The sequence below is a fragment of the Streptomyces sp. SID11385 genome (genome assembly GCF_010548245.1).
Lineage (GTDB): Bacteria > Actinomycetota > Actinomycetes > Streptomycetales > Streptomycetaceae > Streptomyces.
The window spans coordinates 1-46337 of the sequence record NZ_JAAGLR010000817.1; the positions used below are offsets into that span (position 1 = coordinate 1).

35 protein-coding genes, 2 pseudogenes and 2 CRISPR repeat arrays are annotated in these 46337 nt (G+C 71.5%); of the genes and pseudogenes, 13 read left to right on the forward strand and 24 right to left on the reverse strand.

Annotation, left to right across the window (positions count from 1 at the left end; all coding sequences use genetic code 11):
* Positions 1 to 847: 847 nt before the first annotated feature.
* The 5 genes from G3I42_RS24695 to G3I42_RS24715 all read right to left on the reverse strand — a co-directional run bounded on the left by G3I42_RS24695 (position 848) and on the right by G3I42_RS24715 (position 5676).
* Entirely contained in the window at positions 848 to 1048 is a 201-nt protein-coding gene (locus G3I42_RS24695) for a hypothetical protein (protein WP_164289410.1), read from the reverse strand.
* A gap of 1039 nt (positions 1049 to 2087) precedes the next feature.
* Positions 2088 to 2813, reverse strand: coding sequence for an ABC transporter permease subunit (locus G3I42_RS24700; protein ID WP_164289413.1), 726 nt, complete (start codon positions 2811 to 2813; stop codon positions 2088 to 2090).
* Between the two features lie 18 nt (positions 2814 to 2831).
* Entirely contained in the window at positions 2832 to 3743 is a 912-nt protein-coding gene (locus tag G3I42_RS24705; protein ID WP_164289415.1) for an ABC transporter ATP-binding protein, read from the reverse strand.
* Positions 3740 to 4627 carry an ABC transporter permease gene (locus G3I42_RS24710; RefSeq protein WP_164289417.1) on the reverse strand — a complete coding sequence of 296 codons (888 nt, stop codon included), beginning with the start codon at positions 4625 to 4627 and terminating at the stop codon, positions 3740 to 3742. Before G3I42_RS24710 ends, G3I42_RS24705 begins: the two co-directional genes overlap by 4 nt.
* Positions 4624 to 5676, reverse strand: a complete 1053-nt coding sequence (locus G3I42_RS24715) for an ABC transporter ATP-binding protein (protein WP_164289465.1) — start codon at positions 5674 to 5676, stop codon at positions 4624 to 4626. Before G3I42_RS24715 ends, G3I42_RS24710 begins: the two co-directional genes overlap by 4 nt.
* A 451-nt stretch (positions 5677 to 6127) precedes the next feature.
* Here G3I42_RS24715 and G3I42_RS24720 point away from each other — a divergent pair.
* The 5 genes and pseudogenes from G3I42_RS24720 to G3I42_RS24740 all read left to right on the forward strand — a co-directional run.
* Positions 6128 to 6982: pseudogene (locus G3I42_RS24720) on the forward strand (alpha/beta fold hydrolase); the annotation flags it as partial.
* Positions 6983 to 7323: 341 nt separating this feature from the next.
* Positions 7324 to 7901: pseudogene (locus tag G3I42_RS24725) on the forward strand (RNA 2'-phosphotransferase).
* A gap of 117 nt (positions 7902 to 8018) precedes the next feature.
* Entirely contained in the window at positions 8019 to 8648 is a 630-nt protein-coding gene (locus G3I42_RS24730; RefSeq protein ID WP_164289466.1) for a cyclodeaminase/cyclohydrolase family protein, read from the forward strand.
* Between the two features lie 93 nt (positions 8649 to 8741).
* The gene (locus G3I42_RS24735) at positions 8742 to 9647 is read left to right on the forward strand and encodes a bifunctional 5,10-methylenetetrahydrofolate dehydrogenase/5,10-methenyltetrahydrofolate cyclohydrolase (protein WP_203607283.1); all 906 of its coding nucleotides are present in this window, start codon (positions 8742 to 8744) and stop codon (positions 9645 to 9647) included.
* Between the two features lie 128 nt (positions 9648 to 9775).
* Positions 9776 to 10024 (forward strand): LLM class flavin-dependent oxidoreductase, encoded by a 249-nt coding sequence (locus tag G3I42_RS24740; protein WP_164289421.1) that lies wholly within the window; start codon positions 9776 to 9778, stop codon positions 10022 to 10024.
* Between the two features lie 142 nt (positions 10025 to 10166).
* A CRISPR array of direct repeats spans positions 10167 to 11781; the repeat unit is 30 nt; unit sequence GTTGTGACCCCCGCTGGGGGCGATGAGGAC.
* A 131-nt stretch (positions 11782 to 11912) separates the two neighbouring features.
* Here the strand turns inward: G3I42_RS24740 and cas3 are convergent.
* The 6 genes from cas3 to G3I42_RS38290 all read right to left on the reverse strand — a co-directional run bounded on the left by cas3 (position 11913) and on the right by G3I42_RS38290 (position 18955).
* Complete coding sequence (cas3, locus tag G3I42_RS24745; RefSeq protein WP_164289423.1) at positions 11913 to 14366, reverse strand: CRISPR-associated helicase Cas3'; 2454 nt, start codon at positions 14364 to 14366, stop codon at positions 11913 to 11915.
* Between the two features lie 27 nt (positions 14367 to 14393).
* Positions 14394 to 15092, reverse strand: a complete 699-nt coding sequence (gene cas5 / locus G3I42_RS24750) for a CRISPR-associated protein Cas5 (RefSeq protein ID WP_164289425.1) — start codon at positions 15090 to 15092, stop codon at positions 14394 to 14396.
* 90 nt (positions 15093 to 15182) lie between these two features.
* Positions 15183 to 16241: a type I-B CRISPR-associated protein Cas7/Cst2/DevR gene (gene cas7i / locus G3I42_RS24755; RefSeq protein ID WP_164289427.1), complete on the reverse strand. Its 1059-nt coding sequence runs from the start codon at positions 16239 to 16241 to the stop codon at positions 15183 to 15185.
* Between the two features lie 10 nt (positions 16242 to 16251).
* Positions 16252 to 17709, reverse strand: coding sequence for a hypothetical protein (locus G3I42_RS24760; RefSeq protein ID WP_164289429.1), 1458 nt, complete (start codon positions 17707 to 17709; stop codon positions 16252 to 16254).
* On the reverse strand, positions 17702 to 18445 hold the full coding sequence (locus G3I42_RS24765) for a CRISPR-associated endoribonuclease Cas6 (protein ID WP_164289431.1): 744 nt from the start codon (positions 18443 to 18445) through the stop codon (positions 17702 to 17704). Before G3I42_RS24765 ends, G3I42_RS24760 begins: the two co-directional genes overlap by 8 nt.
* Positions 18446 to 18826: 381 nt before the next feature.
* The gene (locus G3I42_RS38290; RefSeq protein WP_275405292.1) at positions 18827 to 18955 is read right to left on the reverse strand and encodes a hypothetical protein; all 129 of its coding nucleotides are present in this window, start codon (positions 18953 to 18955) and stop codon (positions 18827 to 18829) included.
* Between the two features lie 141 nt (positions 18956 to 19096).
* Here G3I42_RS38290 and G3I42_RS24770 point away from each other — a divergent pair, with 141 nt between their 5' ends.
* From G3I42_RS24770 to cas2, 3 genes are read left to right on the forward strand one after another with little or no spacing between them, the layout of a single operon-like run.
* Positions 19097 to 19594, forward strand: coding sequence for a CRISPR-associated protein Cas4 (locus tag G3I42_RS24770; protein ID WP_343244653.1), 498 nt, complete (start codon positions 19097 to 19099; stop codon positions 19592 to 19594).
* Positions 19595 to 19598: 4 nt separating this feature from the next.
* Positions 19599 to 20579: a CRISPR-associated endonuclease Cas1 gene (cas1, locus tag G3I42_RS24775; protein WP_164289433.1), complete on the forward strand. Its 981-nt coding sequence runs from the start codon at positions 19599 to 19601 to the stop codon at positions 20577 to 20579.
* 9 nt (positions 20580 to 20588) lie between these two features.
* Positions 20589 to 20852, forward strand: coding sequence for a CRISPR-associated endonuclease Cas2 (gene cas2 / locus G3I42_RS24780; RefSeq protein ID WP_164289435.1), 264 nt, complete (start codon positions 20589 to 20591; stop codon positions 20850 to 20852).
* Between the two features lie 181 nt (positions 20853 to 21033).
* A CRISPR array of direct repeats spans positions 21034 to 23244; the repeat unit is 30 nt; unit sequence GTCCTCATCGCCCCCAGCGGGGGTAGCAAC.
* Between the two features lie 107 nt (positions 23245 to 23351).
* Here the strand turns inward: cas2 and G3I42_RS24785 are convergent.
* A complete protein-coding gene (locus tag G3I42_RS24785; RefSeq protein WP_164289437.1) occupies positions 23352 to 24254 on the reverse strand; it encodes an LLM class flavin-dependent oxidoreductase in 903 nt (300 codons plus the stop codon).
* A gap of 91 nt (positions 24255 to 24345) precedes the next feature.
* Here G3I42_RS24785 and G3I42_RS24790 point away from each other — a divergent pair, with 91 nt between their 5' ends.
* Positions 24346 to 24513 (forward strand): hypothetical protein, encoded by a 168-nt coding sequence (locus G3I42_RS24790; protein ID WP_158677779.1) that lies wholly within the window; start codon positions 24346 to 24348, stop codon positions 24511 to 24513.
* Between the two features lie 139 nt (positions 24514 to 24652).
* Complete coding sequence (gene gltX / locus G3I42_RS24795) at positions 24653 to 26029, forward strand: glutamate--tRNA ligase (protein ID WP_239096656.1); 1377 nt, start codon at positions 24653 to 24655, stop codon at positions 26027 to 26029.
* A gap of 46 nt (positions 26030 to 26075) precedes the next feature.
* Here the strand turns inward: gltX and G3I42_RS24800 are convergent, their stop codons facing one another.
* The 9 genes from G3I42_RS24800 to G3I42_RS24840 are packed head-to-tail and all read right to left on the reverse strand — an operon-like array spanning position 26076 to position 35239.
* Positions 26076 to 27062, reverse strand: a complete 987-nt coding sequence (locus G3I42_RS24800) for a glycosyltransferase (protein WP_164289441.1) — start codon at positions 27060 to 27062, stop codon at positions 26076 to 26078.
* Complete coding sequence (locus G3I42_RS24805) at positions 27059 to 27667, reverse strand: HD domain-containing protein (RefSeq protein WP_164289443.1); 609 nt, start codon at positions 27665 to 27667, stop codon at positions 27059 to 27061. The genes G3I42_RS24800 and G3I42_RS24805 overlap by 4 nt, the downstream gene beginning before the upstream one ends.
* Positions 27668 to 27672: 5 nt before the next feature.
* The gene (locus G3I42_RS24810) at positions 27673 to 29373 is read right to left on the reverse strand and encodes a carbamoyltransferase C-terminal domain-containing protein (RefSeq protein ID WP_164289445.1); all 1701 of its coding nucleotides are present in this window, start codon (positions 29371 to 29373) and stop codon (positions 27673 to 27675) included.
* A 17-nt stretch (positions 29374 to 29390) separates the two neighbouring features.
* Positions 29391 to 30194 (reverse strand): radical SAM protein, encoded by an 804-nt coding sequence (locus tag G3I42_RS24815; RefSeq protein WP_164289447.1) that lies wholly within the window; start codon positions 30192 to 30194, stop codon positions 29391 to 29393.
* The gene (locus G3I42_RS24820; RefSeq protein WP_164289449.1) at positions 30146 to 31360 is read right to left on the reverse strand and encodes a hypothetical protein; all 1215 of its coding nucleotides are present in this window, start codon (positions 31358 to 31360) and stop codon (positions 30146 to 30148) included. The genes G3I42_RS24815 and G3I42_RS24820 overlap by 49 nt, the downstream gene beginning before the upstream one ends.
* Positions 31357 to 32460, reverse strand: a complete 1104-nt coding sequence (locus G3I42_RS24825; RefSeq protein ID WP_164289451.1) for a radical SAM protein — start codon at positions 32458 to 32460, stop codon at positions 31357 to 31359. The genes G3I42_RS24820 and G3I42_RS24825 overlap by 4 nt, the downstream gene beginning before the upstream one ends.
* Before the next feature lie 3 nt (positions 32461 to 32463).
* On the reverse strand, positions 32464 to 33441 hold the full coding sequence (locus tag G3I42_RS24830) for a D-2-hydroxyacid dehydrogenase (RefSeq protein ID WP_343244654.1): 978 nt from the start codon (positions 33439 to 33441) through the stop codon (positions 32464 to 32466).
* Positions 33438 to 34736, reverse strand: a complete 1299-nt coding sequence (locus G3I42_RS24835) for a glycosyltransferase family 4 protein (RefSeq protein WP_239096650.1) — start codon at positions 34734 to 34736, stop codon at positions 33438 to 33440. The genes G3I42_RS24830 and G3I42_RS24835 overlap by 4 nt, the downstream gene beginning before the upstream one ends.
* Positions 34736 to 35239: an ATP-binding protein gene (locus G3I42_RS24840; RefSeq protein ID WP_239096651.1), complete on the reverse strand. Its 504-nt coding sequence runs from the start codon at positions 35237 to 35239 to the stop codon at positions 34736 to 34738. Before G3I42_RS24840 ends, G3I42_RS24835 begins: the two co-directional genes overlap by 1 nt.
* A gap of 203 nt (positions 35240 to 35442) precedes the next feature.
* Here G3I42_RS24840 and G3I42_RS24845 point away from each other — a divergent pair, with 203 nt between their 5' ends.
* The 3 genes from G3I42_RS24845 to G3I42_RS24855 all read left to right on the forward strand — a co-directional run bounded on the left by G3I42_RS24845 (position 35443) and on the right by G3I42_RS24855 (position 42657).
* On the forward strand, positions 35443 to 36885 hold the full coding sequence (locus G3I42_RS24845) for a transcriptional regulator (RefSeq protein WP_164289455.1): 1443 nt from the start codon (positions 35443 to 35445) through the stop codon (positions 36883 to 36885).
* A gap of 9 nt (positions 36886 to 36894) precedes the next feature.
* On the forward strand, positions 36895 to 37842 hold the full coding sequence (locus G3I42_RS24850; protein WP_164289457.1) for an FAD-dependent oxidoreductase: 948 nt from the start codon (positions 36895 to 36897) through the stop codon (positions 37840 to 37842).
* Positions 37843 to 38064: 222 nt separating this feature from the next.
* Positions 38065 to 42657, forward strand: a complete 4593-nt coding sequence (locus G3I42_RS24855; RefSeq protein ID WP_164289459.1) for a hypothetical protein — start codon at positions 38065 to 38067, stop codon at positions 42655 to 42657.
* 64 nt (positions 42658 to 42721) lie between these two features.
* Here the strand turns inward: G3I42_RS24855 and G3I42_RS24860 are convergent, their stop codons facing one another.
* From G3I42_RS24860 to G3I42_RS24870, 3 genes are read right to left on the reverse strand one after another with little or no spacing between them, the layout of a single operon-like run.
* Positions 42722 to 44422: a relaxase/mobilization nuclease domain-containing protein gene (locus tag G3I42_RS24860; protein ID WP_164289461.1), complete on the reverse strand. Its 1701-nt coding sequence runs from the start codon at positions 44420 to 44422 to the stop codon at positions 42722 to 42724.
* The gene (locus tag G3I42_RS24865; protein WP_239096652.1) at positions 44419 to 45021 is read right to left on the reverse strand and encodes a plasmid mobilization relaxosome protein MobC; all 603 of its coding nucleotides are present in this window, start codon (positions 45019 to 45021) and stop codon (positions 44419 to 44421) included. Before G3I42_RS24865 ends, G3I42_RS24860 begins: the two co-directional genes overlap by 4 nt.
* A gap of 19 nt (positions 45022 to 45040) precedes the next feature.
* Positions 45041 to 46288 (reverse strand): hypothetical protein, encoded by a 1248-nt coding sequence (locus G3I42_RS24870; RefSeq protein WP_164289463.1) that lies wholly within the window; start codon positions 46286 to 46288, stop codon positions 45041 to 45043.
* Positions 46289 to 46337 lie beyond the last annotated feature (49 nt).

The window sequence follows — 46337 nt, forward strand, 5'->3', positions numbered from 1 at the left end:
GGGCGCTTTGGGCGGGGGCCGGGCGCGGGCGAGCCGGGCGCGGGCGAGCGCGCGCCGCGTAGGCGTTTCGTACGGGTGCGCCGCACGACTACGGCTGCTGGGTGAGGCGCGTGGGCCGCGAGCTCCGGGAGGGGTAGCGGGCCGGCCCGTTGAGCCATCCGCGAAGGGGGCAGGGCAGCGGAGCAGCCCGGCCGCTGATGGTCGCTGCGGCGCCGCTGGTGGTCGGAGCGGGATCGTTTGCGATCGCCGAGCCGACGCTCATCGCGGGGGCCGCCTGGGCTTGCCGTGACCTTCCCGGCGTCGCCCGGCGGGCGGCCGGGCAACTCCCCGGCCCTCGGCCATGAGGCGCCCCAGACGCGTGCTCTCACGCGTGCCCCTGCTGGCCGCCCTTGTTGTCCGGAACAGCGCGGCGAGTGGTGCCATCGCCGCAGCGGCCACCGTGGTCACGGGCGATTTTGGGCACACCCGTACGCCGCGGGCGGGTGTGGCGTACGGGTCAACCCCAGGGGGTGGGCGGCCCAGGGCGACAAGCGCACCATAGACCGCCCCGGGCGGGTCGCGCGGAGCTCGACGGAGCGGAGGTGGTCGACTCCGGAGCTGCTCGGACGCGAGGGTCCGCCCTTTCGGGAGCGTGGGGGACGCGGAGGTCCGCGCCACGTTCCACTCCCCGTGGAGACCGGACTCGGGTGAGGGGTCCGGCATGCACAACTGTGCCCGCCCCCGCCCGCCCGCGCCAGGTCTTTTCTATTACGTTTCGGCCGCTTCCCCTCCCCGGTCGAAGAACCTCCGCGACCGCGCGGGGCACGGCCCGAAGTCCGGTGCGGCGGAGAGCGTTTTCCCGCCCCGCTCAGTCGTCCCCGCGCCGCTTCCTCCGTCTCCGCGCCCGCCGGGAGCGGCTGAAGAACCAGCCCGCCGGGGGCTCGTCCGAACGCCAGGGCTGCGGCGAGGGCGGACCACCCTCCGCGCGCCAACGGGCGGCGAGCATCCGCGCCCGCGCCGACGGCTCCGCCGTATCGGCGGCACGAATGAAGTCCATGTCGAGCTCCACGTCGTCCCAGTCCCCGCTCTCGCCCGCCCCCGCCCCGCCTTCCGCTCCCCCGCCACCGACTTGCGCCTCACCGTTCCCGGACTCACCAGCCCGAGGCGGCTCACCGGTCCGAGGCTCACCAGTCCGGTCTTCACCGGTCCGGTTCTCACCGCTCCCGGTTTCACCGCTCGCCGCCGCATCGGGCCCGGCCTCACCAGCCCCGGCTCCCCCGCTTTCGGCGCCCCCTCCGGAGTCAGCGCCCCCTCCGGAGCCGGCGCCCGGCCCCGAGCGGCCACCCGACCCCGTACGCGGGTCAGCGGCCTCCTCCTCCGCGCCGGAACCCGTACCCGCACCCCCGCCGGGCGCCGCCTCGCGGCGGGCCGAGGGGTCGGGCTCTTCCGGGGGTGGGGTGTCATGTCCGGTCATGGGTTCCGCTCCTCACGGTCGGGGAACCGGCGGCGGCTCGTCCGGACGGATTCGGCACGATAAGAAACCGATGCATGCAGTAGGCACGCTTCATGCCGATCCGTCCCTTCCCTTCCAGTGTCGCGCGGTCGGCGTCAGAACGGCGTGAGGCGACGGACGCCCTCGCAGGAAGACGGCACGAGCCATGCCGGACCTCGCGCAAGCCTGGCCGGACCCAGCGCGAGCCACGCCCGGAACCCCGGCACGGAACCCACCGAGGACCCGCCCGGCCACACCTCCGCCCGAGCCCCGCCGGAATCCCCCGCGAGCCCGGCCGAAGCCGAAGCCCCAGCGCGAGGACCAGAGGACCCCGCCGAAGCTTCAGCGCGCGGGCCGGGGACCCACCGACGCCCCGCGCGAGGACCCCGGAACCCCACCGACACCCCGCGCGAGGACCACGCGCCCCTCAGCCGGAGCCCCAGCGCCGGCCCCACCCGGCCGCCACCTCCGCCCGAGCCCCGTCAAAGCCCCAGCGCAAGGCCCCCGGCCCCCCGACGCAGCTCCGCACGACGCCCCCGGAGCCCCACCGCCGGTCCCGCCGAAGCCCCCGTCCCTGATTCCCCAGGCCCCCGAGTCCTCGGGCCCCCGCTCCCCGCTACTCCTCCCCCGCCGCCAGCTTCAGGCTGCGCAGCTTCTGCCCCGCGTACCACGTGGCCAGCACCGTCACCGCGACCAAGAGCACGATGCCCACCGGCAGGCTCACGTCCGAGCTGACCAGGTCTGGTCGTCCCACGACCTTCTCGGCGAGCGCGAGCGCCCACTGCTGCACGCTGAGTGTCCGCGCCCCGGCGACGAAGGAGCCGAAGAGGGCCTCCCAGACCAGCGCGTAGACGAGCCCCGCGATCACGGCATGCCGCGTGATCGTGCCGAGGAGGAGGAAGATGGCCGCATAGGCGATGGAGGCGACGAGCGCGGCGACGGTGTAGGCGACGGCGATGTTCTGTCCATTGCCGTTGAGGATGAAACCGGCGATGAGCGTGGGCACCGCGGCGAAGGCCATGGTCACGGCGATCGCGACGATCAGCTTCGTGAAGATGATCGTCGGCCGCTTCACCGGCTTGGCGAGCAGGTAGAGCACGGAGCCGTCGTCGATCTCCGGGCCGATCGCGCCCGTTCCCGCGATGACCCCGATGATCGGGACCATCGTGGCGAGCGCGAAGCCTCCGAGGACCTCGCCCGCCGTGTTGTCGTCCGCGCCCGCGAGGACACGGGTGAAGACGGCGATGACGAGGAGGAGAACGGGCAGGGCGAAGAGGATGAGCGCGCGGCGACGGCCGAGCAGTGCCCGGTAGGTGAGCCGGGCGACGGTGGGGTGGTACATCGGACTCCTTCCGGCCCGCTAGGCCGCGACGAGGTAGGAGAAGACGGATTCCAGCGACTCGTCGGACGGCGAGACGGTGAGCAGGCGGATGTTGCCCCCGCGGGCGACCTGCGGGAGCAGTGCGGTGAAGCGGGCGAAGTCCACGGCCTGCACGAGCAGCGCGTCCTCCTTGAGGTCGACCTCGATACCGGCGGTCGACGGGTCGGCGATGAGCGCGGCGGCGAGTGCCCGGTCGTCGCTGGAGCGCACGAGGTAGCGGTGCGGGCGGTCGGTCATGAGCCGGCGGATACGGCGGAAGTCGCCGCTCGCCGCGTGCCGCCCCGCCACGATCACCTCGATGTGCGAGGCGAGTTGCTCGACCTCCTCCAGGATGTGCGAGGAGAAGAGCACGGTCCTGCCCTCGTCACCCATGCGCCGGAGCAGGTCCATGAGCTGCATCCGCTGGCGTGGGTCCATCCCGTTGAAGGGCTCGTCGAGCAGCAGCACGGACGGCTCGTGGACGAGCGCCGACGCCATCTTGACGCGCTGGCGCATCCCCTTGCTGTACGTGGAGATCTTGCGGTCCTGCGCGTACTCCATCTCGACCGTGGCGAGTGCCTTCGCGGCGGCCTTGTCGTCGAGCCCGTGCAACTCGGCGTTGGCGACGACGAATTCGCGGCCCGTGAGGAAGTCGTACATGCCCTCGCGCTCGGGGACGAGACCGATCGCCCGGTAGCTCTCCTCGTTGCGCCAGATCGGCGTGCCGTCGAGGGTCACGGTGCCGCCCGAGGGGGCGAGGAAGCCCGCCATCATGTTGATGAGGGTCGATTTCCCCGCTCCGTTGGGCCCGAGCAGCCCGGTGACGCCGGGGCCGACGGTCATCGAGACGTCGTTGACGGCGACCACGTTGCCGAACCAGCGCGAGGTGTGGTCGAGGTGGAGGGTGGTCACAGCACGGCCTTTCGGTAGCGGCGCAGCAGGAGCGAGTAGCAGCCGGCGACGAGGCCGAGCACCAGGAGCAGGAAGACGAGGCCCCGCGCGGCCGAGACGTCCTGCCCGCCCGGCCAGGCCGGGGAAGCGCCGAGGAAGGCGGACTGCACTCCGTCGATGAGCGTGATGGGCGAGAAGAGCCCGAGCCAGGAGACGGCGCTGCCGCTGCTCTGCGTGTAGGCGATGCCCTGGAGGGTGCTCACCGCGCCGTAGCTGATGGTGAAGACGGCGATGACGGCGGCGACACCGAAGCCGCGGCGTGGGGTGACGGCGGAGACGACGAGCCCGATACCGGCGAAGAGGAGCGAGAGGAGCGCCACGGAGACCAGTCCCTGTGCGAAGCCCTTGGTGTGCTCCGCGACATCGAATTTGGCGAGGAGCGCCCCGATGTACATCACCAGCAGCGGGGTGCCGGTGAGGATGAAGAGCGCGGTCGCCGTCGCCGCGAACTTCGCCCGGACGTAGTCCGCGGGCTCCAGGGGGCGGGAGAAGTAGAGGGGCATCGTCCTGAACCGCAGGTCGTGCGAGACGGCCTGGGGCGCCTGGGCGGCGAGGAAGAGGCCGACGACCGCCTGCATGACGATCGCGTACCGCGTGTAGTCGAGCGGCAGGTCCTTGAGCTTCGCCGCGATGGTGACGGCCGCGAGGATGCCCGCGACGAGGACCATGACGCCGAAGAGCAGGGCGGGCAGCACCTTGGACTTCGCCGCGCGGCCCAGGCCGAAGCTGCCGCGCAGGGACTGTACGTAGAGCGCGCGGCGGATGGCGGTGCGGCCCAGGCGCGGGCCGTCGTAGTGGCGGTAGCCGATGTCGTGGATCGTCGAGGACCCGGCGGGGCTTGTCATCGGTTCCGCACCTCCTGCGGGGACGGGCCGGCGGGTGCGGCGGGGGACGGGGACGAGCCGGTGGGCTGCGGCAGTGTGGCGGTGCCGCGCCCGGGCACGGCGGTGGTGGCGGGCGCTTCGGAGCGGAAGACCTCGGCGATGTGGTGGCGGCGCTGTTCCATGCGGACGAGGCCGAGACCGAGGTCGGCGACGGTGTCGCGGACGAGGTCGTACGTCCGCTCGCCCGCGGCCTCCAGGAGGAGGATGTGGCCGGCGCCCGGCAGGCCCTGTTCGGCGGGCCCCTTGTCGAGGGCGACCCCCGCGGCGAGCAGGGCTTCGCGCAGGGCCGCCGTACCGTCCGGGTGTGCGTCGGAGTCGGTGACTTCGACGGCCAGGGTCGTCGTGGTCTGCGTGAAGTCGCTCGTGGAGCTGGAGCGCAGCAGGGTGCCGCCGTCGATCACGACGACGTGGTCGCACGTGCGCTCCAGCTCGCCGAGCAGGTGCGAGGTGACGAGGACGGAGATGCCGAAGTCGGCGTGCACACGGCGGATGAGGCCGAGCATGTCGTCCCTGCCGACCGGGTCGAGGCCGTTGGTCGGCTCGTCGAGGAAGACCAGCTCGGGATCGTGCACGAGGGCCTGCGCGAGCTTGACGCGCTGCTTCATGCCCGTCGAGTAGCCGCCCATGGGGCGGTAGCGCTCCTCGTAGAGGCCGACGTGGCGCAAGGTGTCGGCCGTGCGCTCGCGCGCGGCGGTGGCGGGGAGCCCGGCCATGCGCGCCATGTGGACGACGAACTCGGTCGCCGACACATCGGGTGGCAGGCAGTCGTGCTCCGGCATGTAGCCGACGCGGCGGCGGATCTCGCCGCCCTGACTCGCGACATCGAGTCCGAGCACGGCGGCACGACCCTCGGTGGCCGGGGAGAGGCCGAGGAGGATCTTGATCAGGGTGGATTTGCCGGCTCCGTTGGAGCCGACGAGCCCGGTCACCCCGGGCCCGATCTCCACGGTGAGCCGGTCGAGTGCGGTCACCTTGGGGTACCGCTTGCTCAGGCTTTCGGTCGCGATCACAGTCACGAGAAAGACGCTAGTGGCCCGGACCACACGCGTCGTCAACCTGTGGATTGGTCTTCGGGTCCCTCTCGGGTACTACGGGAACCCTTAGGGGTCACCGCGGCGCGGGGCGGAGGCGACCGCTCCGGCCTGCGGTTTCACCGCTGCGGCACAGGTGCCGGAAGGTTTCCGCAGCTCTCCCGAGGTTTCCCTGGGTAACATCCGGGGCTTGACGCGGACGGCACGGGGTTGCGACGGTCGTCCCCGGAGCCGGACCCGCACGGGTCCGCCGGACGGACCAGGGGGCAGGGTGCCGGAGCGACGAGCGCAAGACGGTACGGGGCGGGACGGCGAGGCGGCGGCCGGTACGGCGGCGACGGGCGACGACGGCGACCGTACGGGCGCCCCCTCAGCGCCCTCAGCGCCTTCCACGCCCTCAGCGCCGGCCGAGGGCCCGCGCGAGAGCTGGGTGGAGACCGGCGGCGTGCGGCTGCGGGTCCTGGAACGCGGGGACGCGGCGCGGCCCACCGTGCTGCTCGTCCACGGCTACCCGGACTCGCAGGAGGTGTGGGAGGAGGTCGCGGAGTTCCTCGCGGACCGCTTCCACGTCGTCACGTACGACGTGCGCGGGCACGGCGGTTCGAGCGCGCCGCTGCCCCTGCGCGGCGGATTCACGCTGCCGAAGCTCACCGACGACTTCCTCGCCGTCGCGCACGCGGTGAGCCCCACGCGGCCCGTGCATCTGGTCGGCCACGACTGGGGCTCGGTGCAGGGCTGGGAGTTCGCCACCGTGGGCCGTACGCAGGGCAGGATCGCCTCGTTCACGTCGATCTCCGGGCCCTCGCTCGACCACCTCGGTCACTGGTACGCGCGGCGCGGCAGGCACCCGAGTCCCGAGGGGCTGCTCCAGCTCGTCGACCAGGGCCTCAAGTCCTGGTACATCGGCGCCCTCCACCTGCCCCGCCTGCCCGAACTCGCCTGGCGGGGGCCGCTCGGCCGGGCCTGGCCGAGCGTGCTGCGCCGCGCCGAGAAGCTCACCTCGACCACGTACCCGACCGCCTCGCTCCCCTCCGACGCCGCGAACGGCGCGTGGCTCTACCGCGACAACATCCTTCCCCGGCTGCGCAGGCCGCGTCCGGACGCCTTCGCCCACGTCCCCGTGCAGCTCGTGATCCCGACGCGCGACGCGTTCCTCTCCCCGTACCTCTACGACAAGGTCGGCGACTGGACCCCGCGCGGGCTGCGCCGCCGCGCCGTTCCGGCCAAGCACTGGCTGCCGCGCTCGCGGCCTGAGCTGCTGGCCGGATGGATCGCCGACTTCGTCGCGGACCGGGAGGAGTTGGGAGAGGGCGAGGACTGAGGTGCGGCAAGGCGGCCAGGTCAAGCCCGGTCTGTGCGCACTGCGTTGATGGCATGTCACGCAACTGCGCGCCACACGCGCATAATTGGGCAATTGCCGCAAATAGCACGCCACTTATCCACAGCTCGGCCAATAAGCCTGTGGATAAGTCGAGTTGCTTGTGGATCAAACCTGTTCAGCCATACGAGTGAGGTAAAAACGCGGTGCGATCTTACTGATCCGATGGTCAGCTGATACGCATGAGAGAAAGCCGCGCCTCGAACGAATCGCCGAGTCCTGCCAGAGTTGGTCACGCGGCCGAGGCCGTGTCCGAGGACGCTCTCGCCGCGCCCCTCGACCGGCGCCTCGTCGCCCTCTCCCGCTTCCTCTCCCGCCACCTGCGCCACGCGCCGGACCGCCTCGGCATCACGCTCGACCAGGCCGGATGGACCGACATCGGCCCCCTCCTGGACGCCGCGGCACGCCACGGACTGCCCGCCACGCGCGCGGACCTCGCACGCGTCGTCGCGGGCAACGACAAGCGCCGCTTCGCCGTGGAAGGCGACCGCATCCGCGCACAGCAGGGCCACTCGGTCCCCGTCGACCTCGGTCTCGTACCGCTCGCGCCGCCGCAGTACCTCTTCCACGGCACCCAGCCCGCCGCGCTCGCCGCGATCCGCACCGAAGGGCTGCGGCCCATGACGCGGCACCACGTGCACCTCACCGCGGACCGCGAGACCGCGCGGCGGGTCGGCGCGCGGCGCGGCAGGCCCGTCCTCCTCACGGTGCGGTCGGGGCAGTTGCACGAGGACGGACCGTCTTCCTGCGCTCGGGCAACGGCGTCTGGCTCACCGCGCACGTACCGCCGCAGTACGTGCATTTCCCCGACACGCGAAAAAACTGAACGGCTGTCAGCCCGCGCCAGGCACCGCCGAAACGGGCCGTAAAGCGCCCGAAGCAGCCGCCCGCACGGGAGAATCGCCGCATGAGCGAGTCGCCAGGAACCCACGCCCCCACACCCGTGTCCGCCGTGCGCACCACGCCGCTCGACGCCTACCTCGGCCGGCTCGCCGCGCGCGAGCCGGCCCCCGGCGGCGGCGCGGCGGCGGCCGTGCACGCGGCGCAGGGCGCGGCGCTCGTCGCGATGGTGGCGCGCTACTCGACGGGCCCGAAGTACGCCGCGCACGCCGAACGCCTCGCCGAGATCACCACCGAGGCCGATGACCTGCGCGAACGCGCGCTGACCCTCGCCGACGAGGACGCCGCCGCCTTCACCGCCGTGACGGACGCCTACCGGCTGCCGAAGAACACGCCCGAGGAGAAGTCCGCCCGCTCCGGCGCCATCGCGGCGGCGCTGCTCGGCGCGGCGACTCCCCCGGCCGCGCTCCTGTCCCTCGCGGAGCGGATCGTCAGCCTCACGGAGGAGCTGCTGCCGGTCGGCAACCCGAACGTCGTCACCGACGTCGCCGCCGCGGCCGAGGCCGCGCGCGCCGCCGCGAGCACCGCGCGCGTCAACGTCGAGATCAACCTCGGCGGCATCAAGGACGCGGAGGCCCGTGAGCGGCTCACCGCGACGCTGGGCCGTACCGATCCCCTCCTCGCCCGCGCCGAAGCGGTCACCGCGGAGGTGCGGGACCGGCTGAGGTCCTGAGCGGGCCGCTTCCCGTACATACCCGACGCCCTCGCCCGCGCCAGCCCCGCGCGTACCCGCACCGCCCCCTCCCGCCCCGTACCGAGGAGCCCCATGAACGCTTCGCTGAACCCGACCGGTACCGAGAGCGGCGAAGCCGCGCGCCCGCTGCCGGGGAAGGCGCTCGCCGCCTCGCTGCGCGACGGGACGCGCGCCGCGGTCGAGGCCGCGCGCAAGGCCGGGAGGGCGCCGAAGCTCGCCGTCGTGACCGCGACCGACGACGAGTCGAGCGCCTGGTACGTACGCTCCCTCGTCTCCGCCGCCGAGAAGTCCGGGCTGCTCCACGAGGTCGTGCACCTCGGTCCGAAGGCGAGCACGGAGGAGGTACGGGACGCACTGCGCCGCCTCGGCGAGGACGCCACCGTGCACGGCGTGATCCTCCAGACCCCGCTGCCTGCGGGCGTCGACGCGCGAGCGCTCGCCGAGGCGGTGCCGACGGCGAAGGACGTCGACGGTGCGAACCCGCTGTCGCTGGGCCGTCTCACCGCCGGCCTCGCGGCCTTCGCCCCCGCGACCGCCGAGGCCGTGATCACACTGCTCGACCACTACGAGGTCCCGCTGCGCGGGGCGCGCACGGTGGTCGTGGGGCGCTCCACGGTCGTCGGCAAACCGCTCGCGCAACTGCTCCTCGCGCGCGACGCGACCGTGACGGTGTGCCACTCGCGCACGCGTGACCTGCCGTCGGTGACCCGCGAGGCGGATGTCCTGATCGCCGCCGCCGGTCAGCCGGGGCTGATCACGGCGGAGCACGTCCGCCCGGGCGCGATCGTCATCGACGTCGGCACCAACCCGACCCCCGACGGCGGCCTCACGGGTGACGTCGACCGTGGCGCGGCGCGCATCGCCGGAGCGCTCAGCCCCGTCCCCGGTGGCGTGGGCCCGGTGACGACGGCGGTGCTGCTGGCGCACGTGGTGCGGGCGGCGCAGGGAGCGGGGATCGGGGAGGGCCTGCGGGGGTGAGGGCGGACGGGGCATTCGGGGATGTTTCACGTGAAACATCGCGGCGGCGGGCGGCCCCGGAGGAGCGTCGGAACGGCTTCCCACGGGGCCTGCGGCCGGACGCCCGACCTGCCTCGTAGAGTCGTCGCATGCGTCTGAGCACTGTGATTCTCCCCGTGAACCGCTGGTCGCAAGGGGGTCGCGCCCAGTGGGTGCGCGCCGAGGAACTCGGCTTTCACGCCGCGTACACCTACGACCACCTCTCCTGGCGCACCTTCCGCGACGGCCCCTGGTTCGGCGCCCTCCCCACCCTGACCGCCGCCGCCACGGCCACCACCCACCTCCGCCTGGGGACCCTCGTCACGTCGGTCAAGGCTTGTTCACCCATCACGGGGTGAGCTGCGGAAATGGAGGATGTCTCAGTCCACGAGGGCGTTCGGGCCTCGCTCGGTGACGGTTTTCCCGGACAGTTGCGATGTCGGCCGACGCCGTTGAGGACATGGCGGTCACGGGCACCGTCGCGGTAGCGGTCCGGGTTGCGACCCTCCCCAGAGGAGATGAGGACTCGTTCTCGCTCGACGCCGACACCACCAGCGAGTAGTCGCGACCCCCTTTGGGAACGATGAGGACGCGGCCCTTCGACCGCGTCCTTGTGCTGTACGCGCTGTTGCGACCCCCGCTGGGGGCGATGAGGATCCGCCTGGCTGGAGTCCCGTTCCGGCATTGACCTCCGGTTGCGACCCCCACTGGAGGCAATGAGGACGGCGGACGCGGATGCTGCTGATGCCGTCCCGCTGGTTGCGACCCCCACTGGGAGCGATGAGGACCCCCTTGAGGCCCTCGTACCACCCGCTTCAGGTCATGTTGCGACTTCCGCTGGGGGCGATGAGGACGCGGCTGCTGCCGTCCGAGGACGCGATGCGCGACATGTTGAGACCGCCGCTGGGGGCGATGAGGACCCGCCTCGGGCCCGCTCCGGCCTTCACGGCCCCGTAGTTGTGACCCCGCTGGGGCGATGAGGACTCGCGCTCGCATGGATCGGCGTCACCCACGCGGTCATGTTGTGACCCCCCGCTGGGGGCGATGAGGACTACGGCGACTCGCGGCTCGATGGCGTGCTCGCGACGTTGTGACCCCCGCTGGGAGCGATGAGGACTGGACGCTGCGCGCGGACCCTGCCGCCTGGCCCATGTTGTGACCCCCGCTGGGGGCGATGAGGACTCCTCGGCGCCCACCCGGCGCACGCGGGCGCCGTCGTGTTGTGACCCCCGCTGGGGGCGATGAGGACCGCCTCCTGGACGCGCTGCACGCGCTCCAGGTCCGGTTGTGACCCCCGCTGGGGGCGATGAGGACAGCGGGTCGCCGTCCCGTGGTCGCCCGTCATGAAGGGTTGTGACCCCCGCTGGGGGCGATGAGGACCCCGGGCGACGACCGCATCGAACGTTCCGGCGCCGGGGTTGTGACCCCCGCTGGGGGCGATGAGGACGCGCTGGATGGGGAGGTCACGGTGGTCGGAGACCTGTTGTGACCCCCGCTGGGGGCGATGAGGACGCGCAAGCCGGTCGTCGTGCTCTACGAGGAGTGCTTCGGGTTGTGACCCCCGCTGGGGGCGATGCGGACTGGGTCAGGCGGAGCGGCAACTCCTTGACGACGAGAGGTTGTGACCCCCGCTGGGGGCGATGAGGACGTGCAGGACCATGCGCAGGTCCATCCGGTTCTTGCCGGTTGTGACCCCCGCTGGGGGCGATGAGGACCTCGCGGGAGAACGGGTGACGGCGGGGGACGGGCGGTTGTGACCCCCGCTGGGGGCGATGAGGACCCGGGAAACCGCAAAGCCCGAGGGGACCCCCTACCTCATGTTGTGACCCCCGCTGGGGGCGATGAGGACACCGGCAGTATCAGCACCTCGCCAGGGACCGAGGCGTTGTGACCCCCGCTGGGGGCGATGAGGACTCGCGTGCAGCGTGCACAGCCAGCGTCGTTTCACTCAGTTGTGACCCCCGCTGGGGGCGATGAGGACCACGCGACCCGCTCGGCCACCACCACCCGCACCAGCTGTTGTGACCCCCGCTGGGGGCGATGAGGACGTTAGCAGGGAGTGTGGACAGGGTCGCTCGAACCCGGAGTTGTGACCCCCGCTGGGGGCGATGAGGACCCACGGTAAAGCCGCAGGCAGACCGATGTCCGTCATGGTCTGTCGGGGCCGATTTTTCAGCGGACCGGCGGTTGTGCTGCCGAGTCCGGCGTGGCGCTGAAATTCCCCTGCGGGGAGAGCCGCGTCGGCCTTCAGAGGACTTCGCCTGCCTGGTAGGTGCGCCGCGTGTCGTGGTTGATCGACACGAGGCCGAGTTCGGGGTCGTAGTCGGCGTTGAGGATGTGGACGCCAAGGCGCTTGTCGAAGCGGGCAGCCGAGGCGGCCCATTGCGGGAGAGGGACAAGGTAACGATCGGCTTGGAGACGGCCGGTGCTGCGCGTATCGGCAGTCGTCAGCAGCTTCTCGTATTCCGCGAGGTCCTCCTGGAGCACGGCTTCGATGCCGTCGAACTGGCGGTCGAAGGCTTCGGCGAGGCCGGTGCGGTCCTCGAAGGGCTGGGTGAAGGTCAGGAACGCGTTGTGGAACACCTCGCGGGCGGCCTGGGTAGCGGCACACCAGCGGTCGCCCCAGTCGGAGGTGTAGATCTCGTCGAGCCAGGCGGTGACCTGCTGTTCGTCGATGGTCTGGCCGTCATGGCGGGTGAGGATGTTCCAGGCGAGGCGGGTGGGGTCGGCCTCGTAGACGCCGTCGGCCCATTCGGCGGTCCCGGTGCCTCGACGGGGGCCGTAGGCAGAGGCGTGGACGATGACTGGTGCTGGGGGGCGGGCGGCAAGGCGGTTGACGCGGCCGAACCGTTGGAGGAGTGCTTCGAGGTCGGCAGCTGAGGTGTGACAGAGGTCGAGGTCGAGGTCGAGCGAGACCTCCAGGGCCTGCGTGCCGACCAGGAGGCCGGGGAGACGCTGGGCGTGGCCTGCGGCGAACCGCTGCCGCAGGGACGTCTCGATGGTGTCGCGGTCCATCCGGCGGAAGCGGGAGTGGAGGAGGTATGCGGAGCCTTCACCGTGCAGGCCGACGCAATGAGGCGCGAGAGTCTCGTAGAGGGTGATGGCGTCGCGGACGTTGTTGGCGACGACCAAGACGGATTGCCCGGCGTCGAGTGCCGTACGGATCTCGGCGAGGGCGGCCTCGCTGGTGAGGTGGTCGTCGCGCAGGTGGAGGCGGTGCCGGGCGGGCGCCGTCGTAACAGGTGGGGGCTCGACGAGGGTGGTCTGTCCGTCGAGGGTTTCGGTGACGAGTTCGGCGAGGCGGGTGGGCAGGGTGGCGGACATGACGGCGATACGGCCGCCGGTCTCGTGCCAGAAGCGCATCGCGGCCAGGATCATGCCGAGTCGGCGGGCGTCGTAGGCGTGAAGCTCGTCGAGGACGAAGACGGAGTTGACGCTGTCGGTGAGGATGCCGGAGTGGACGGGGCCGGCGAGCGCGCCGCGCAGGAGCTGGTACGGCGTACCGACGCGGAAAAGCTCGCGGAAGTTGCGGGTCGCCTGGGCGCGGGAATGGGCCTTGACGGCAGCATCGGCTGTTTCCGCGTCGTCGTCGCGCAGGGCCGGTTCGCCGAGGCCGTCGTCCGTGGGACAGCCGTCCTTCAGGGCTTGCGCGAGGTGGTACGAAGCGGCCTTCGAGTGGGCGACGCCGATGCGGTCGCGGGCGTCGAGTTCCTTCTCCAGACGTTCGGTCATGGCGTTGATGCTGGCGAGGTACGGCAGGACGTAGAAGACGCGCGGAACACAGCTGTGCAGGGTGCCGAGTTCGGTGATCTGGCGCCGGGCCCACAACAGGACGGCTTCGGTCTTGCCGCTCCCGGTCCAGGAGCGCAGCAGGAGGTGGCCACTCGTATCTGCGGCCTCGGCCTGCTGGGGCCGCAAGGCGTGACCGCCGACGGCGAGGCGTTCGGCCAGCGCCTCGGGATAGCCGGAGGTGAGCGGGTGATGCGTGTCGAGCGGCGAGTGGGCGGACGAAAGGTGGTCGGCCATGGTGACAGCACCGAGGAGCAGGGTGGCCGTGCGGCCGACGAGTTGCGCATCGACGGCGGGGAGAACGGGGCGTTCCCAGCGGTCCATCAGGCGCGAGAAGACGTCGAACGCGGCATCCGTGAGGTCCCGGACGCTGATCTCGGGAAGGTCGGGGAGGACGGGCAGATCGAGGCGGCGGGCGGTGCCACGCAACCAACGGAGCAGCCGAAGGAGCTGCTCGGGGTCGATCCGGGAGAACCGTTCGTGGAAGTCGTCGGCGGTGTCGTCGGACAACTGGGCGAGGAGTACCCGGGGAGCGTTCACGCCCGTGTAAGGGCGGTGGTGGCCGGCCACGACGGCAGCAATCCACAGGCGGTCGTCGTCGGGCAGGTGCGACAAAAGGTGTTCGACGAAGCCGAGGGACAGAATCTCGTGCCGCTCGCCCCAAGAGACGGCCTCGTCCGACGTGTTACCGACCATGCGCTGGAAGCCGTAGGGGATCTTGCCGGTGTCGTGGAGGAGCGCGGCGAGAGCGACCCAGGTCCAGAAATCGGTGGGCGTGCCGGGGATGGTGCCGATCCTGGCCTGGATCCGTTGTGCGGCGCGCGCGGTGAGGCCCAGGTGGGTGGTCAGGAGCTCGCCGGGGCGTCCGCGAACGGTGGCGCTCTTCGCGCGAAGTGGTGGGGTGCTGGTCACGGGGTGTCCCCCCTGTTTGTTCGATGATCAGGCGGCGGTCGCCAGTTGGTCGGGGTGAGTGGAGGGCAGCAGGACGACGGCCTGGCCCTCGGCGGTGGTCAGCACGTCGGCGAGAGGGGCCTGTGATCCCTCGCGGTGGTAGCGGTAGCCGTCCCAGCGGGTGCGGTCACGCTGGTGGGCGATGGCGGTGGTCAGGCGCATCCGGGTGCCGGTGGCGCCGGGCTGGGTGTCCGGGATGATCGCGTATCCCTGCCGCCCGGTCCCCGGAGCGAGCTCGACGCGAGCGGTGCGGACGGCGACGAGGTCCTGGCTGCGGCCCAGGCGCAGCGGCCAGGCTGGGCGGCGCAGCGCTCGCTCCCAGTGGTCGATGGCAGCGGACCTCTCACCGGAGGGGGTGGCGTGCGGCTCGTCGGGCTGGTCCGTGAGCCAGATGGTGAGGGTGACGAGGGCGAGGAAGTCGCGGTCCTTGATCGTCGTGTTGGTCTCGATACCAGGCGCGGCAAGGGGGTGGTAGGTCTCCAAGTCCACCCCGTTGCCTGCGGCGTGGAAGGCCATGGCGAACCGTGTGCTGGCAGGGACGCGGTCCCAGCCGCCGGCTGCTGCGGCGAGGAGACCACCGGCGGTCGAGGGCGGTGGGCAGGGCAGGCCGATCTGAAGACCGGCGTAGAGGGGGTTGCGGAAGCTGACGACGGGTGCGGTGACGGTGACTTCGAGGGCTTCGGGCATGGAGGCGCTTCCCTCACAGGGTGATCGGGCGGCGGGGTGTCCCCTTCGAGGGGCGATCAAGCGGCACAGCGCTCGGGACTACGTGGCAGGTCAGGCGACGGGCTCGTCGTCGAACCAGGCGTCGTGGTCACCGTTCTCGATCTCGGCGGCGAGGGTGCCGAGAACGGTGCGCGGGTGATCGATGAGGACCACGCCCTCCTCGATCAGCTCGGCGAGGTCCTTGCGGGCCTTGTCGCGCTGACCGCCGAGGAACCCGGGAGCCCAGCCGATGCGGACCGTTCCGTCGAGTTTGTCCTGCCAAGCCCGGATTTCCTCGATGAGGACATCCGCGTCGAAGAAGGTGGCGCGCTCACGGTTGCGCACCACCCGCGTGAAGGGGTTGGTGCCGCCCTTCACCGGCGCCAGGATGACCAGGCCGGGGGTTCGGTCGCCGTAGTGCGCGGAGTGCTTCGCCCCACCTCGTACCGTGGCCATGGTGCGCAGCAGGACCGCCACCCGGCGGCGGCGCTCGGCGAGCGGCAGACGCACGCACTCCACGCCTCGGAGGACGACCTCCGTCCCCCCAGACTCCACGACAGCTGCGGCCGTCGACGGGGGCAGCGCGGACTTGGTGGTCCTCCCGCCGATCTCGAAGCTCCCGACGCGGGGCAGGTCCAGCAGGAGATCGCCGGCGAGGTCCGCGCTGTACATCTCGTGCTCGTGGATGACGGGATTGGTGCCGGGCCCGAAGTCGCGGCTCATCGTCCCGAAGTCCATCACCGGAGCGTTGGGGACGACGGCGACCAAGGTGCCCGTGGCGAGGACGGTGTCGCGCATGAATGTCTTCGACTCCCCCTTCTTCGCACCCGCCTCGTCGGCCTTCACCGCGATCATGTAGCCGAAGAGGTCGTCGTCCAGGTACAGGTCGGGGCGGCCCTTGGTGTACGCCTGCTGCTTCTTGCCCTGACCACTGCGGGTGACGGGCGAGGTCGCCTCTCCGGCGGGCAGGCTCTCGCGCAGCCACCGGCGGCTCGCCTGCGCCGAGACGTACGGGTAGACGTCGCTGCCGGCCCGGAACTGCTTGACCATGCCGCGGTTGTCCTCACCACGGCCGTTGTTGGGAGCACCGGCCTTGACGGCCAGCACGCTCTGTCCCGAAAGGAACGTCATCGTCGATCCCTCATCCCTCGTTGGTGTCACTGTCGTGGGCCGCAGAGTCGGCCACCTCGGAGCTGAACTCGTCCAGCTCCTCCTCCGAGCCCTCCGGCTTCCACCCGGCCTCGGCCAACGCCTCCAGCACCGCGAAGGTCAACAAACGACGCCAGGCCCAGGAGCGCTCGTCCTCGAAGAGCAGGAGGTAGTCGTGCACCGGGAACAGCAGTGGTGCGCTGCCTTCGTGGGGGAAGAGTTGCCACTCCACCGCCTTGGTGCGGAACCACCCGTGGAGGTTGCCGCCCCGGCTGTTGGCGCGGATGAAGCCGCGGAGCGGCCCCGGGCGGCTGTCCCGGCCCAGCACCGAGGCCAGCCGGCCGGCCAAGGGCCGGATTCGCTCGACATCCTTCTCGTCCATGTTCAGTACCTCTTCGCAGTAGGAATGCAGGATCGGGCCGAGGCACACCGCCTCGGGAGGGATCACGCCCCGAGCCGCTGCCGTCCGTTCCAGCAGGTATGTCACCGCCCTCACCAGGACCTGACCGGGGCGGGAGAACAACCGCTTGGCCAGGAACGCCTCACCGGGCACCTGCCTGGCCGCCTGAGTCGCCACCAGCACGGGGTAGCCCTTCGCACGCTCGCTGCGCCGTACCGTCGACCGCAGCCAGACGGCGATCGGCTCGCTCATCTCCTGTGTGACCAGCAGCTGTTCTTTGTTGGAGTTGGACAGCACGATGAGCTCGACCGGCGCCGTGATGCGGTGGCCGTAACCCCGCACCGCCTTCAGGACCGAAAGTTCCCGCTCGTACGGACCGGGTTTGACGTCCTTCTGCGCCGCGCTGACCGCCGCGTCCTGCTGCGTCCGCCGCACGGCCGACTGCACGCTCCAGGCCAGGAAGGAGTCGTCCCAGGAGTGGACCGCCATCGCCCGGCCGCCCGCCAGGCGGGCGCCGTAGGGAAAGGCCCACAGGCAGGCCACGCACGAGAAGCACAGCGGAGTCCCCTGCTGCCCGGGCGCCGTGGTGTTGCGGTGCTCGACACTGGCTCCGAGGGGGATGTCGACCTTCCCGAACCAGTCGCACGCCTCCCTCCCGCAGTACGCACACGGCACACCGAGCCTCCGCGACGCCGCGTCCCCGGAACGCCAGTCCTCGATCCGCGCGCGGCGCTCAGCCGGGCTGAGCCGGCCGCGCGAAGACGGGTTGATCTTCGAGTTGGGCCACAACAGGTAGCTCGCGCTGAGCCAGAATCCGCCGGGGTCGGACGCCTTCGCCAGGTCGGATGTCCGGAGCAGGTCGTCCGTCATACCGGCGACGACCGCCACCAGAGCTTCGGAGGTGACCTCTCCGGGCGAGGCGGCCCCCGCCTTGTCGGCGAGCGCGAAGGCGCCGATCCGCTGGAGCGGGCTCGCCGTCAGCAACACCGGCGTGGAGGGGGCTGCCGGGACCTCGACGGCCACGTCCAGTACTTCGTCGTGCTCAGGCACCGATCCACCCCATCCCCGTGGAGTTCGCCTGGCCTAGGCCGAAGTCCTGGATGGCCGCGAGCGTCTGCGGGGCGCCCGTCACGACGACCTCCACACAGGCCCCGGGCTTCTTCCCGCCCCTGCCGGACACCCCGGTCACCGCGAACGACCTCTTGGGGCCGACCCAGTTGACCCGTTCCAACGTCACCTCGGGGTCCAGGCCGAGCGACTGCGCCTTGCGGCGCAAGTTGCCCTGAATCTGGACGTCCCACTCGGGTTCTCCGGGAAGCCTCCACGGCGTACCACCCAGATCGCCTCGCTCCTCGCGCGGCAGTACCACCTTGGTGACCACCGGTGTCACGGTGCGGAACACCGCCCGCCCGGACGGGAAGGCCGGCTCCTCCACTACGGACACCCGGTCCACGATGAAGGCAGTGGCCCCCCAAGCAAGCACGGGCAGCGGATTCAGAGCCGCGGCCCACCCCTCGACCACCTCGATGAGCGGGCTGCCCAGCTCGACGATGCCGGGGCCCTCGGCGACGTAGACGCCACGCCGCCGCCGCGCCGCCGGGAACACCGGAGCGCTGTAGCCGAACGGCACCATCCCGTACGGACCATGGCCGCTCCGGTGCAGCCGGGCACCCAACGCCGGTGCTCCTCGCTCCAGCAAGGCGTACGACACCGCACGCCCCGGAGCCAACACGTCCGGCCACGGCAACTTCCGGGCTGACGTGTGGAACTCGATCCGCAGGCGCATCACCCGGCCCCCTTCCCTCATGAGCAGCGTCACCGCAGGTCACAGACACGTGACCCGGGATTGTCAGTACCGCCTGCCAGGGTCGGCACCAAGACGGGCGGCTCGGGCTCGAACCCGAAGTAAGACTGAACGTATCCAACAGGTCATAGGAAAAAGGGATTTCACCGGAAAGTTAGACACGACGGGAGTTCGTGCTGTAAGGCGCGGCGGAAGTAGTTGCCGCGCTCCGATCCGGACGGCCGGACGCAGCGCTAGGCTGGCCGCATCTCCCCTCCTGACCGCACCTCAGCGCGGCGGATGGGGTTCGCAAATGTCTGACTTTGTGCTGCGTACCGTTGTAAGGTCGGCCTCATTGCCCCTCTAAGGGGACTCCTTCGCCGCTCAGGCGCGCACCCATCGGTACGGCCCGTCGTCCGTGCCGTACATCAGCGGTGCCTTGTCCCTGCTCAGGGTTGATGCAGCAAACAGCACTCCGGTCTCCTGGACGTGCTGGTACTCGTCACCCAACATCGCGGGAGTCTCCGTGCGTATCCCGGCTCTGCCGCCGTTTTCCTCGTCCCACCCTCACGCCCGCCCGGCGTTCCGGCGCAGCCGCCGGCTCCGCCTTCGCCCCGGCCTCGTCCCTGGTAGTGGCTTTGAAGGAGCCAGGCTGTGATCACCTACGACGACATCGACGGCGTCCACATCAAGTACCTCTACCACTGCCCTCGCCAACTCTGGCTGTACGTACGCGGCATTCGCCCCGAAGCGCTGAGCGCCGCCGTCCAACTCGGCGAAGTCGTCCACGACACCACCTACACCCGTGACAGTCCCGTCGACCTCGGTGCCGCACGCATCGACTTCATGGACGGCCACCGCTGGGTTCACGAGGTCAAGTCCTCACGCCGCCCGACCCCCGCCGACGAGGCCCAGGGCCGGCACTACTGCCACCGGCTGCACCGGCTCGGCATCGCAGCCGAAGGAGCGATCCTGCACTACCCGGCGACGCGACGTACCCAGCGCCATCGCTACGACACGGACGCCGCTGACCGGGCCGAAGCGGACATCGCCGAAGCTCTCGCCGTCGCTCGCGCGCCGCAGTCCCCCGCCCGCCTGTCGCGCTCCGGGTGCCGGGGATGCAGCTTCACCGACTACTGCTGGACGGAGTGACCCCGTGCCCGCCGCCTCGCGCACCTACTGGCTCACGAGCCCATGCCGCATCCGCCGCCAAGATCAGTCCCTGGTCATCGAGCGGGAAAGTGCGGCCCCTGTCCACATCCCCGTCACCGATGTCCGCGACATCGTCGCCTGCGCGGAAACCGATCTCAACACCGCCGTCGTGTCCCTCCTGAACCGCCACCGGATCAGCGTCCACCTCCTCTCCTACTACGGCGACTACGCCGGCTCCCTCCTCACCTCGGACACCAGCACCTCCGGAAGCACCGTTCTCGCCCAAGCCCGCCTTGCGGAGGACCCCGCCCGTGCCCTGGGCGTCGCGCGCGCCCTCGTGGAAGCCACCGCCTTCAATGTGCGGCGCGTCTTGGACCGCAAGCTCCTCGCTCGCCCCTACAACGTCCTTCAGGAATCGACGCGAGCCGCCACCTCCTCCGCCGAACTCATGGGCGCCGAAGGAACCTTCCGTCGCTCCGCATGGGAAGTTCTCGACACCCGGCTTCCCGACTGGCTTCAATTGGCAGGCCGCAGCCGCCGCCCGCCGAAGAACGCCGGGAACGCCTTCATCAGTTACGTCAACGGCATCACCTACGCCCGCACCCTCAGTGCGCTGCGGCTCACGCCGCTGCACACCGGTATCGCCTTCCTCCACAGCAGCATGGAGCGCCAGCGCCACTCCCTTGTCCTTGACCTCTCGGAGATGTTCAAGCCGCTGTTCGCCGAACGCCTCCTGCTGCGCATGGCCTCGCGCAACCAGCTCAAGCCCCACCACTTCGACACCGACACCAACCAGGCCATGCTCAGCGACACCGGCCGCAAACTCGTCGTCCAGACGGTCCGGGACGAATTCGCCGTCACGGTCATGCACCGTGCCCTCGGCAGACCCGTCGCCTACGACGAACTGCTCTACTTCGACGCTCTCGCTCTCACCCGCCACTGCCTCGAAGGCACTCCCTACAAGCCCTTCCGCATCTGGTGGTGACCTCGGTCCATGCACGTCATCGTCGTCTACGACACCGCCGCCGAACGCAACTCCCGCATCCTGCGCACCTGCCGCAAATACCTGCACCACACCCAACGCAGCGTCTTCGAGGGCCAGCTCACCCCCGCACAACTTCGAGCCTTCCAAGCAGCCGTCGAGACGGTTCTCGACCTGACCTACGACAACGTGATCGTCTACACGTTCCCCCCGGGCACCAGTCCCGTCCGCCACGCCTGGGGCGCCACCGAGCCCGAGCCCACGGACGTGCTGTGACGGGCGTCGTGGAGCCTTGGCTTCTTGGGTGGAGCGCAAGCGTGGAGGGCGACTTTCGGAACACCGGCCGACCTCGATTTCAGCGGCGCACCGGGCCGGAGAACGCAACCGACGGTCTGCTGAAAAACAGAGCATGTATCGCCCTCCGCTGGAGCCTCGGACCAGCGGCTTTACTCTGGGCGTCCTCATCGCCCCCAGCGGGGGTAGCAACGTGCGTCCTCGACGCCGAAGACCGCGCCGAAGACGCGTCCTCATCGCCCCCAGCGGGGGTAGCAACGACACGGGGAGCTCCTCCGGGACATCCTGCGGAGGAACCGTCCTCATCGCCCCCAGCGGGGGTAGCAACGGCGTGGGCGGTCGGTGGGACCGGCCGGAGGCCGCAGCGTCCTCATCGCCACGGGTACGGGGGAGCGCTCGGCCACCTCGGTCAGCGCCGTCCTCATCGCCCCCAGCGGGGGTAGCAACGTGCGTCCTCGACGCCGAAGACCGCGCCGAAGACGCGTCCTCATCGCCCCCAGCGGGGGTAGCAACGACACGGGGAGCTCCTCCGGGACATCCTGCGGAGGAACCGTCCTCATCGCCCCCAGCGGGGGTAGCAACGGCGTGGGCGGTCGGTGGGACCGGCCGGAGGCCGCAGCGTCCTCATCGCCCCCAGCGGGGGTAGCAACGCCGCTGCGGCGTGCCGGGGCCGGGCGAGGCGGAGTCCTCATCGCCCCCAGCGGGGGTAGCAACGTGAGGGTCAGGGTCTCGGTTGCCACAGCGGGCCTGTCCTCATCGCCCCCAGCGGGGGTAGCAACCAGAAAGCCTTCGCGGAGCGGGCCACGAAGAAGCGGGTCCTCATCGCCCCCAGCGGGGGTAGCAACACGCCGAGGGTCCCGCCCTCCTGCGTGATCCACCCGTCCTCATCGCCCCCAGCGGGGGTAGCAACAGGAGATACCGCGCGACTCACTGTCCGGCGGCCGGCCGTCCTCATCGCCCCCAGCGGGGGTAGCAACTCCGGCGGGGCTCTCTTCGGCCCTCCAAACCCCACCAGGTCCTCATCGCCCCCAGCGGGGGTAGCAACGCGAGCTGCGCGCGGGCTCGCGCGAGTGGGGCCCGGAGTCCTCATCGCCCCCAGCGGGGGTAGCAACAGCAGCAGCTCGACGCGCACGCCGAGCGGGTCATCGGGGTCCTCATCGCCCCCAGCGGGGGTAGCAACACCTGGAGGTAGCCGGGCCGGCCCACGGCCGCAGGGGTCCTCATCGCCCCCAGCGGGGGTAGCAACAAGAGGAGACCGCCGGTGTAGACGAGGTACTGATCGGGTCATCATCGCCCCCAGCGGGGGTAGCAACATGTTCACGCGGGTGACCGCGGCGGTGTAGGCGCGGGTCCTCATCGCCCCCAGCGGGGGTAGCAACGGATGTTCGTCGGGAAGCTGGACGGGGCGTTCACGGTCCTCATCGCCCCCAGCGGGGGTAGCAACTAGGCCGGTTTGCTGCCCGAGCCGGGGTTGGCGGGGGTCCTCATCGCCCCCAGCGGGGGTAGCAACTGCTACTGGTCACGAGGTGCCCCCTCGCCCGCCGGGGGTCCTCATCGCCCCAGCGGGGGTAGCAACTCCGCTTGCTCGGCGAGCATCCGGGCCCGGTCCACGAGGGTCCTCATCGCCCCCAGCGGGGGTAGCAACATGGTCTTCGACAGGACCGCGTACCGAGGCGTCGCGCGGTCCTCATCGCCCCCAGCGGGGGTAGCAACACGATCAGCACGACCTACACGCGCGGCATCAAGCCCGGGTCCTCATCGCCCCCAGCGGGGGTAGCAACACCTGCACTGGAAGCAGTGGCCCGACCGGGCCGCGGTCCTCATCGCCCCCAGCGGGGGTAGCAACGTCCAGATGCACAGGCGCGGGGTGATGTCGACAGCGGTCCTCATCGCCCCCAGCGGGAGTGGCAACAGGACCAGCTCACCGACGTCCGCGACGACATCCAGCAGTCCTCATCGCCCCAGCGGGGGTGGCAACAGCGGGGGCAGCAGGACCGCACCTCTCCACCCTGCAGTCCTCATCGCCCCCAGCGGGGGTGGCAACGTCGTACGCACCCCGTATCGCAGCGCGTCGCACGAAGTCCTCATCGCCCCCAGCGGGGGTGGCAACGTCGTACGCACCCCGTATCGCAGCGCGTCGCACGAAGTCCTCATCGCCCCCAGCGGGGGTGGCAACACGAGCGCGTCGGCGCGCGCCTGCCAGGCGCCGCGCAGTCCTCATCGCCCCCAGCGGGGGTAGCAACCGCCGGGGGAGCCGCTGCGATGACTGCTCCCCGCCGGTCCTCATCGCCCCCAGCGGGGGTAGCAACCAGCCAGCTGTCTTTTCCCACCCCGGACGGTCCGCTGTCCTCATAACCCCCAGCGGGGCAGCAACCCCGCCACGACCCAGCGAGCTTCCTCGCCGAGGTCGAGTCCTCACCGCCCCCCAGCGGGCGTTGCAACCATCGAGGGTCCCGCGGAAGGGGGCCATCACGGCCATGATCACTTCAGCTGAGCGAGCGCCTCCGTAGCGATCCGCTCGAAGACCGTCTGGTCCACGGCGAAGTCCGAGTCCGGGATCGGCCAGTGGATCGCGATCTCCGTGAAGCCGAGTTCTTGGTGGCGGCCCGCGAAGTCGACGAACGCGTCGAGCGAGGCCAGCGGTCCGTTGCGGTCGGGGGTGAAGCCGTGGAGGAGGATCTTGTCGAGGGCGGCGATGTCGCGGCCTGCGGCCTCGCACGCCGCGCCGAGGCGGGCGATCTGGCTGCGGAGGGCCTCCAGCGACTGCTCCGGTGTGCCCTCCTCGTAGAGCTTCGGGTCGCCGGTCGTGACCCATGCCTGGCCGTAGCGGGCTGCCAGCTTCAGGCCGCGTGGGCCGGTTGCCGCGACCGCGAAGGGCAGGCGGGGGCGCTGGACGCAGCCGGGGATGTTGCGGGCCTCCTCGGCCGAGTAGAACGTGCCCCGGTCCGTCACCGCGTCCTCGGTGAGCAGGCGGTCGAGCAGCGGCACGAACTCGCCGAAGCGGTCGGCGCGCTCCTTCGGTGTCCAGGGCTCCTGGCCGAGCGCCGTGGCGTCGAAGCCGTTGCCGCCCGCTCCGATGCCGAGGGTGACCCGGCCGCCGGAGATGTCGTCGAGCGAGATCAGTTCCTTGGCGAGCGTCACGGGGTGGCGGAAGTTTGGTGACGTGACGAGGGTGCCCAAGCGCAGGCGCTCCGTGGCGGTGGCGGCGGCGGTGAGGGTGGGCAGGGCGCCGAACCAGGGGCCGTCGCGGAAGGTGCGCCACGAGAGGTGGTCGTAGGTGTACGCCGTGTGGAAGCCGAGCTCTTCCGCGCGCTGCCACTTCGCGCGGCCTCCCTCGTGCCAGCGGTCGACAGGGAGGATCACGGTGCTCAGGCGCATGCTCATGCGGCCGAGCCTACGCCGGGAGCCGGATCGTGCCAGCTCCACGGCTCGCGCGCGGGGGCGGCCCCGTACAGCGGCTGGCTACAGTGCGGTCATGGGATGGATCGAGATCGAGCGGATACGGGAGCCGCAGACCTGCTACTGCGGGGCGCCCGTCAAGCAGACCGGCCGCTGGTTCACCCGGCGGTACTGCTCGCGCAAGCACCGGGTCCGGGGCCGCTTCCTCACCGCCGTGGTCTCTGTCCTCACCTTCCTCTCCTGAAGGCCCCGGCGCACCCACACCACCGAAGCCCGCCCTCCGCAAAACCCGCGACGGTCCACGCCCACACCCCCGGCTCGGTACCCTGGCTCCCATGTCCACTACCCCGCTCCGTGTCCGTTTCGCCCCTTCCCCCACGGGGATGTTTCACGTTGGTGGGGCGCGGTCCGCGCTCTACAACTGGGCCGTGGCGCGACAGTCCGGGGGGACGTTCGTCCTGCGGATCGAGGACACGGACGCGGCGCGGAACAAGCCGGAGTGGATCGACGGGATCGTGAGCGCGCTCGCGGCGATCGGGATTCACGGGGAGGACCCGGCCTTCGAGGGGCCGTACTTCCAGTCGCAGAACGCGGAGCGGCACCGGGAGGCGGGGCTGCGGCTCTTCGCCGAGGGGCGCGCGTACTACTGCGACTGCACGCGGGAGCAGTTGAAGGAGCGGACGGGCTCCGAGCACCTCGGGTACGACGGCTTCTGCCGGGACCGTGGGTTGCAGTACGAGGAGGGGCGGGCGCTGCGGTTCCGGACGCCCGACGAGGGGGAGACCGTCGTGGTCGACCTCGTGCGCGGGGAGCCGGCCTTCCCCAACAGCGCCATCGAGGACTTCGTGATCGCGCGCGGGGACGGGTCACCTGTCTTCCTGATCGCCAACGTCGTGGACGACCTCGACGAGGGCATCACGATGGTCATCCGCGGTGAGGAGCACCTCTCGAACACGCCGAAGCAGCAGTTGCTGTGGGAGGCGCTGGGGGCGCAGCCGCCGACGTGGGCGCACCTGCCGGTGATCGTGAACGAGAAGCGGCAGAAGCTCTCCAAGCGCCGCGACAAGGTCGCGCTGGAGGACTACCTCGCCGAGGGCTTCCTGCCCGAGGCGATGGTCAACTACCTCATGCTGCTCGGCTGGGGCCCCGGCGGGGACCGGGAGATCATGCCGTACGAGGAGCTGGAGCGGCTCTTCCGGATCGAGGACGTCAACACCGCGCCCGCCTTCTTTGACGTGAAGAAGCTGACGGCGTTCAACGGGGACTACATCCGCGCGCTGTCGCCGGAGCAGTTCGCCGCCGCGTGCGCCCCGTGGCTCGTCGCCCCGTACGCGCCGTGGCGCCCGGAGGCTTTCGACAAGGACGTCTTCGAGGCCGCCGCTCCGCTGGCGCAGACGCGGGTGGCCGTGCTGTCGGAGATCACCAACAACGTGGACTTCCTGTTCCTCGACGAGCCGGTCGAGGACGAGGCGTCGTGGAACAAGGCGATGAAGCCGGGCGCCGCTGACATCCTGACCGGCGCGCGCGCCGAGTTGGCCGCGCTCGCGGACTGGAAGGCGGACGAGCTGAAGGCCGTCGTGCTCGCCGTGGGCGAGAAGCACGGGCTCAAGCTCGGCAAGGCCCAGGCCCCGATCCGCGTCGCCGTCACCGGGCGCACCATCGGGCTCCCGCTCTTCGAGTCCATGGAGCTGCTCGGCCGCGAGGGCGTGCTCGCCCGCCTGGACGCGGCGGCCGAAAATCTGGCCGCCGCGCAGGCGTAGCCGTACGAACGTCGCCGCGCAGGCGTAGCCGTACGCGCCTCGCCGCTCAGCCGGTCTTCGCGAGGAGGTCGGTCCACGCGGCGGCGAAGTACGGGCGGTCGAAGCGGGCCAGGACCTCGTACGCGACCTTCGCCTCGCCGTCCGGCGCGTCCGCCCGTTCCCGTACCTGCGCCGCGAGCCTGCCGAGGTCCGGGGCCGGCTGCCCGGTGAGGGCCGCGAGGTCGCCCAGGCCCGCCACCGGGCGGATCAGGCACGGGAGCCCGAGGAGCAGCGCCTCGGCCGCGCAGCGGCTCCAGCCCTCCCGCATCCGTGGGGCGAAGACGCCTACGTCGCAGGCGCGGAGCAGGCGCAGGTACCGCGCGCGTGCGACGTCGTAGTGCGCGCTGTCCAGGCCGATCGTGTTGCTGCCGCTCGTGACCAACCGCACTCCGGGGACGCCCGCGAGCGCGCCCGCGACCTCGTCGGCGCCCTTCCAGTGCACCGCCTTGCCCCCGTACACGGCGAGCGTGTCCGGGGGCAGGCCGAACTCCGCGCGGCACGCGGCGCGGTCAGCGGCCCGGGCACGGTCGATCTCGGTCATGTCGAAGGCGTTGTGGATGACCCGTACGTCGCGAACGCCACGAGCGCGGAGGAAGTCCGCCCAGTACGGAGCCACGCACACCACGGCCGCGCACTGCGGCAGCATCCCGAACAGGCGCTCCCAGAGCAGGGCTTCGACCGGTGCCGAGTCGTGTTGCAGCGGCTCGTAGTGGTGGAGGACGAACACCGTCCGCGCCCGCATCCGCGGCGTGAAGAGCAACAGGCTCAGGTCGTCCCACACGAACACGCCCGGTGCCGCGCCCAGCGCCCGCACCGTCGGGGCGAGGCGCGTGAGGTGGCGGAGCTTGCGCCAGCGGCGGACGCGGTAGGTGCGCTTGTGGTCGGGGACCGTGCGCCACTCCACCTCGGCCGAGGTGACCTCGTGGAGCATCCGGAGGTAGGCCCGGCCGCCCGTGCGGCCGACCGGTTCCATCGAGTACGCGATCCGTCTCACGGGCGGGGCTCCTGTCGGTGTCTGTCGTACTCGGCGTGGAGCAGCGTGCGCAGTGCCGCCAGGTGGGAGGTGCGGTCGGCGGCCTCGTCCGCGAGCGGGAGGTAGAAGTCCCGCAGGCTGCGGAGGAAGCGCTCGCGGCGGGCGGAGCCCGGAACGAGATCTCGCAGGTTGTGTACGCGGTCCGCGAGGCGGACGAGGAGGAGGCCGGGAGGCAGCCCGGCCTGCTTCTCGCGCCAGCCGAGTTCGTCCCCCGAGCACTTGGGGCGCCCTTCGAGGCGGTGGTCGGGAGTCATCGACCGCAGGCGGGTGGTGCAGCCGGCGCCGAGGTGCCAGGCGAGCAGTTCCGACGACTCCGGCGCCACCTCCAGGGCGTCGTGGAGGAGGGCGAGAACGAGGGTGTCGGCGTCGTCCGCACCGATCTCGTCCCGCAGGATCGTCACGACGCCGAGCGGGTGTTCCAGGTACGGGGTCCCCTGGTCGCGTACGTGGCCGTCGTACACGATCAGCGCGAGCCGAGCGGCCACTTCGGCGTGGCACTGCTCCGCCTCAGCCCACGACGCCGCGCCGAGGACGGTCAGGACGTGGTCCAGGTCGATGGCTGTCATCCGCTTCACCTCGGCCGCGAAGCCGTGCCGCGCGGGTCCGGTACGTGGTCGGCGAGCAGCAGCGTGTCCCCCACCGCCAGGGCGTCGAGCCCCAGCTCCGTACCCGCCGCCACCGCGTCCCCGGCGGTGCGCACGATCGGGGCGCCCTTGCGGTTGAAGGAGGTGTTGAGCAGGAGCGGTATGCCTGTGCGCTCGTGGAACGCTTCCAGGAGTTCGCGCAGGCCGACGTGGCCCGGGGCGACGGACTGGACGCGCGCCGTGCCGTCGTGGTGCGTGACGGCCGCGAGGCGATCGGCTCGGCAACGGCGTACGCGCGCGACCCGGTTCATGAAGGGGTCGCCCTCCGACATGAACCACTCCGGTACGTGCTCGGCGAGGACGGCCGGGGCGAAGGGGCGGTAGGCGGCCCGCTGCTTGATCGCGTTGAGCCGGTCCCTCGTGGCGGCGCGGCCGGGGTGGGCGAGGATCGAGCGGTGGCCGAGGGCGCGCGGGCCGAATTCGAGACGCCCCCGCACCCACCCCACGATGCGGTGGTCGGCGAGCAGCGCGGCGACCGCGGAAGTCAACTCTCCTACCGGTACGGCCCGGTAGCCCTTCGGTACGGGGATCGCGGCCGGACTGCCCGCCTCCGGGCCCCAATCCGCGTCCACCGGTACCGGAAGCCGCTCCTGCCCGAGCTGGTAGTGCCACCCGTAGAGCGCTGCTCCCACCGCCGTGCCCGCGTCGTGCGGCGCGGGAGCGACGAACAGCGTGTCGAAGCCGCTGTCGAGGACGAGGTGGCCGTTGAGGTGCGAGTTGAGCGCGCACCCGCCGGAGAAGACGAGCGCCGGGGCGCCCGTGAGCCGTCGGAGGTGGCGGGCGACGTGGACGACCGACTCCGCGAAGACCTCCTGGACGGCGGCGGCGAGGTCGACGCGCTTGTGCTCCGGCTGATCCGAGGCGTTGCGAGCGGTCCAGGCGCGTCCGTCCAGGAGGAGCGGGGTGTCGCGGTCCGCCGAGCCCCACGGGTGGGCGATGCGTACGTCCCCGTCGTCGCCGAGCCGTACGAGTTCGCGTAAGCGCGTCCCGTATCGCTGCGGGTCGCCGTACGCGGCCAGCGCCATCATGCTGCCCTCGGGCTCGTCGCCCGGCGGGATCACGCGCTGGGCGAGGTTCCGGTAGAAGTGGCCGAGCGAGGAGTGGACGCGGCGCGGGCCCGGGAGGATGGTCGGCATGGCCTGGTGCACGCGGTCGACGCGGTCGGGCCGCAGGTCGTATCCCGTAACGCGCTCGCGGCCAGGGCCGAAGTCCGAGCCGAGGGACGAGCCGCCCGCGTCGATGACGAGCCCTGCGGCGTGCTCGTGGCCGGAGAGCAGGTAGCCGGAGAGGACGTGGGCGGTGTGGTGGGAGAGGAGGCGGAGGCGTTCGCCGAGCGGGGCGGGCAGGAGCGCGGCGAGTTCGTCGCGCTCCTCGGCCAGCCACCCGCCGGCCGCCGGGCTCGGGCGCATGGACGCGGCCCACACGGCGTCCACCTCACCCGGCGCGAGACCGGCGGCCTCCAGGCACCACCGCAGGGCGCTCGCCGGGGCGGCGAGCGTGCACTTGCGGACCGGGTGATGGTGCTTGATGCCGCTCCAGCGTTCCTCTTCGGCGGCGTGGAGACGGCCGTCGACGACCAGGGCGGCGCTCGTGTCGTGGTGGAAGTTGAGTCCGAGGACAGCGGGCATGGGGGTGTTCCTCCGGTTCAGGTGCGGGCGGGGAGCGCTGCGGCGCCGGAGTCGGTGTACTCGTGGCAGCGGAGGCAGAAGCGGTAGTGCTCGCCGCGCGGCGCGAAGACCTTCGCGGCGAAGTCCTCGTCCCAGACGCTGAACTCGCTGTCCTCCTTCGCCATGGCGTTGAAGCAGCGATAGCAGGAGCCGTCCATCTCGATCATGAGGTGCTGGTCGAGGTAGCGGTCGCAGAGCCCGCGCAGCTCGTTCGCGGGCTGGCCGACGTCGATGTGGTGCACGTGGTTCGTCACGTGGACGGCGCCGTACGTCGCGCACAGCCGCGCGAGCGCCGCACACCGGGTCGCGCTGATGCCCTCCAGCACGCTGTTGACGACCACCGTCTTCCCGGCCTCGCGGAGACGGGGCACGACGGCGTGCACCTCGTCGTAGTTCCCGTGCTCGTCGTCGCAACCGATGAGGACCTGGTCGTACGCGCGGAGGGTGGCGGCCATGATCCGCTTGTTGCGGGCCAGGGTCAGGGCATTCGTGCCCAGGACCATGACCTTGTCGGGCAGGCGGGTGCGGGCCGCGTCGCTGAGGGCGGGGAAGTCGCGGTGGACGGTCGGCTCGCCGCCGTTGATGTGCAACTGGCGGAAGGGGACGGTCTCCAGCCTGGTCAGGACGGTCGAGAACAGCTCCAGGGGCATGTTCTCGCCGTGGGCGCCGTCGGCGAAGATGCAGAAGTCGCAGGACCTGTTGCACTTCGTCGTGATCTTGATCTTCGCCGTCTTCAGGACGCGGGGCGGGTGCGTGCGGGGGTGCGGGACGAGGGCGGGCATGGCGCGGGGCTCCTTGTCGTGGTGGGCTGCTCGGGGGTGTGGCTGTCGGGGATCTGGCTCCCCGGGGGCTGGCCCTCGGGGGTGGGGCTCTCCGGGGTGTGGCTGAGGAAGTCCTGCACGGTCGCGCACTCGCGGTGCCAGGTGGCGAGCGCCGCGCGGAGGGTGGCGGCGGTGGTCGGGCCGGTGGGGACGAGCGCCGTCATGCGGGCGGCGAGCCGCTGGGCGGGGGTGGCCCCGTCCGCCGCGTACGCGGTCAAGATCCGTACGGCGGCGCTGAGTTCCTTCGCCTCGCGGCGGATCAGGTAGCCGGTCGCGACCCCGGGCGGCGGGTCGAGGTAGTAGAGCCAGCGGGCGACGCGGACCCGGAGCATTCCGGCGGTCATGGTCCAGTCGCTACGGGACGGTTCCGTGCCCGCGCCGGTGCGGCGGTCCGCCGGGATACGGCGCAGGGCGGCTTCCAGTGCGACATGCGCCGTACGGAGGAGGTGGCGCGCGCCGCGCTCTGCGGCGTGGTGGAGGAAGAGTTCGGCGTATCCCTCCAGGCCCTCCGGGCGCCACTGCGTGAGCGCGGCCGTCTTGCCGGGGCAGCGGGTCCGCGTCGCGAGCGCGGAGGCGGCGAACCAGCACGGGGCAAGGTAGTGCCAGGCGACGCAGTGGCGGCGGTACGCGGTGAGGTCGCCGAGCACGTTGTCCGTGCTGTCCGCGGCGAGCCGGTACCGGCCGCCGAGCCGCGCGTGCAGGAGCGCGCGGTAGAACCGCTCGTCGGACGGGCCCCAAGGCGCCATCTGCGCGCGGGACTTCCAGCGCTGGAGTTCGCGGGCGTTGCCGCTGATCAGCGACCACGTGGCGAGTTCGGGCGCCGAGACGAGGCGGCCGTCCGCTTCCTCCAGCGTGAAGGCGAAACCGGGCGGGTGCTCCAGGAGACGCCGGTTGTCTTCCGCCTGGCGGACCGTGGCAGCGTGCGCGGCGGCGAGGCGGTGGTTCCACTCCTCCCAGTCGTCCGGGGGCTCGGAAAGCAGGACGCGTATGTCCAGGTCGGAGTGCGGGTCCAGCAGGTCGGCGGGCTGCCACTTGTGCGTGAGCATCGCGGCGCCGACGCCGTGGGCGGCCAGCTCACCCGCGTACGCGTCCCCGAGCCGCTCGTAGCGTGACCGCTCGGCCGTCACCGGTCGCCCCCGGCGGTGCGGGCGCGCGACAGCGCCTTGGTCACGGTCGGGAGGAGCGGCAGCGGTACGGGGGTGCCCTGGGGCCGCTCCATCCGGTCCCAGCGCAGGTCGTAGTCGACGTAGTGGAAGCCCTGCCAGGCGTCGTTGGCGTCGCGGTCGAGCATGGAGCGGAAGAGGTGCGCGAAGGCGTCGGCAAGCGTGCCCTCGGCGAGGTGGGGCTTCAGGGGGATGTCGCGGTTGTGGAGGATGCAGGGGCGGGCGACGCCGGTCGGGGTGATCTTGATGCGGTTGGCGTCGGAGCAGGTGGCGCAACTGGAGTTGGAGATGAAGCCGATCGAGCCCGCCCAGCCCTCGGGGCGGAGGTAGCGCCCGGGGCTGCGGACGCCGAGTTCGTCGCGAGGCACCTCGCCGGCGCCCGCGAACCACTCGTTCAGGCGGTCACGCACCTCGGCCTCGGGGATGAACTCGGTGTCGAAGAGCGCCTGCGCGGGGCCGATGTTCTGGAGTTCGATGAGTCGGACGGCCACGGGCAGCTCGCGGGCGAGTTCGGCCACCGCGAAGGCGTCGGCCACGTAGCTGCGCTGGAGCACGCAGTTGATCTTCACGCGGAGACCGAGAGCGAGAGCGGCGTCGAGGGTGCGCCGCGTGACGCGCGGATCGCCGCCGCCCATGATCGCGGCGGAGCGCGTGGGGTCGAGGCTGTGGAGGCTAAGGTTGAGGTACGTCAGTCCGGCGTCGGCGAGCTTCTCGACGGTGAGGCCGCGGCGGAGGTTCCCGTGGCTGGTCATGCCGATCGCGGCGTCCGGGCCGAGCCCTGCGGCCAGGCCTGCGATCACGTCGAGGATGTCCGCCCGCAGGGTCGGCTCACCGCCGGAGCAGTGCGCCTTCCGCACCCGCCACGCTCCGGCCTCCGTGGCGATGGCCGCGTAGTCGTCGGCGGTGAGGGGCCGGTCCTTGTGCCCGTAGTCCGGCATGCAACGGGGCTTGCAGAACACGCAGTCCAGGTTGCACAGCGAGTTCAGGGTGAGGGCGAGGTACGGGTGGTTGCGGCCGTTCGCGGCGAACGCGTCGGCGAGCGCACGGTGTTGAGCGAGGGGCATCGGTCAGCCTCCAGTGCGGAGAGGGAGGGCAGCGGGGACCTCGGCGAGGCCTTCGAGAGGCCGTCCCGCGAGGTGGCGGTGCAGGTTGGCGGCGAAGAACGCGACCGCCTCGTTCATGTACGTACGGCTGAGCACGGAACTCTTCGGCGTGAGGACGACGCGGGGGTGCAGCCGGAGCGGGTGGTGGGCGGGGAGCGGTCTCGGGTCCGTGACGTCCAGAGCCGCGCCGCGCAGGTGGCCCGTGTCGAGGGCGTCCAGCAGGGCGAGTTGGTCGACCGTCGAGGCGCGGCCGAGGTTCAGGAAGAGGGCGCCGGGCTTGAAGGCCGCGAAGAGGCGGCGGTCGAAGTAGCGGTGGGTGGCGACCGTGGCGGGGAGGAGGTCGACGACCACGTCCGCGGCGGCGACCGCCGGGTACGCGGCCGTCGTGACCCAGGGCTCGGCGCTCGTCGGCGGCGTCCTCCGTACGCCGATGACGCGCATCCCGAAGGCGCGCGCCGCGCGGGCGACGTGTCCGCCGACGCTGCCGCAGCCGACGATGGTCATCGTCGCCCCGGCCAGGTCGAAGAACTCCTCGGCCAGCTCGTCCTTCCACCAGACGCGGTTGCGTTGCACGCGCTGACTCGTGAACAGCCCGCGAGAGAAGCCGAGCACGAGCCCCATGGCGTGCTCGGCGATGGGCCGCCCGTGGAAGCCGTACGAACGGGTCACGGCCACGCCGGCCGCGTGGGCCTCGGTGACGGGGAGGTGGTCGGTACCGGCGGCCGGGGAGGCGATCCAGCGCAGGTGAGGGGCGGCGGGCAGCCACGAGGGCGCGAAGCGCCACCCGAAGTAGACGTGGGTGTCGACGAGATGACGCGGTACGTCGGCCTCGGTCGCCGTACGGAACTCGACGCCCGGGAAGGCGCCGGACAGGGCGCGCTCGTGCTCGGCGGACAGGCGCCAGAAGGCGTGCGGGGACTCCAGGCAGGTCAGCACCTTCACCGGCGGACCTCGCTCGGCGCCAGAGCCCACGGGGCGAGCTTCGCAAGAAGGGAAGCGATGCCTTTTTCGTAGTCGTAGCGGGACCGGACGAGCGCCGCGCCGGTCGCGCGGAGGCGCTCGCGTTCTCGCGGGAGGACGGTCAGGGCGCGGTGGAGCGCAACGGCGAGCGACCGAGGGTTGCGCGGCGCGGCGGTGAAGCCGGTCTCGCCCTCGACGACCGTCTGGGCCAGCCCTCCGGCGGCGGTCGCCACCACCGGGGCCGCTCCCGCCGCGAACGCTTCCAAGGGGACGCGCCCGAAGGGTTCCTCGCGCGAGGGCACGACGACGGCGCGGAGCGCGGGGCTGTGCAGCCAGGCTCGGATCGCGGGGGAGAAGCGTGTGAGCAGGGTCGCGTCGAGCCCGTACGCGTCGATACGGGATGCCAGGTCCTCCTGGTACAGGGGGAGACCTCGGCGCGCTTCGGAGGTCACGGCCGCGAGGAGCAGGTGCGGGGTACGGACTCCGCGTTCCTTGAGGAGGTGGAGCGCGTCGAGGAGGTCGTCGAAGCCCTTCGTGGGCACGGCGCGGCCCATGGCGAGGAGGAAGCCGGGGCGGGCTCGGAACGGCAGCGGGGGAAGCTCGCGGGGCCGGGTGAGCTCGCGCCGGATCAGCCCGTTCGGAAGACCGACCACGGCGGCCGGTGGCACCTCGTACCGGCTCACGAGGTGACCGCGCATCGCGGCGGAGATGGCGCCGATCTTCCCGCCTCGGGAGGTCGCCGCCCGCAGTGCGGCGCGTTCCCAGCGGATGCGGGTGATGTCCTCGGGGTGGGCGAGGGCTGCGGTCGAACGCGGGACGAGCAGGAGATCCGCTCCGGGCGGCGCTTCGAGGCCCAGGAGCGGGGTGTCGAGACCGACGAGGAGGCAGCGGTCCGCGCGAGCGGCGATCCGCGCCGCCGCCGCGCTCGCGGACGCGCTCAACCGGATCGCGCCATGGAGCGAGTCGGGGACCGTCCGGTGCTCCGGGAGCGTGACGACCTCGGCGCCCGATTGCCGCATCATGCGCTGGACCTCGGCCGTCCATCGCCGGTCGTGGGCCATGTTCGGCTCGTCCGGCGTGATGACGGAGAGGCGGTCGGGGGGCAGCAGGCGGGTCAGCGCGGTGAGGAAGGCGCGGTTGCTGAAGCCGCTGCCGGAGGTCGTGCCGTGGAAGCCCTCGTGGAGGGCGACGACGACGCGGGGGGCTTCCGCCGTGGGCATCAGGCTCGCGGGGGCGGTGGGCGCACGGCCCCGCTCGCCACGGCTGGGGGTGACCATCAGGAACCACCGCCGCTCGTGAGGCGGCACCAGGCCCGAGTCGCCGCGGCGCCGGTCCGCAGGGACCACGCGTCGGCCAGAGCGGCGACGATCAGCAACCCGCGCCCCGACTCGTCGTCCTCACCGGGAACCGCCGGGATCACGGAACTCGGGCGGAGGCAGCCGCCGTCGGTGACCGTGATCTCGACTTCCAGCCCACCTGCGGCCGGCCGGGTGCGGTCCACACACAGGACGAGGGGAGCCCGCCCCGACGCGAAGGCGTTGGTGGCGAGTTCGGAGGTGATGAGGCGGGCGTCGTCGAGGAGTTCTCGTGCCGCGCCGTGCAGGGCGACCGTGACGGCTGCTCGGGCGATCTCGGCCGCCTCCGGGCCGTACGGGAGGTCCGTGAGAAGCGTGGTCGTGCCGATGGCGGCTTCGCGTGCGGTCGCGGCTGCCGTCTGGCCGTCGTCGCGCTCCAGCACGCTGCCCTGTCCGCCCCGGACGGTCCTTGTGTGGGGTCCCAAGGCTCACCTCTTTCTCCGTGGGCTCTCCCCGGCGGACTGTCGCCGGGGTCCAAGAAGACCCGAGGGGGAGGGGGCCCAGGGACCCGATCAACCGGTCAACTCGGTCAACTTCTCGGCGCAAGAGGTGGATCGGCCGCGCATGGGCATCACGATGGTGAGGCGGGCCGACGAGAGGCGCACCGCTCAGGCAAAGGTGGTCGTGGATGGCACCACACACGGGGGAACCGAACGCCGTGCTGGCCGGGTGCCTCGACGAACTCGGCTGGAGCCCGAAGGCGCTCGCGCGCAAGCTCAACCGGGTGTTCGGCACGGGTACGGTGGCCGAGTCGGCGCCGTACCACTGGCGGGACGCGGGCGCGTTGCCCCGAAGCCCCCTGCCCGCGATGACCGCCTATGTCCTGGCCCAGGAGCTGGGCAGACCGGTGTCCGTCGCCGACCTGTGGCAGGGGCGCGCGGGCGACTCCTCCGCGCTCGTCCCCGCCGACACGGATCTCGCGCGGCCGTGGACCAGGCACGGCATGGAGGCGATCGTGGAGGACTGGGTACGAGGCGGGCTCGTCGATCGCCGCCGCTTCCTCGCGATCTCGGGCGCGGGCCTGCTGGCGATCGTCGCCCAGTACCTCGACGGGGCGGCCGGCCGGGGAAGCTATCCGCCCGGCAGCGCGCTGAGCGGCCCCGATCCGCTCATCGAGCAGGTCGAGCACCACCTCCCCATGCTGTCCGCACTGGACGACGAACACGGCGGAGCACGCCATCTCCCCTACGTAGGTGCTCAGTTCCGCGCGATCGGTCTGCTCATCCACGACGGAGGGCACTCCCCCGCCACCGCGACCCGTCTCGTCCGGGCACTCGCGGAGATCGGACAGCTCGCCGGATGGATGGCCTTCGACGCCGCCGACCACGGCCTCGCCCAGCGCTACTTCGTCACCGCGCTCCGCGCCGCGCACCAGGTCAACGATCTGCCGCTGTCGGCGCACATCCTCGGCGACCTCTCCTTCCAGGCCGCGAGCCGGGGCCACCCGGCGGACGCCATCGCCCTCGGCGAAGCCGCCCGCCGCGCGAGCGAGGCCGCGCCGCCCGTCGTCCGCGCGTCCGTACTCTCCCGGCTGGCGTACGCGTACGCCGTCGCCGGGCGGGACGACGACTTCGCACACGCCCGGGGGACGGCGGCCGAACTGATCGCCTCACGGAACGGCGGGCGGGAGGAGCCCCGCTGGATGTACTTCCTGACCCCCAACCACCTCGACTGCCAGGCCGGTTACGGGCTCGTGCAGATGGGCCGCGCCGAGCTGCGGTCGGAGAACGGGCGAAAAGGGCGGCGGCTTCTGGCACAGGGCACGGAGATGCTGCGCTCGGGGGCGTACGAGGTGCCCCGGGGCGATCCCAGTCAGCGCAGAGCCATGTTCGAGGGCGCATGGCTGGCTCTCGGGCACAGCGCGCACGGCGACTTGGAAACCGCCTGCGAGGTCGGACGCATCGTGGCCGACCGCCTGCACGTCGTGCGCTCGCCCCGCAGCGCGGCCCTGCTCCACCAGCTCGCGGCGGACCTTCGCCGAAGGCAGCGCAACGCCCACGTCCGTACGTTCCTCCCCGAGCTGGAGCACGCGCTCGCCGAGCACGCTCCGGCGGTGCCGCCCGGTCGTTAGGGTCGGTGCATGACCGGAGTTGAGCGGGTTGTCGTTGTCGGAGCGGGCGTCGCCGGGCTCACCACCGCGGTCGTTCTCGCGGAGGCGGGACTGGCGGTGCACGTGGTGGCCGAGGAGATCCCGGGGGTCACGTCGCTGGCGGCGGGGGCGATGTGGGGGCCGTACCTGGTCGAGCCGAAGGCCAAGGTGGACGAGTGGAGCCGACGGTCGCTGGAGGTCTTCCGAGAGCTGGCCGGGGACCCGGCGACGGGCGTACGGCTGACGAGCGGCATCGAGGCATCGCGTACGGCGGAGGTTCCACCGGAGTGGGCGACGACGCTGCCGGACCATCGCCCGTGCGAGGCGGCTGAGCTGCCGCCGGGGTTCACGGCCGGATACCGGTTCACCGTGCCGCTGATCGACATGCCCGTTTACCTGGGGTACTTGCTGCGCCGGCTGGAGGCGACCGGAGGGACGGTCGAGGAGCGGCGCGTGCCCTCGCTCGCGCAGGCGGGACCGGCTGACGTGCTCGTGAACTGCTCGGGGATGGGGGCGCGGGAGCTGGCCCCGGACGGTGATCTACGGCCGATTCGCGGTCAGCACGTCGTGGTCGAGAACCCGGGCCTGACGGAGTTCTTCTCGGAGGACACGGGGACCTCGCCGGAGCTGTTGTGCTTCTACCCGCACGGGAAGACGGTCGTGTTGGGCGGTACGGCGGTCGAGGGCGAAGTCGGCCTCGCGCGGGACGACGAGGCGGCGGCCGGGATTCTGGCCCGGTGCGCGGAAGTCGAGCCGCGACTGGCGGGGGCGCGCGTTTTGGACCACCGGGTGGGAGCCAGGCCAACCCGCGCCGCCGTGCGCGTGGAGGAGGAACGGGCGACGGTCGGGGCGCGGGTCGTGCACAACTACGGGCACGGGGGTGCGGGGGTGACGTTGTCGTGGGGGTGCGCGGGGGAAGCTCTCAGGTTGGCCCTTTAATCAGAAACTGAGCCTTTTCGATGCCGGCCGTCGGGCGCCATGTGGAGTGACCAGGGGGCGTCCTGTCGCATGGCGGGATCGCTGGTCAACAGCCTGGACCATCTACAGCCAAGGCCGAGAACCAACCCTCTGACCAGGAAGGTGCCAAGTCGAAAAGAGCTCCTTGGGTGGAGGTTTTCAAGTATTCCGCGAAGTGTCGGTGAGAGGTGGGAAGATCGGTGCATGGCAGGTGGTGTGTTCGGTTTCCAGGTTCCTCGGGTGTGCCAGGTCCGGGGCGGTAGCGGCCCTGAGACAGACCTGTTCACTGCAGATGACGGGGCTTTCCGAGTGGACGGCCAGGGGCTGGTGACGGAAGTGAGCCAGCTGGACGAGGGGGCGCTGGTGTCTCCGTCGGTGGTGGCGGCGTCCGGAGCGATGGTGGTGCTCGGGGAGCCGGGCGTGGGGAAGACCTCGGTGCTGACCAGTCTGGTCGAGGGGCTGCCTCGCCTGGAGGAGGTGTGGGAGTGGGAGGGGGGCGAGGACGCCTGTGTGTGGGTGTCGGGCGGGGATCTGACGGAGACCTCATACGCGGACGAGCTCGGCTGCCACTTCGAGGCGCTGCCTGCGGCAGGCAGCACCGGCGGTGGCGCCGGAATGCTGACGGTCGTGTTGGACCAGGCCGACGAGAGCTCTTATCTGAGACATCTGTCCAAGCGGCTGAAGAGATCGTTGCGTGGCCGGGATGTCAGCCGGGTCCGGTTCCTGATGGCCTGCCGCACGGCCGACTACCCACCCGACGCGACGGGCGTGCTGACCGAGGTTTTCGGCACATGCCGTTGCGTGGATCTGGCGCCGCTGAGTCGGCAGGAAGCGGTCGCGCTGGTCGACAGCGCCGGGGCGCCGGGGGAAGAGGTGGTGACCGCAGCCGAGGTCGCCGGTGCGGCGGCACTGGCCTGCGTCCCGCTGACCCTGGAACTGCTGGTGATGACTTACCGCGTCGACGGCCGGCTGTATGGCACGCCCCGCGAGTTGTTCGCCCGCGGTGTGCAGCACCTCGCAGAGGATCCTGACCCTGACAGGCTCAGCCACGCTGTCACCACGACCGCGCCGCAGCGCCTGGTGGTGGCTGGACGGATCGCTGCCTGGATGCTGTTGTCCGGTCACCGGAGCGTGTGGCGCGGCCACAGCCTCAGCGCAGGTACCTTCGATCTGCCCGGCGAGCGGCTGGCGTCCGGCCAAGAGCAGACGATCGCCGGCGCCTTTGACGTCACCCCGCAGGTAGTCCAAGAGACCTTAAAAACAGCCTTGTTCACGGCCCCAGATGCCAACCGGGTCTCCTTCCGGCATTCGTCCGTGGCCGCCTACCTCGCCGCGCTGTACCTGATCGAACGTCAGGCCACACAGCGACAGCTTGAGAACCTGTTCCTGGTCGGCGCCCCCGACGGCGGGACCGCCAGCATCCCTATCCCGCTGCGGGAGACCGCCGCCTGGTTGGTCGCGATGAACCCCACAGCCACCAGGTGGTTGGTCGGCGCCGACCCCGAGAGCCTGGCAGCACACAGCGGGCTGGTGCGGTCCGATGAGATCCGACAGCTGACAGTGGAACGCCTCTTGGACCGCGCCGCCCAGATCGAGCTCAGCGGACACAGCTGGCAGCCGACCAACTGGGACCTCCAGCATCCCCAGCTGGGAGACCAGCTCACCGACGTGCTCCGGGCGGCTCCCGAGGGCGAGGCAGCCGACTGGCCGACCAGGGCGCGCATCCGGCTGGCGATCCGGCTGGCGCAGGACACCGGCACCATCCACTCGGGGCTGGCCGGAGCACTCCTGCACCTGGTGGAGAACGACACCTGGCACCAGACTGAACGCCGCCTGGCCGCACGCGCGGCATTCACCTGCGACCCCGGCCTCGCCATCCCCGTCCTCAAAGAGGTCCTCGCCTCGCTCATCGACCCTGCCCACGTGGACGCTGTCGACCCCGACGACGGCCTCCGAGGCACCGTGCTGAGCGTGCTGTGGCCGGACCACCTGGACGCGGGGACCATGCTTGCAGCACTCCGTCCCCCGCGATCCCAGCACACCTACGGCATGTACGCCCACTTCCTGAGGATCATGCCGGATCGGTGCACGGACGAGCAGCTCCCGGAGGTCCTTACCTGGGCCGAGAAAGCCACTACTGCTTCCGCCCGGCCCGCGCCGACAGCCCAAGACAACTTGGCAGAGACCACAGTGCTGGCCAAGGGGGCCTCCGAGGACCAAGCGAGGGGCGGCTTCGACTTCGCACCCCACCGGGTGGGCTCCGGACTGCTCGACGCCTTGGTCAACCGGACCCTTAGCAGCCAGAACGCGACACAGCACCTGGACGCCCTGGCCAGGATTATCTTCTCCCGGTTCCAGAGCCACCACACCGTTCGCATGCCCGACGCGCTGCAGCCTGACGAGCACGGACAGGAGCCCCATCACGTGCAGAAACTGCGCCATGCCCTGGCCCATGCACTCATCGGTGAGGCCGTCCGCAGAAAGATCGAACCTCGCCTCGCGGCCTGGCTCATCGTGCGGGAATGGGAGCGCCGATCGCCTCTGCTATGGGGCTCCGCGCCCGAGCGTTTTGGCCGCCATCTCCTGCTGGACGAAGCCGACTTCCCCTGGGCATGGGAGCAGATACAGTCTGCTGCGGCATCCGGGAACGAGGAGGTCATGCACGCCTTCGGCGAACTGGCCTCTAGCCTGTTCCCCCACGGCGACCAGGACGCCTTTGAACTGGCCTACGACAATCACCACCCCGGTTGGCCGTACATGCGCCACCTCTACGAGGCTGTAGACCTCGGGAGCGCTCTAGCCAAGGCATGGCGCCGCAATCATCAGGGGCAGGACAGCACCTGGCCGGAGTCGACCGCCTTCCTCGCCGAGCAGAATCACCTCCTCGCCGACGCCAGAGATGGTGACAACGACAGCCTCTGGAAGTTCCTGTGGCGCCTGCACGTAAACCCGCAGACCGGCCACTCCGAGGAGTTGTCCGACACCATCCGCGCCTGGCCGGGAAGCGCCGCCCTCCAAGACAGCCTCACCGACCTGGCCGACCTCGCACTGCGCTACCTCACCATCGAGAACGATCACGCCGACTCCTGGCTCGGGCAGAAACTGCACGACAAGCGCTCATGGGCCGGGTACGCCCTCCTTACCGAACTGCACCACGCCAACCGCATCACAGACCTGCCACCTAGCGCCTGGAGGGCGTGGGCCGCGGCTCTCCTCACCGAGAACCTGCATCTGGCCACCAGCTACACCGAAGACACCCGACGGGACCTGCTGCGCATGGTCGCCGCCCACGCTCCCGAGGAACTGGCACGCCGCGTCGACCAACTGGCCCGAGCAGAACTAGCCGACGGCAGCCAGCCTCTCCAGCTCAACCCGCTCGACCCGCGCTGGGCACCACAACTGCGCGGCGCCCTGGAGCACCTCGCCGCCGGCCTCACCGCCCGGCTCCGGGTTGTCCAGACCACCAGCACGGGATCCGTTGGACCAGCCGCCTCAGACCACAGCCCTCTGCAGGTGCCCGACACCAGCGAAGCTCGTGACGCCGCCATACGGACCTGGCACAGCCTCCTCACTTCGCTCCTGGAAGCCGACAGCCAGGTTGCCTATGACATCGCGGAAACCGTACTCTTCGCGCCCGCCGAAGCACCTGAGTCCGCCGACCTCCTCCTACCGGCCGCCCAGGCTCTTCTGGTCACGGACGCCGCCACACACTGGCCCCGCATCCGGGCTCTTACCGCAGCCCATCCCGGCCTCAGCCACCAACTCGCCGAAGCCTGCGCCCAAGGCCACATCAGCACGCCGATCCAGACCTCCCTCGCTGAAGCGGGACTCGCAGGCCTGTACCACTGGCTTAGCGACCTGTACGCGCCCGAAGAAGACATGAACCCCCTGGGGGCCCACTGGGTGACCCCGCAGGAGCAGGCGAGACGGTGGCGGGACTCCTTGCTCGGGGAACTGAGTCAGCGGGCCACCGCGGAAGCCGTCATCGAACTCGGGAAATTGGCCAACGAGTATCCCGACAGGCTGTCTATCGCCGCGGCTCTAATCACCGCAAGAACCCAGTACAGCGCCGCTAGCTGGGACCAGGTGCGGCTGGAAGACGTCATCAAAGTCCTCCATGACCCCGCACGGCGCGTCCTCCGTACCAGTACCGATCTCCTGGCCGCTGCCAGCGAGGTCCTTGAGCAGATCGCACAGGACATCCCTTCCCATGGCGAGCTGCTCTGGGACAGGACCCCTGGCAAACGCACCCGCAGAAAACCCCCCACAGCCGAGGACGCATCGGTTCCGGACACCTGGCGGCCCAAGCCCGAAGCGGCCCTATGTGCATACCTCACACATGAGCTTCGCCTGCGGCTGGGCGGCCACCACGTCGCGGTGAACCGGGAGGTGCTGATTCATCCCACCGACGCCTATGGCGCGGGGAACCGAACCGACATCCTCATCGACGCCATGCCGACCCCTGGCGACAGCCCCCACTCCGCCTCGGAAGAACCGGTCAAACTCGTCATTGAGGTCAAGGGGTCCTGGAACCCAGGCGTTACCACTGCTCAGGAGGGCCAGCTGGCGGGCAGGTACCTGCCCGAAACGAAGACCGACGCAGGCATCTACCTCGTGGGCTGGTACCCGATAGATCTATGGGACGCCGTGGGGGACACGCGTAAAACTCAGGCGAAGAAGCTCGACCTCAGTACGCTGCGCACGCATCTGGCCGAGCAGGCGCGGAAGATCTCCGAGGCCGCGACAGTGCACCTGCGTCCCATGGTGGTCGAAATCCCCCGGCCGTACTCCGGGTAGAGGCAGTGCTCACCCAGACTGCTGGCCAGGTGAGTGGTCCACAATATTTACCGTCACATACGTCTCAGCGACGCCGTGAACGGCTGCTCATCGGTGCGGGAGCCGGTGCACGATCCGGCGTAGAGGACTTGGAAACCCGGCGATTCGCGCGGGTGGTGCTGGGTGCGTCGGCAGGTAGAGCAGCCAACTGCCGTATGCGCCACACCAGGACGTCGCTGACGTGCTCGGCCGAGTGCAGCTCGCGCCGCGCCGACGCCTTGCGGAGGAGTACGCACGGATCGCCGCCCCCGCGTCGCACCTCGTCGAGGGTCGCCGCAAGCGCGGGCCAGCCTGGCTCGGCGAGGACGCGGTCGGCGCGGTCGGGGAGGGCGTCGTGGAGGGTGGCGGCGTGGTGGCGGCGCTGGGTGGGCGTGAGCACCGTGCCGTGCTTGTGGAGGCGTGCCAGAGGTGCGGCGGCGGCCGTTCCGTAGGCGGCGCGCAGGTGCTCAGCGGCCCGGTGAGCCGCTTCGGCCTGCTGCTCGTGGTGCTTGGCCGCGTGCCAGCGGGCTGCGGCGGTGACCAGGAAGACGAGCATGTCCAGCGCCATCGCTGTGGCGGCTCCCTCCTCGCCCCGGCCGAAGGCCGGGCCGCTGTGGACGAGGTCGCGGGCCGCTCGGCGCAGCGCTTGGCTGTGGCCGTGGGCGGCGCGGATGTGGGAGCGGGAGGCGCGTTCGTAGGCGGTCGCGGCTGCGCGTAGTTCCTGGCGGGTGTGCGCGGCGGAGGTCTGGGCGAGGGCGTCGAGGACTTCTCCGGTGGCGGCGACGTGCGCGGCGACGATGGTGTCCTCGCCGTGGTCTATGACGAGGAGCGCTTCCCAGGCGGCGGTCATGGTGCGGCGGCGTGCGAGCGCGGGGCCGTTGGTCACGGGGAGATCCGTCCGCCGCGTAGTCTCCGGCGCGGCCCAACGGGCGCGGACGCGCGGGAGGGAGAGGTCGGGGGCGAGCTTGGAGCCGGAGTACCAGACGGGTTCGTTCTTGCCGTTGCGGTCGCCGGGCTGGGCGACGGTGTAGCCGATGACGTCGCCCGAGGGTGCGACGCGCGTGCGGACGCGCAGGCCGGCCTCGGAGATGCGGCGGAAGAACTCCGCGTCGCTGGACGCGCCCGCGACGGCGCTCCGGACGGCTTGGCGGAGCTCTTCGCGGGGTGTGCGGTCACGGTTCCTGCGAGCGGCCTTGTGCTGCTCGGCGGGGGTGGGGCGCTTCGCGGCGGTGCCGTCGCCCGTCCTCACGCGGCGCAGCCCGTAGTCCTTCTCGATGGCGCGGCACTCGGTCTGCGCGCGCTTGGCGGAGAGGTGGTGGCGGGGGCGGCGGCCGTCCTCGCGTATGAGGGTCGCGACGAGGTGGATGTGGTCGTCGGCGTGGCGGACGGCTGCCCAGCGGCAGCCCGCGCCGTCGCCGGGGTCGATGCCGGTGGCGGCGACGACGCGGCGCGCGATGGCGGCCCACTCGGCGTCCGTGAGGGTCCGGTCCTCGGGGGCGGCGCGTACGGACGCGTGCCACACGTGGTCGGCGGGGCGGGCGTCGACGGGCAGGAGGTGCAGCGGCTCGTCGAGGAGGCGGGCGAGGTCGGCGCGGGCGGTGCCCGAGTCACGGCCGGGGTCGGGGGCCTGGTGGTCGAAGGAGGCGACGAGGTGCGGGTCGGTGTGCTCCTCGCGGCGGCCCGGCCCGTAGAGGTAGGCGAGGAGGCGGGCCGTGTCGCGCCCCTGCTTGTGGAGGGACGGGATCATCGGGCCGGCCCGCCCGCCTCCGGACCGGTCATGCGGGCAGTCAGCCGCCGTATCCCCTCGGCGGCCTGGCGGGTGGCGGTGAGAGTGGCCTCCAAGCCGGTCGGGTAGACGCCGCTGTTCAGGGCGTGGGCGACCTGGTTGAGGTTGTTGCCGATGTGACCGAGCTGGCGTTGCAGGCTGAAGAGTGCGGTCAGGGTGTCGCGTCGGTCGGCGATGGTGGCGGCGGTGCGGTCGAGGTCGCGGGCGGCGGCGAGGCCGCTGTGCGCGAGGAATCCGGCCACGCTCATCCCGACCGTGTCTGCCGCCGTGCTGACGGCGGCGAGTTCGGACTCGCTGAGGCGGACGCTGTGCGCGCGGCGCTGCTCGCGCTCGCGGATACGGGCCTTGGCCCGGCGCCCTCCCCGCTGCGCACCGTCCTCGGTCGCCGCCTTCCGTGCCCCCTGGCTCGGGAGCGGGCCCGCCACCCCTGGGGCGGGCTCTGGTTCGGACGCGCCCCCGACGGGGGAGTGTCCGAACCTACAACTTGCTCCGCCTGAAAGGTCGGTGGACGACTGATGCTGCTGGGACGGTGCGGGGGTGTCGCGGTGCTGCTGGTACATGGCTCTCCTACGAGGGGGTTCAGCCGGTGGGGCGTCTCAGTTCGGCCTTGAGCTCGCGGACGATCTCGCCCGCGTGGTCGCTGGCGACGCTGTATCCGGCCTCGCGCACGGCCTTCTCCAGGAGGTCGCGGGACAGGCGGCCCTGCGAGGCGTGGATCTTGCGCGCGACGCGGCGCAGGCGGTCGTCGGAGGCGCGGGACTTGCGGCCCGGGGAGTGGTGAGGCTCGGGATCCGTACCGGTCGCGGGCGCAAGCGTCCCGCCATGCCCGCCCGGCCTGTCCGGGCGGGCGGTGTCGTCGGGCCGGGCTGTTTCCGGGCGGGCGGTGTCGTCGGGCTGTGCTGTTTCCGGGCGGGCGACGGGCTGAAAGGGCGCTCCGCCCGGGTGCTCCCGAGCTCCGTCCGCTGCCCGCCCGGCAGTGCTCACCTGCGTGGCGACGGCCCGCCCGCCCGTCCCCGCCCAGCGCGCGGGCAGGTCGATGGTCGCCAGGTCAGCGGCCTGACGGCGGGTCGCGAGCTGCCGGAGGAACTGCCCGTCGCGGGTGGGATCGGCGTCGATCCCCGCCCGTGCGAGTGCCCGCGACAAGCGGCGGATCACGCGCCGCCCGGACCGCCTCGCCCGCCGCCCGGGCGGCATTTCCGCGAGCCGGGCGGCCAGGGCGACGGCCCGCCGCGCCGCCCGGTCCCGGGCGATCTGCGCGGCTCCCCGGTCCTGCTCGACGATCCCGAGCCGGGCCAGCAGCCGCTCACGCCCCTGCCGTATGAGGACCGCGCCCAGCCCGCGCGACGCGGCGTCGGGCGTACGGTGCCGGAGCTCGATGCCCATCGCCGAGTGCCAGAGCACGGCGGCCATCACGGGTCCGACGAAGGCCCGCACCGTTCCCCCGACAGGCCCGGACTCGGCGTACGCGGGAAGGGTCTGCACGGCGGTGATCACCCACACCAGGACCCCGGGCAGCCCGGCCGCCCGCCTCGGCCCGTGCAGGTTCTGCCGCGCCAGCAGCGCCATCGCGAACAGCGCGAGCTCGGCGGCGCCGAACATCACCGTCCGCTCGGCACCGTCCCGCATGTCGAGGTGATGCGCCGCGAACCGCCAGCTCGTGTCCGCGCTGTACGCGGTGCAGCACGCGGCGGCGAGCGCGGCGACCTTCACCGCGACCGTGCCGCGCCCGCCCGTGCGGACTCGCCGGAGACGGCCGGCGACGAGGAGGACGACTGCGACGAGCACTCCGCCGACCGCGAGCGGCGCGGTTCCGAGCGGGTTGGTCACGCTGCCTCCCGCTTGCCGCGCGCCACGGCGAGGTCGCGGCGCGTCGGGT

Coding starts and splice junctions, on each gene's coding strand:
- G3I42_RS24845 (WP_164289455.1), top strand. CDS start 35,443: ATGGCACCACACACGGGGGAACCGAACGCCGTGCTGGCCGGGTGCCTC.
- G3I42_RS24805 (WP_164289443.1), bottom strand. CDS start 27,667: ATGACAGCCATCGACCTGGACCACGTCCTGACCGTCCTCGGCGCGGCG.
- G3I42_RS24855 (WP_164289459.1), top strand. CDS start 38,065: ATGGCAGGTGGTGTGTTCGGTTTCCAGGTTCCTCGGGTGTGCCAGGTC.
- G3I42_RS24700 (WP_164289413.1), bottom strand. CDS start 2,813: ATGTACCACCCCACCGTCGCCCGGCTCACCTACCGGGCACTGCTCGGC.
- G3I42_RS24785 (WP_164289437.1), bottom strand. CDS start 24,254: ATGAGCATGCGCCTGAGCACCGTGATCCTCCCTGTCGACCGCTGGCAC.
- G3I42_RS24790 (WP_158677779.1), top strand. CDS start 24,346: ATGGGATGGATCGAGATCGAGCGGATACGGGAGCCGCAGACCTGCTAC.
- G3I42_RS24740 (WP_164289421.1), top strand. CDS start 9,776: ATGCGTCTGAGCACTGTGATTCTCCCCGTGAACCGCTGGTCGCAAGGG.
- G3I42_RS38290 (WP_275405292.1), bottom strand. CDS start 18,955: ATGTTGGGTGACGAGTACCAGCACGTCCAGGAGACCGGAGTGCTGTTT.
- G3I42_RS24850 (WP_164289457.1), top strand. CDS start 36,895: ATGACCGGAGTTGAGCGGGTTGTCGTTGTCGGAGCGGGCGTCGCCGGG.
- G3I42_RS24825 (WP_164289451.1), bottom strand. CDS start 32,460: ATGCCCCTCGCTCAACACCGTGCGCTCGCCGACGCGTTCGCCGCGAAC.
- cas5 (WP_164289425.1), bottom strand. CDS start 15,092: ATGCCCGAAGCCCTCGAAGTCACCGTCACCGCACCCGTCGTCAGCTTC.
- cas7i (WP_164289427.1), bottom strand. CDS start 16,241: ATGACGTTCCTTTCGGGACAGAGCGTGCTGGCCGTCAAGGCCGGTGCT.
- G3I42_RS24815 (WP_164289447.1), bottom strand. CDS start 30,194: ATGCCCGCCCTCGTCCCGCACCCCCGCACGCACCCGCCCCGCGTCCTG.
- G3I42_RS24865 (WP_239096652.1), bottom strand. CDS start 45,021: ATGTACCAGCAGCACCGCGACACCCCCGCACCGTCCCAGCAGCATCAG.
- G3I42_RS24735 (WP_203607283.1), top strand. CDS start 8,742: ATGAACGCTTCGCTGAACCCGACCGGTACCGAGAGCGGCGAAGCCGCG.
- G3I42_RS24860 (WP_164289461.1), bottom strand. CDS start 44,422: ATGATCCCGTCCCTCCACAAGCAGGGGCGCGACACGGCCCGCCTCCTC.
- G3I42_RS24835 (WP_239096650.1), bottom strand. CDS start 34,736: ATGGTCACCCCCAGCCGTGGCGAGCGGGGCCGTGCGCCCACCGCCCCC.
- gltX (WP_239096656.1), top strand. CDS start 24,653: ATGTTTCACGTTGGTGGGGCGCGGTCCGCGCTCTACAACTGGGCCGTG.
- G3I42_RS24710 (WP_164289417.1), bottom strand. CDS start 4,627: ATGACAAGCCCCGCCGGGTCCTCGACGATCCACGACATCGGCTACCGC.
- G3I42_RS24765 (WP_164289431.1), bottom strand. CDS start 18,445: ATGCGCCTGCGGATCGAGTTCCACACGTCAGCCCGGAAGTTGCCGTGG.
- G3I42_RS24810 (WP_164289445.1), bottom strand. CDS start 29,373: ATGCCCGCTGTCCTCGGACTCAACTTCCACCACGACACGAGCGCCGCC.
- cas2 (WP_164289435.1), top strand. CDS start 20,589: ATGCACGTCATCGTCGTCTACGACACCGCCGCCGAACGCAACTCCCGC.